This window comes from Nostoc sp. C96 (genome assembly GCF_059384975.1).
In genome coordinates this window covers 1,730,001-1,787,671 of record NZ_CM182020.1, presented here as the reverse complement: position 1 = coordinate 1,787,671, position 57,671 = coordinate 1,730,001, and the positions used below count along the sequence as shown (strand labels likewise).

The following is a 57,671-nucleotide window of genomic DNA, read 5'->3' as shown; positions in this document are numbered from 1 at the left end:
GACCGCCACTCACTAAGCAAAGTCTTTCTAATGTTTCAGGACTATCAAAAACCTCTATAATTAAATGTTGGCTTTGTTCCCAACTCACCCCCGGAAACGCCCTCGCCATTACCATTTGTTTTAGTAGTGTAATTCCTTCAGTAAATTTACTTCCATCTTGAAGTTGTACCGGAACCATCGGTAAAACTTTGGGATCAACGCCAAAGCGATTTGTTAACCGTCCCAAAGCGTTAGAAAAAATCAAAACCAAAGGAATAGTATAGACGACGTGACAACTTAACTGGTTTAACTGTTCACCACGTTCGACAAATAAATATTCTGGTTGGTAATAACCGGAAGGTTTTAGGGAATTATCGATGCGGTCAAGGTTATCAACTATGACTACTAGTCCATTTTTACCTTGCTGCTTGAGTTTTTCTCTTGCGGGTTTGAGCAGTTCTTGATTAATTGACTCTAAAATACTGTTGGTGCGCGGTTCTAAATATTGCCGCAATTGACTTCGCAATTTTGGGCTATCTTTAGTTTTGGCAGTTACTTTGGCAATACCTACAGACAACTCAGCCTGGGCTGACAAATCTAAAGGTGTTTGTAAAAAATCAACAACTTCTGTAAATAGATTTTGAAAATAGCTGGGCTTGATCTTAATTTGGGCTTTTTCTAAGCTTTGACTTACTTCGCGTGCGATCGCCAGTAAAATATCTGTAATATCAACATCGGCCACATCTAAACTTTGGCTAGACTCAAAATATACTACATGAAAACCCTGCTGTTCTAACTCTACTTTCAGCCGTTGTAATTCTGTCGATTTCCCACAGCCAATATGTCCGGTAAATAATTGACAAGTTGGTTCGTCGGCTGACAGTCGCGCAATTGTCCGTTTCAATTCTTCGATAATCTTGCCACCTCGCACTTTGGCAAAATCAATATAATATTGTCTATCTTCTGCTTTACTAACCGTCAAAGTCTTGCTGGGGTTGCAAGCCTGAGAAAATCTGACTAAATCCAGTTTCATTGCTAAATCACCCAAAATCAGCCTGAGACTACTGCTGATGCTTGTGATTATATGGTTTTTAATGTGGATATATGCAGACTAATTCAGGTGAAGGCTGTTACGCTATGTTTCCAGAGAAATTAACCAACGACAAAAAAATCACAAATTTTGAGTGAATTACGACCAACCCCGTAGTTTTTTATGTACTTGCGCCAAATACCACATATAATCATCAATCTGGTATTTATCGGCAGCTTTGACTATATACTCTTGAGCTAAATTCAAGTTGTTTGCAGATTCATAATACAACCCTAGATAAAGATGACTATAAAATTTACCCTTAATTCCTTCTGATTCTCCAACAGTTAAAACTTCTTCGGGTGTACAGTTTCCCGCAAACAAATCATATATGAAGCGCAGCACTCGTCTGGGGTCATTTTTGACTTTTAAGAGAGAATTACGTGCTACTTCCACACCTTGCAAACGTGCTAGACAAAGATAGCGCCACACCGTTTCTTCGACATCATTAGCATTTACAGTTAAATCAATTTCAAACTGTTGAGCGCCTTCAGCAAATCTTTCCGCATAATAGTAAGATAAGCCCCGTTGCCAGAGATATGGTTTGAGACGAGGTTCTATTTTTTCTGCTGTGTCAAAGTCTTGAATAGATTCATCAATTTTGGCTAATTGGAATTTAACCATACCCCGCCGAATGTAAGCCTTGGCATTATCTGGTTGGTTGTGAATTATATCATCCCAATGTTGCAGTTGATTGTCTAAAGAATTGGGTAAAAACATAAATTATCTCAACTTGTTATATCAAGTTCGGGTAATTAGTTATAATTCCAGAAATCTGTGCATAAATGAAAAACCCGCTCCTCGGCTCCCTCTGCGGTCTTAATGATAATTATTTTACCGAACATGATATTAGTTGTTGCACCATAGCAGTATCTCCAAGCTTGGGGAATCTAGCTCATACTCTTAGTTTAAAAGGCAGAGACTAAATATCTAGCCAAGAGGTAGAAGAAATTACAGGCAATATTCGGTAATTTGAGGCTAGTTTCTCAAAAATCAGGAAAAAAGCTCGTGGTTCCTATTAGAGATAATAATCCTACGCAAATTACCCCTTATGTAACTTACGGTTTAATTGCCGCTAATGTTTTGGCATTTATCTATGAAAGTAGTCTTCCACCGCAAGCATTAGATGGCTTTTTACACCTAGCGGCTGTGGTTCCCCGCGAACTTAGCTTAAGCTTTGCTGGTGTTTCTGTGCATCAACCAGTACCAGAATGGGCAACTTTAATTAGCTCGCAATTTTTGCATGGTGGCTTCTTGCACTTAGCTGGCAATATGTTGTTTCTGTGGATATTTGGTAATAACGTTGAAGATAAATTAGGTCATGCCAAATATTTGCTGTTTTATTTAGCTTGCGGTATTTTAGCGTCTTTGACCCAATGGTATTTCTCCCAAGATTCTAACATTCCATCTTTGGGTGCCAGTGGTGCGATCGCGGGAGTTATGGGAGCATATATCCTCCGCTTCCCTAAAGCTGAGATTCTTGGTGTTGTCCCTTTAGGCATTTTCTTCCCAACTTTCCGGGTTCCCGCTTATTTCTTTTTAGGATTTTGGTTTCTCCAACAATCTTTCTACGGACTTGCCAGTTTAGAAACTCCTACTAATATTGGTATGGAAAGCGGTGGTATCGCTTACTGGGCGCACGCAGGCGGTTTCATCTTTGGAGCGATTCTCGGCCCGGTTTTAGGTTTGTTTAGTGACAAATCTCCCGAAGAATCATGGTACAGCTAAGGCAATTTTGGATTTTAGATTGGGGCAGGGTTTATTAGTGAGCTTTTTCGCACTTCATCTGTCGTAATCATTTTATTATTTGCTGAAAGCTTTGCGGCAAATTGGTTTATACTCAGCACATTATCACAGGTGCAATTATCAAAATTTTTCAACTGCCAGTCACACAAGCTATATTGCAGTTAATTGATAATTAGGAAAAACACCTGTGTTTCCACTCTATGACGAAAATCCAACGCGAATCACGCCTTATTTCACTTACGGCTTGATTGGCATGAATGTTTTAGTTTTTCTTCATGAAGTGAGTTTGTCTAATGCCCGACTAAATCTCTTTTTCAGTGAGTATGCTGTAGTACCCAGAGAATTAACCTACAACTTTGATGGAGAATGGATAACTTTAATTACATCACAGTTTCTCCACGGTGGTTGGTGGCACTTAATCTCGAACATGGTTTTTCTTTGGGTTTTTGGCAACAATATCGAAGACCGTTTGGGTCATTTCAAATATCTAATTTTTTATTTGACATGCGGTGCTTTAGCAGCTTTATGCCAATGGGCAATAGGAATGAATTCTCCAATTCCTTCATTAGGCGCTAGTGGTGCAATTTCTGGGGTTTTAGGCGCGTACCTCATCCGCTTTCCTCATGCCAGAATTACAACCTTAGTATTCTTAGGTTTTTTTGCAACTACAATTAGTGTTCCAGCACTGGTAGTCATTGGCATTTTCTTTGTACAGAATGTGATATCTGGTCTTGCTAGTCTCCAAACTGCTGCTAATATGAGCGTCCAAACTGGGGGAGTTGCTTATTGGGCGCATATCGGTGGCTTTGTTTTTGGAGTTATGCTTGCGCCCTTGTTTGGTTTATTTAAACGCGACTATGAATAAGCTTTAACAAAGTGCTGAGTGCTTAATCCCAAGGGATTTGGGGCATCAAGGTTTCATTTTCCCCACCCTTGTATCCCCAAACTTTTATTCCTCACTAGTTGTAAGTGTTATTCACACCTGCGGAAACTTGATCAGATTCTTCCACAATTACTGGTTCTGATGAAGAATTTGGTAGCGGTTCTGCTGTTTCTGGTACAGTAACTTCAATATCAGCGCCATTGATAATTACACCCAATAATCCTAGTTCAGCTTCTTGTAATTGATCGATCGCTTCACCTAACATACTTTCTTGTGTATAGTTTGGTCGTGCTACCAATACTATGCCATCGCTGTAGGGTTGTATAAGTAACGGATCATTAGAGTAACTTAAGGGACTAGTATCTAAAATTACTAAGTCATAACGCTCACGGGCATCTTCCATCAGTCGCCGCATTTCGCTAGATTCAATAATAGCTGGTGATTGAAGTACAGGGCCGGGACTGGGAATAATGTATAAATTTTCTACGTCAGGTACTAAGCGAATACAATCACTCAAGCTGGCATAATAGCGCAAAGGTTCGATAGTCGCGTCAGGGTCAAGCGTAACTTTTAGGGATGTAGCCCGTGAAGGCGATCGCAAATCAGTTTCAATAATTAAGGTACGTTTGCCAGCACGAGCGCAAGCTACACCTAAGTTGTAAGCACTGACTGTTTTTCCTTCTTGAGCGCCAGTACTAGCAATTAAGAGAATTTTTACGTCTTTACCTGCTAGACGGCGTAAATTACTACGAAACTTTTCATAAAACTCCAAATATGGTGAATCAACAGAAAATACCACTGGTACTGCTTCAGATGCTAAATCATCCACAGGCATTAAAGGTATTTCGCCCAATAACACCACTTCCCGTTGTTTCAAGCTGTCGCGGATATCTTCTTGGGTTTTGAACGTTCCTTCTAGGGAACCCAGCAAAAATATTACGCCACCACCAACTAAAAAGCCTAAGAAACCACCAATTCCTAAAGTTGTTGGGACGCTCTTGACTTTGGTGGGTTCGGGAATGATAGTCGGTGTTCGGGCAACAGTCAAGCTACTAACAGTTTCTGCCTCTGCGGTTTTAGAGTCTGTGAGTTTAGCCTGCATTTGGTCGTAAACTGCTTTTTTTAGAGCTACTTCCTGTTCTAAACGCGATCGCTCTAACTGTTTGTTTGGTATTAAAGAATACTCTTGCCGTAGGCGGACTTCTTCACGGATTTGCTGTGCTAACTGTTGTTGCAGCGTATCCCGTTGGGTTTGCAAAGTTACCATCTGATTCGCTAACCCCTGTCTGGCTGGGTCTAAGTTACTTTGAGCGCGAATCCCCGAAATATCTCCAGCAAAAGGTGCGGCTGCACCACCACCACCGATAACTTCGTTAGCACGCTGTTGGATTAATAGTTCTGTGGCTTCTTTTTGGCGTTGTAACTGAATCATCGTGGGATGTTCAGGTCGTAAATCTTTCCGTAACAAAGCGATTTGCGATTCTGTTTGATATAGCTGTGTTCGCAAATTACCCAAAATTGGGTCAGCACTTAAAGCCGAGGAAACATAAGCCTTATTAACATCTAAACCTAACTTTGCTTGCAAACTGCGAATTTGGGCATCAATCCCCGCAATATTTAATTGAATTTGTCGTTGTTGATTTTGGCTATTAGTGATTCCTGCTAATAAACTACCATTCTCTGCGGATAAGATTGCTGGTCGTTCGCGGCGATCGTACTGCTCTAATCTTTTTTCTGCGGTTTGCAATTCTGTTCTTGCTTGAGGTACTCGTTCTTCAATTTTTTGAATAATTGCTCTTAACCTTCCTGTGTTAATCTCACCACTCAGCTTGATCATTGCCTGCATTAATTCCTGAAGCACCTCTTGGGCGCGTTTAGGATCAGTATCTTTATATTTCAGATCAATAACTGTAGATGCAACTTCTCCAGCCTTAGCTTTTTCGGGTAATTTCAGGGCAACATTTGTACCAATTGTTTTTGGCTTAACATTAACTTTTGTGGCGACAGTTTCAATAATCTGATCCGACAGCAAAGCAGCCTCGCTTAATTCTTGCCCTTGCTGCTGAATTTCATTCCCCGTCAGCGAAAATGAAACTGGTGGACGATTATAAGTTAATGCAGCATCTGCTATGTAGTTAATCGGTGGATCTGGCTGTACAGCTACCACTGTTGACCCGGCGACAACTAGCGCAAAACTACCTAGTCCAATCCACTTATACTTCTCGAATGCAATTAGATAGCGTTTAACAATTGGTGGGGTCATAGCAGAGGCATATAGAAATAAGCGAGCGAATGCTGTTAATAGTCAATGGTCAAATAGTTAATAGTTATTTGTCTTTTTTTGGTTTCAGCCAAACAAATAAAATGTACTAATTTGAGCCACCAAAAAATTGGAAAAAGCGGATAAAACTTTGAACATCAAAGAACGGCCGAGTAATTGTACTAAAGATATTAGTAATTCTAGTAATTAGGTTGCGACCAACAACAATAACATCATTATCTTGTAAGGGGACATTTTGAGAAATATCTCCAGACAGTGCTTTTTTGGCATCCAGTTTTTGCGTAATTGCCCGACCTCGTTCTGGGTCAAATCGAATTAAGGCAATATCTCGCAGGTTAGCTGTATCTAAATTAATCCCTCCCAAAGCATCAATAAAAGTACTGCCATTCGGCAAGGTTTGTGTTACAAGTCCACCAGCCGCATAGTTTAACAACCGGACGCGAATCTGCGGTACAGCTAAGGATGAACGCGCAATTAAATTGCGGTCATAACCATCATCGTTGCCGACTTCTCGACGGGGGATGATTACTGCGTCACCATCTTGCAAACGCAAATTTGGTACTGAACCACCATTTTGCAACGCTGCATAGAGGTCAATATTTTGCGAAATTACAGAACCATCCATTAATGTTCGACGTACCTGCACTTGTCTGAGGTCGGCGTTCATAGTTGAACCGCCAGCTATAAGTAAAGCGTCAGCAACTCTAGGTGTGGAAGAAGTAACAGGATAAATTCCTGGACGAAAAACCTCACCGCTAATCGTAATTTGTACAGGTCGTGGTGAGAATAGAGAAACTGCGATCGCCGGATCAACCATCACCCGGCTTAAACTCAAGCGAATTTTTTCTTGAGCTTCTGCCAAACTCAAACCTTGTATGGATAAAATGCCCACCTGTGGCACAACAATATTGCCTTCGGGGCTAATTTGGGCTTGAAAACTTAAATCTTGCCGCAAGCCAGTCAATGACAAAACTACTACGGGATTAACTACATAACGATTAAATAACAAGCGAATCTTTTCTTGAGCTTCTAGCAAAGTTAAACTTTGTAGTGGCACTGTACCTAGTAGTGGCACTGCAATATTACCTTCTGGATTAATGGAAGCGGCAAAACTTAAATCTGGGAAGCGTTGAACCACAACATTAATCGAATCTCCCGGCCCCAAGCGATAAGCACCAGGAGGACGTTGAAACGCCACACTAATTACATCTCCTGGCCCTAATAGATAACGGTTGAGTTGAGAAGAAACTGCACCACTTTCATTTGGCAATACACCATCAGCATTGGGTGGTGGCGCAGGAGGTTGTAGCGGTGATTCTTCAGTCGCCGGATTTGCAGGTGGTAGCGACGGAAATTTTTGTCTTGGGGAAGTTTCGGAAGATGGTAAAGATTGAGCGACAACAGGTTGCACAGAGTTTGTCAGCCAAACACCTGCCTGAAAACTGACAAAACATAAAGTGCTAAATGCACGTACATAAGGATGGGAAGCTATAAACATCGGTGCTGTAAAGCTGTATTGAGAATTGGTTCTGCCGAGTTGTTATTTGACGTTGGAAATAACTTTTATATTGGTTTTGAGTTGCAGAATTGATTATAGAAAAGCATGAAAATTTTTATTTTGCCATTCCCTGAAATTATTGGATCAAAGATAGCAGTTTATCCACACTACTAGTTGATTTCTCATATTTTCAAACATACTTAACTATAAAGCGTTTGCCATCAATGTGGTTTGCACCGCTTCACCCAGAGACTGAGCTAAAGATTTAGTATTTTCTACTTCTCCCAAAGGCTCCATTGGTATCAAAATACTTACAGCCACCCAAGGAGTCCGATGTTTCTGCCACTGCGTCAACTGATCTGTAAAAAACCAGCGTAAAGGTGATGGGTCTCCACCATTGCGGAAAGCATACCATTGCAAGGTAGCAAAGGTATCTTGTTGTGTCGAAATCCGCAAAAATCTAGCTTTGACTCGCGCTTCTGGATGGGAAGCTGAATTTTGAGCCTGTTTCACTGGAAATTCCAGAGAGCGTTCTTGAGCTATATCCCATTTTCCCCAACGCAATCTCCCCCAGCCGTTAATCTCCGTCCATTCCACTTCAGGTTGATCCTTTGGCCCATTCTGTGGCAGTAATAGCAATATCACCTGAGTTTGCGAACTGGCTTGTTTAAGAATTTGCAACGACCATTTATGCTCACCAATTTGTTGTTCACTTTGTTGAACCGTTTGCCAACCAGGAATGGTTAATCCGGTTTTGCGTATTTTTCTTAATTCCTTGAGGGTGGTAACAGGTGGTGGCTGTTTCCATTCCCAGCGTCCACTGAAGTAACCGGAAACTCCGCCCATTGCCAATAGTAGTAGCAATAATACTAGAGCTACTATATATGTCACCTGTTTTTCTTTGAGAACCTTAGAAAAGGAAATCATCAGTAAAATTTGCAATATTTACGCAAGATTTTACTGAAAAAATGGCACTCTGAGTTCAGTAAAAGTAGCAGTCTCTAATGGGGGCTTTATAGATTACTAGGCTGAAATTGCTGGCAAAGCTATGTGGAGCAATGAAATTTCTCCAAACTTTTTCTGAAAAACAATTAATCTGTAACCTCTGATTTTCTGTTAGTTCTGCTCGTCTATTGGTTCTACAGTTTCTGGTTCTGCTAAAAAATTGCTGTTCATCCAGTTGAGTAATGGGACTAATAATAAAAGCATACAAGCAGAGTAAACATCACCGCCCCAGCTGTCGTGTAACCATTTAAATGCAGCTTCATTACCTGTGCCATGAAAGTAACTGAGAAAAGTGTTACGGATGATGTTGGCAGTAACGCTAATAACAACAGCCATACATATAAACCAAGCACTAATGCGGCGCGAAGCCAAAACACCAGTCCAATACAGCAACATCAAGCTGACGTAGAGAGTGGTAAACAACATTTTTAACCCCGCACAATAAGGAGCCACTTCTACAATGCGTCCGCTGACATAAATATTGATTTCATCAACGGTGACTTGCATCCCAATTTGGTTGAGGATGAACCCTGCTGTACCTGCAATAAAACTTTGCAAGGGTAAAGTGTAGGGAACTAATAGATATGGAACAAAGGTGGGAGTTGCCAAAAATAATAATACCAAGGGAAAGGCTTGTAATTGTAAGCCAGCTATGCCTTTAAACCACAGGCACAATCCGGTTAAGATGATGGGCAAAGAAAGGTTAACCCAATCTGCGATACCGCTAAGATAAAATACTCCACCGATTAAAAGCAAAAAAGCACCCACAGGATGAGTGCTATCTGGTAAACGTTGCCACTGTTTGCGATTCAACCAACTCAGGTAAGCTGCAAATGGTAGACCGATAATTCCGTGGCTAAAATATTCGTGTTCTATACTGATACTTTTATTTAACCAACCATCAAGCCAGTGGAGCAATAGAGGAGCATACAATAATCCCAAAACTCCTAAAATGGCTATACTGAGTAATTGTTGTGTGCTTCTAATTTGAATTTGTTGTGGAAGTGCCATGATTTTAAAGTATTGAAGAATTCAGAATTCAGGATTCAGAAGACTACCAAATCAAAAGATAACAGGCGAGTATTTTACTGATTCAACCATCAGGAACCACAAATTCAATGCTGAATTCTAGCTCCTGAATCCGATTCCTGAATTCTTTGTTGTTAAACGGATAACAACTGTTGTTGTTCACCACTCATGATTGATGTAATCTCTGCCACGACTTCTTTAATTTGACTACTACTTAAACCAGGATACATGGGTAAAGATAATATCTGCTTTGCTAGTTTTTCAGATTGAGGAAAATCGCCTGGTTGATAGCCTAAGTAGGTAAATGCTGGTTGTAAATGGCAAGGAATAGGGTAGTGAATTCCGGTTTGAATTCCGGCTGCTGTGAGTTTGTCCTGAATTTGCTGGCGGCGTTCAGGTGAAGAAATATCATCAATTTTAATCACGTAGAGATGATAAACATGTCCTGTACCGCTTTGATTTTCTATGGGGATAATCCCAGCAGATGCTAAGGGGGCTAATTCAGTATCGTACTGTTGGGCGATGGAATGGCGATCGCCATTCCACTGTTGTAAATGAGGTAATTTTGCCAGTAAAATTGCTGCCTGCAAGGTATCTAAGCGGCTATTTGTTCCTGATTCTATATGCACATACTTTTGCGCTGCACCGTAGTTGCGTAAGCGCACCATTTTTTGAGCAATCTCTGGATCTTTTGTAATTAGCATTCCGCCATCGCCAAAAGCCCCTAAATTTTTGCTGGGGTAGAAGCTAAAAGCAGCAGCAATACCCACAGAACCTGCCCGATACCCTTCTCGTTCAGCTAGATGGGCTTGGGCTGCATCTTCAAAAATTAAGAGTTTGTGGGTAGCCGCAAAATCCAACAACTGTTTTGGTGATACCATCTGCCCATAAAGATGGACGGGAATAATTGCTTTGGTACGAGATGTAACTACTTTAGCTGCGGCTGCTAAATCAATTAAGGCTGTCTGAGGATCACAATCAACAAGAATTGGTTTAGCCCCTACACGTAATACGCCTATTAATGTGGCAACAAAAGTGTTAGCTGGCAGAATTACTTCATCACCAACACCAATATTACAAGCTTGTAAACCAAGAGCGATCGCATCGGTTCCTGATGCTACACCTACACCATAATCTGCACCTGATGCTGTGGCAAAGGCTGTCTCAAAATCTGCAACTGCTTTACCTAAAACAAAATCTCCTCGATGTAATACACTATTGATTGCTTGTTCTAATTGATTTTGAATTGGTTGATGTTGTAAATTCAGGTCTACGAAAGGGACTCGAACAACCATTTTATTCATTGATGATTATGCCTCAAAATCTCAATATTAAACTTGACAACAATTAAAATTAATCTTGTTGTTTAACCATAATATTTAAACAGCAATAATTGGTAAAACCTCAGTAAATATTTGGTAAATTCTGCTTTTAATTTTGATTATTTTTAATCGAAACCTCACGTATTTTGAAAAATCAATATACATGTAAATTGGATTTATTTTTCTTGAATGCACATTGTTAACTTTTTCAAGAATGGCATTTTTTATTAGTGGCTAAATACTGAACAAATCTAGACTATGTTTTGATTTTTATCAAAACATAGCTTTCGATGCCATTAACTGAGTAACAGTATTTTTACGTAAAAAGCAAATTTTAAGTCCACAATCATTGCGTAGATATATCAGAAACTCCTAGTTTTTACTCTATGTATAAAATCAACTAAGGAAAAATACTTTTATACCAATTCCAAGATTATTTTACCCAGATAAAATTGGAAACTAACGTTCTTTGATATTAAAACTTCGCTTAATCACAACATCCTACCAGATCACGGTATTTTCCACAGTTGTATAAAATTTCTATGCGATTATTGTTTGTCGAGGGCAAAATTGGGGAATGCTTAACTATAGGAAATCATAACCAGGCAACATTGGTTATATATATTACAATATCGACGAATTATCAAGGTAGCGGTGGCAATGGTAGAGCCTGAAAACAAATTATTTGCTCTTAAGGATGGTTGGGCCTCTCAGGAAACGAGAGAACAACAACGACTCACAGTATTATTTGAACTGGGTTTGCGGCAACCTGAAACAATTCCGGTCTTTGAGGAAGCGACTCAAACGGCTGCCCATTTTTTGGAAGCGCCAATTTCCATATTGGGATTTGTAGATCAGGAGCGCCACTGGTTCAAGTCATCTGTAGGTTTATCCAGACTAGGATTGATGAATCATTTGGCGCAAAACCGTCAGTTGTTGCGTCGAGAATCTTTCTGCACCCAAGTAGTAGAATCTTGTAGAGAATTAGTTATTAACGATACTCAAAAATACAGTAATAATACTATTATTACTAGTAAATTAGTTCAAGAATATGGCATTCGCGCTTATTTGGGAGTGCCATTAATTGATTCGTCAGGGCATTGTTTAGGTGCTTTGGCAGTTATGGATTTGGTACCGCGCGAATTTAAAAATCGAGATATTGAATTTTTACAAATCATAGCTCGTTGGAGCATGAGTGAATTTGAGCGGAATCGACTCCTGCAAAGTAGATCAGAAAAGAGCAATCATAAAAGCGCGTCTACTTTGTTTATTAATGAAGAAGCTACCAATAGCTTAAAATTAACATCAGCGACTTTAGAAAAAGAATCACGTTCTACTAGACAACTAAAATTAGAACTTTTAGGGCAACTTACGCAAGAATTACGCACTCCTTTAACATCAGTATTAGGTATGGCTAGTGTCTTAGGTCGAGAAATTTATGGGCCTTTGACAACTAAGCAAAGAGAATATCTAGAAATTATTCAACACAGCGGGCGTTACTTACTTTCTTTAGTTAACGAGATTACTGAATTAGGCACAGTAGATGAAAATTCACTGGTACTAAACATAGCTCCAGTAGACATTGAAATGTTATGTCAACAAGCTATTAATAGTCTAGAAGAACCCGCTAACCGTCGGGAGCAAGATATTCGCCTCTCAATAGAACCTGGGCGTGGTCGCATTTGGCCTTTAGACAAAGACAAGGTGCGACAAATACTTTACCACATGGTTTTCAGTGTTATTCAATTATCGGCGACAGGTAGTATTGTGAGAATTCACGTCTCTTACAAGGAAAATATACTCACCATTACTGTTTGGGTTTCACATCCTTGGTTGGGAGATGGGATTACTGAAGTTGATCCCTATTTTCGTCTTCATCCCCTATCTCTACTGGAACTTGCCAACGAAGCGGCATCGTACAGTACTTATTCCACAAACCAAGATGAGTTAGGCGGTTTATCAATCACACTAGAACAATCACCAAACTTGACTGATTCCTACTCAGATTTGTTAAGTGTCAACCCTGATCTGGAGTTGGTTAAGAGTAATAATAGTTTATCCCGTGAAAGCTTAGGTTTGTTACTAAGTTGTCAGTTAGCAGAATTGCATGGTGGGCAAATTTCGATCCAAGGTTCAGCAGAATCAGGACACCGTTATGTACTTTCTTTGCCGCTACAAACTGCTACTACTACTGAAGCCGTTAACGAGATTTAATCACAAGCTACTTTTTTTGAATCTACCCAACTATTCATTTTTCTCCTTTAATCAGCATCGCCTGATAAATCATACTAGTATGAAGAGGCATAAGTAAAAATATAAAAACCTTAAATTTCAATTTTTTGCCAATTTTTAGATGTGATCTTCCTATTTTTGCCCAGAGACACTCGTGTCTTGGCACGAAAGTTTCTCTACTAAATTTGCCATCTTCGTTGTTACCTGTTTATAATCACCCGCATTATGATTAAGTGCAAGTTCTGCTTGTGCAGATCTGCTCATTAAATGCAGCGTGTTTTATGAATTTAGCCTGGCAACGATTTACTTTATCTGATTTACCACTCAAAGAATACCTCGCTACTAGCTACTTACGCCGTTTTGCGGTTGGTTTATTCAATTCGTGGCGGCAAAGCAGCATTCTGATGCAGTCGGGAGACATAATTGCAGCTGCTTTAATCAGCTTAGTTTATGCTCTTGCACCTTTTGTTTCAAGTACATTGATCGGGTTACTGCTGACAGCATGTGTAGGATTCTGGCTGTTGTTGACTTTATCTGATGAGCCAGTACCAGCAACTGTTCCGTTAGTTACACCTATTCACTTGTTGGTATTGCTTTATTGGGGAATTGCTGTAGTAGCTACAGCATTATCACCAGTAAAAAAGGCCGCTTTGAACGACTTGGTGACATTAACACTATATTTGTTGCTGTTTGCCCTTTGTGCTAGGGTACTCAGGTCGCCACGGCTCCGGTCTTTGATTATTACCTTATATCTACATATATCGCTAATTGTTAGTGTATATGGATTACGGCAATGGTTTTTTGGCGCTGCCCAATTGGCTACATGGGTAGACCCGGAATCACCTTTGTCTAAAACAACCAGAGTTTATAGTTATTTGGGTAATCCTAACTTGTTAGCTGGATATTTAATGCCATCTGTTGTTTTGAGTTTAGTAGCTATTTTCGCTTGGCAAGGTTGGATTAAAAAAGCTTTGGCATTGACTATGCTAGTTGTGAATAGTGCCTGCTTAATTTTGACTTTTAGCCGTGGCGGGTGGATAGGGCTAGTAGTGGCAATTTTAACTGCGATCGCATTATTAGTTTATTGGCGGAGTCTAGAACTCCCGCGTTTTTGGCGTACTTGGTCACTGCCGATAATTTTGGGAGGTACCCTGGGATTATTGCTCCTAGCAGTCATATTTGTGGAGCCAGTCCGACTGCGAGTTTTTAGTATTTTTGCTGATCGCCAAGATAGCAGTAATAATTATCGCCGTAATGTTTGGGATGCTGTCTTTGAAATGATTCGCGATCGCCCGATTATTGGCATTGGCCCCGGTCATAATGCTTTTAATAAAATCTACCCACTTTATCAACATCCTCGTTATAGTGCTTTAAGCGCCTACTCAATTCTGCTAGAGGTGGCTGTTGAAACTGGCTTTATTGGTTTAGCTTGTTTTCTGTGGCTAATCTTAGTCACTTTTAATACAGCATTGTTACAACTGCGAAGATTGCGAGAATCGAGAAATATTCAAGGATTTTGGTTAATCGGTGCTTGTGCTACTTTGCTGGGGATGTTAGCTCACGGTACAGTAGATACAATTTGGTTCCGGCCTGAAGTCAATACCCTGTGGTGGTTAATGGTGGCTATAATTGCCAGCTACTGGGTGCCGCTCAATCAAAACAATACTCAACCAATTAATTTCTCTAACCCAGATTCAGCTACTAATTAATTCTGAATAAATGGGCAAGTTTCTACCGTCACTTGCCCATGTTTGTTCTTGATTTTTCTGCATTCTATATTGTGGCGTTAGTCTCTGTAGCTAGTAGCACCAGGAGCGTTAGGGTCACGATAACGGCTAGGTTCATCGTTATGCTTTCTACCAGCTAAACCAGCTAAACCAAGCAGACCGAGTAATCCTAGCCAACCCCAATCAAAATCATTGCGATCGTAAGTAGTTGTGCGTGGTGCATCACCAGTGGTAGTAGTAGTATTGTCCTGAGCTTGTACAGGTAATGTTAAAGGCATAATTGCCATCCCTAATGTTAGTACTCCAGCGCTAACAGCTTTAGTAAGGTTGCTTTTCATGGTGAAGTTCCTCATTGGTTCCAAAGTTACTCACCAATGTATCGAGTCCTAACGCAACCAGAATCAATCTGTAGCTATAAACTAGGTTGTTTATCAACTCACGCTGAAGTATGAAGTATGAAATTTCCTACTTCTACGTCTTGACTAATGACTATTGACAATTTAATAATTTTTCATTGCTCTTTGAATATCGCGTTGATCTTGACGGCGTTTGATGTCTTCTCGCTTGTCATGGGTTTTTTTACCTTTACCAAGGGCAAGACTAACTTTTACCCAACCTCGCTTGAGGTACATTTTTAAAGGTACTAGTGTCAAACCTTGTTGTTCGACTTTGCCAATTAACTTACGAATTTCTTGACGATGCAGTAGTAGCTTACGCGTGCGTCTTGGTTCATGATTGAAATATTGCCCACTAGCATTGTATGGAGAAATATGAACATTGAGTAGCCATAGTTCCCCATCACGAATCAAACCATAACCATCTTGTAGATTTACCTTGCCGGCACGAATAGACTTAACCTCTGTTCCGGTCAACTGAACGCCAGCTTCATAGGTTTCCAAGATTTCATACAAATAACGGGCTTGACGATTGTCGCTAATAACTTTGTAACTGTCGCTTTTTTCACTCATTGATATTTTTATAACTTTAAATGTGTTGCCAAAATCGTTTAGACTACCTTGTGAATTTATAGAGGCGTATTAAACTACTATAAATTAATTATTTGCTGAATATCAGTGTTATCCTATTAATCTAGCTTTTTATAACCATCAATTAAAATGTTATTTGCCGACTACTTCCGGTATTATGATTGATCAGTCGGTATTATTTACATTATAGTGAGTGACTACTTTATATTAATTGCGTGTTGTTAAGAATTACAAAAGTCTCTATGCCTGACAAGCACTAGCTATTAAACCTACGTTAAACTGCTTGAGCAACTTCTAATGATTTAAGATTTTCTTTAGAAATTCCCTATCGGACAGTCATTAACTAGTAATCCTGTCATAGTATGAAACATAAGAACACTATTATTGCCTGTGTTCACTGAAACAGTTCGTAGACGCAAATTTCTAAGTAACAAAAATGCTAGGGGTGTACTGTCCATGCCCTTGACGATCCTTGTGGTGGATGACGACCTGGGCACTCGTCTGTCTATTAGTGATTATCTTGAACTGTCTGGCTACTCGGTGATCACAGCTAATGACGGTCAAGAGGCTTTGGCAATGGTAGAAGAATACCGTCCTGATTTAATTGTCACTGATATTGTTATGCCAAGAATGAATGGCTATGAATTGGTACGTCGGGTGCGCCAACAACCAGGATTCCGCTTATTGCCTGTAATTTTATTAACAGCACGTACCAAAACCCAAGAGAGAATTCTAGGTTATCAGTCGGGGTGTGATTTATATTTACCAAAACCGTTTGAGTTGGAGGAGCTAGCTGCGGCGATTCGCAATTTGTTGGAGCGATCGCAAATTATTCAATCAGAGTACCGGGTTTCCCATAAAGAAAATGTCACTACTTCAACCCCAGCAACTGCATTAGAAGCTCATAACTCTGTATTTACCCATCTGGAAAAACCTGAGTTTTTCTCCTCTCTGACTTCTAGAGAACAAGAAGTTCTCGAACTACTGACTCATGGCTTGTCTAATGTCGAAATGGGTCAACAGTTACACCTGAGTTCCAGAACAGTAGAAAAGTACGTTAGTAGTTTATTAAGAAAAACCGCTACCAGTAACCGGGCTGAACTGGTGCGGTTTGCCATCAAACATGGTTTAGTAGAATAGTTGCTGGCGCTATATCAATTAAGCTTTTAATTGCTGATTATTAATCTCCTGAAGTAGCCCTTCACAAGCATCAACCAGTAAATCAATAACTTGATTAAATCCCTCTACGCCGCCGTAGTAGGGATCGGGAACTTCTTTCAGGCTATGTCGAGTACAAAAATCACACATTAAGCGCACTTTGTCGTGATATTTGCCAGTTGGGTCAAGGGTGAGAATATCTTCATAATTATCTCGATCCATTGCCAAAATCAGATCAAACTCTTGAAAATCTGACTTGGCAAACTGTCTGGCTCGACCACGCAGTTGAATTCCCAATTTAGCCGCCGCCGCACTCATCCGACGGTCAGGCTGACTACCAATGTGATAGCTAGATGTCCCGGCAGAATCACAGCAGATGCTGCTACTTAATCCAGCCTGATCAATCAGATGATTCATGATGTTTTCCGCCGATGGCGAACGACAAATGTTCCCCAGACAGACAAACAATAGCTTGTAGGGCATAGATATTTTTTGTCCTTTGTCACTTGTCATTAGTCATTTGCCATTTGTACAAACCAATGACTAATGACTATTGACCAATGACTACTAATTAAAATCCAGGCAGTTCGAGTCCACTGGTTAATTCTTCCATACGTTCCCGCATTGTTGCTGTGGACTTGTTATACGCATCTTTCATTGCCACTGTTATGAGATCAGAAAGTAGTTCTGATCCTTGTGCTAAAGCATCGGGAGAAATTTCTACTCGCTTCGGTTCTTGGTTTCCGCTGACAATCACCTTGACCAGACCACCGCCAGCTTCTCCTTGAATTTCCATTTGCTCCAATTCTTCTTGGAGTCGCTTTGCGCCTTCTTGAACTTGCTGCGCTTTTTTAAAGGCTTCGGCTAGTTCTTTCATTTTTCCTAAGCCAAAGCCGAATCCTTGTCCTTTACCTGTCATAATTGATTGTCCGCGTGTGCTTTCAATAACAAATCAAATTCAATTATAGATGCGGGTGGTAATTTGCCACTTTTGTTACTAATAATTAATAGGCCGTGGATCTGCTTAAGAATAAAGTAAGAAGACTAAAGGATAAAACTTTATATTTTAACCTTCAGACTTCATACTTTTGTGTACTATCCACAAGCTGCCTGAAACTCACCCATCATTTTGACTTCTGGCTCTAACAAAATCGACCAGCGTTCTTGCACTTGTTCTTGAATGTGGTGAATTAAGCAGAAAATATCACTAGCTTTGGCTCCCCCACGATTCACAATAAAATTAGCATGAAGTTGTGCTACTTGTGCGCCGCCGATTTGATAGCCTTTGAGACCCGTTTGTTCAATTAACCAACCAGCAGTATAAGGTTTGGGATTGCGGAATACGCTACCACAACTGGGAAAATTATAAGGTTGGGTAGAAAGCCGATGCTGTTTGTGTTGTTTAGTTAATGCTAAAATTTTGGCTGGATCAGCACCTGGTTGCAATTGGAAAGTTGCTTGGGTGACAATGCGATCGCTTCCCTGAAGTAATGAAGTTCTGTAGGTATAACCTAATTGCTCCGGTGTCAGAGTTTCTAGTTTGCCATCAGGTGAAAAGACTTCAGCACTCACCAAGATATCTGCGATGCAGCTATTATGTGCGCCTGCATTCATAACTACGGCACCACCCACAGTTCCGGGAATCCCCACAGCCCACTCTAAACCTTGCCAGCCCAGTTGTGCTGCTTCCCATGCTAGGCTAGGGATTGATTCTCCCGCAGCGACTGTTACTAAGCCTGTTTCTGGGTCAAAGTGACTGTGACGAAGATGGCGTGTGGCAATCACTAAACCTGGTAAACCGCGATCGCTTACTAGCAGGTTAGAACCTGCACCTAAAGTTGTTACTCTTAAATTATGTTCTTTTGCGTAATTCAAGCTGGCTTGCAATGCTTCTAAGTTACGGGGGGCAACATACCATTCCGCCGCTCCCCCGACTCTATAGGATGTAAATGCAGACAACGAAGCTTGTGGCTTGATAATACAATCTGTACCTGGTAAGTAAATTATTTTGCTATCTGATGATTTATCTGTTTCTGGTTTCTGTGTAGGTGTAGCAGAAACTGTGCAGATGTTTCCAGCTGCCTGGGAGATTTTCATTTTGACATCAATTTTGTGAAATTTTTACATTTTTCTGCCGCAAAAATACAGCAATAATTATGAATTGATAGCGCCGTTACTCAACGGTCTTAGGATGTGGCTGTAGCAGCCTCGCAAAGAGTAGTAATTAATTCCGGAATTACTTGATTGAGATTTCCTGCACCCAGGAACAGTGCCAAGTCTCCAGGACGGAGCGTTTTCAGCAAGAACTCGCGCACTTGGGGTAAAGTTGATTGATACACCACTTGTGAATGGAATTTACCCACTTCTGCGGCTAACTGCTCACCACTGATTTGCCCTAAGTTAGGTTCGCCTGCACTGTAAATATCAGTTAGTACAACTAAATCAGCATGGGCAAACGACTCAGAAAATTCTTCTAAAAACGTTAGTGTGCGACTATAGCGATGTGGTTGGAAGATAGCCACCACTCTTTGTCCTGGTCTAGCCTGAAGACGTGCAGCCGCCAGAGTAGCCCGCAATTCACTAGGATGATGGGCATAGTCATCAATAAATGTAATGCCATCAACTTCTCCACGAAACTCAAAGCGTCGTCTTGCACCTTCAAAAGTGGCAATAGCTTTGGCGATTTCACCAAATTCTAAATTTAAAACTCGACCGACTGCAACTGCGGCTAGAGCATTGCTAAGGTTATGACGACCCAGTAAGCGCAACTTTAACACACCTAAAGCTTTACCGCGTTCCCAAACCAGTGCTGTGGTACCATCATGACGATAGTCAATATTAGTAACGCTATAGTCAGCATTAGTATCTTGATGTAGGCTGTAGCTGATTGTAGGTTGCAGGCGATCGCGTACTGTCTCACAATCTATACTGCCAATTAAGGTCTTACAACCCCGCGCAAATGTTTGGAAAGTATCAATTACTTCTTCTAATGTGTCGTAGTGGTCAGGGTGATCTAGTTCAATATTAGTGATAATGCCAATCTCCGGTGCATGTTTCACCAAAGAACCATCAGATTCATCTGCTTCTGCTACTAAATATTGGCTTTCTCCCAAGCGAGCATTACCTTCCCAAGCATTGACTTCACCACCTACCAAAATTGTGGGGTCTAAACCAGCTTGCAGAAGCATATAACCAATCATACTACTTGTTGTAGTTTTGCCATGAGTACCTGCTACAGCGATGCTTTTATAATCAGCAATCAAAGCAGCTAGTACATCTGAGCGATGCAATATCGGACAACCTAATTCTAAAGCAGCTTTATATTCTAAATTGTTAGTGTTAATTGCAGTTGAACAAATTACTTGAGGTAGTAAGGACACAGGAACAGCTAATAATTCTTGTGAACTTAATGCTGCTTCATTCGTCATTACCTTGGGACGAAAGAATTCAAGATTACTTGCTTCTTGCTTACCAAAAATATGTGTACCGATAGATTCCAACTTGCGCGTAATATGATTAGGCCGAACATCTGAACCTGATACTGGCAATTGACGCTTTGCCAATACATAAGCCAGAGCAGACATACCTATGCCACCAATTCCAATGAAATGGAATGGTCTACCGCCAAAATCCACAGCATTACTCATTGATTACTCCTCTACACCACACCATATTCACAAATGACACGCGTATCATAACAGGAATTTGTTTTTTACCGTAAATTTTTCTACAGCTTTTTTAGGCTAGTTGTCTGAGAGCTTTTCCGCTTTCGTTATGCGGATTGAGAATGATTTTACCTTTGTAGGAGGTTTTTGCTATTTCTGAACTGTTTTTAAGATTATTCTGCAAATTTCCACTGCATCGGGAAAGAAATTCATGTAATGACAAATACATATTTTTAGATTCCTGACTGGTAAGAGTTAAGATAATACATTCGTAACCAAATCACTTTTAAATTTCATCAAGCTAAGGCATGAATTGAGTACAATAATACATTGATAGTGAAATTGTGTTTCAAAAGTATAAGCCTAGGCATGATTGAATGCAGCAACTGGCAATTTTTGGTGGCACATTTGATCCGATTCATTGGGGACACTTGGTTATAGCCGAAACGGCTTTGCATCAACTATCCCTAGATCAAATAATTTGGGTACCATCATTTAATCCTCCGCATAAACAAGCAGCACCATTTGAGCATCGGGTAAAGATGCTACAACTAGCAACGCAAGAAAACCCAGCTTTTACTGTCTCATTAGTTGAGACCAGTCGCTCTGGAACTTCTTATGCCATCAACACTTTCATTGACTTATCTGCTATTTATTCAAATACTCGCTGGTACTGGATTGTGGGTTTGGATACTTTCCAAACCTTGCCCCGTTGGTACCGTGGACACGAACTAGCACAAATGTGTGATTGGTTGATTGCGCCCCGACAATTAGATAGTGATACAGTTCAAAGCGATATAACCTGCCAACAAGTAGAGCAACAACTAAGACAGAGGTCGCATACCATTCACTGGCAATTCTTGAATATACCCTTAGTAGGATTTTCGTCAAGTCATATTCGCAAACTTTGTTGCGAAAGTAAATCTATTAAGTCTTTAGTCCCTGAGTCGGTTAGATTTTACATCAGGACTCATAACCTCTATTCAGAAAAATCTGAATAAAATATATATTTTTTTTTGGATCTAACACTTTATAGTTATTAATACTCCCCTCCTTTGCGATATGATTGGGGTCAAAGATATCAACTTATAGGCATAAATACAGAGGGCAAGACACTGTGATTAGAGTCGCAATCAACGGTTTCGGGCGCATCGGGCGTAACTTTGCACGTTGTTGGCTAGGTCGGCAAAATAGTAATATCGACCTTGTAGCTGTCAATGACACATCAGATCCTAGAACAAATGCTCACCTCCTGAAGTATGACTCGATGCTTGGGAAGTTAAAGGATGTTGACATTACCGCCGATGATAACTCTATCATCGTTAACGGTAAAACCATTAAATGCGTATCTGATCGCAATCCAGAAAACTTGCCCTGGAGAGAATGGGAAATTGACCTAATTATCGAAGCAACTGGGGTATTTACTAGCAAAGAGGGAGCGTTAAAGCATGTAAATGCTGGAGCCAAAAAGGTTCTAATTACCGCCCCTGGGAAAAATGAAGATGGTACTTTTGTTATCGGTGTGAATCATCACGATTACGATCACAATGTACACCACGTTATTAGTAATGCCAGCTGTACTACCAACTGTTTGGCTCCCATTGCCAAGGTGCTAAATGACAAATTCGGCATCATCAAAGGCACAATGACCACAACCCACAGTTACACTGGAGACCAGCGTTTGTTAGACGCTTCTCACCGTGATGTGCGTCGGGCAAGAGCAGCAGCCATCAATATTGTCCCCACCTCGACAGGTGCAGCAAAAGCAGTGGCGCTAGTAATTCCAGAACTCAAAGGTAAGCTGAATGGCGTTGCCTTGCGTGTACCAACCCCGAACGTCTCAATGGTAGATTTCGTTGTTCAGGTTGAGAAGCGTACTATTACGGAAGAAGTGAACCAAGCTCTCAAAGATGCCTCAGAGGGTTCACTAAAGGGTATACTAGATTACAGTGAACTCCAGTTAGTATCATCTGATTACCAAGGTACTGATGCTTCTTCGATTATTGATGCCAGCCTAACTTTGGTAATGGGCAGTGACTTGGTAAAAGTTATGGCATGGTATGACAACGAGTGGGGCTACAGCCAACGTGTTCTTGATTTGGCTGAACTAGTAGCTGAGAAGTGGCAATAATTTTTCAATAGTCAATATTCTTTTGTTAATTATCAATAGTAATTACTATGGACTATTGACTCTGGACTATTGACCAAAATGTTGAAATCCCTGGCTAAGGCTGAGAACTTGGTCAGGGATTTTTTCTTGTTTGTCATGCAAGAGTACTTTTGAACCAGATGTGATGTTGCCGATAATTGCTGCGCCTTGACTGAGTTGTTTAACTAGAGTTTTTGCTTGTTCTGGTGGTAAACACAGCACTAATTCAAAATCTTCGCCACCATAGAGAGCATATTCTATTGCTTGTTCTGGTTTAAGCCAATGTTCCAAAGTTGTATGGAAGGGAATTTGATGGCGTTCTAATACAGCACCAACACCACTAACGCGGCAAATTTGTAAAACAGCATCTGCTAAACCATCGCTACTATCCATACCTGCGACAGTAGAGGCGGTGTGATTTACAATATCCCAAAGAATGGGTAAGACATCTAATCGTGGCTGAGGGCGTTGATGGGCTTTGATAAAAGTGTTTTTTTGTTCGGTAGTGAGGTTCTGCCCTAATTGGGGATGCAGGAGCAATTGTAAGCCAGCGTGGGAGGCTCCATGAACACCTGTGACCACGATCGCCATTCCTACTTTAGCAGCAGAACGGCGGATGATTCGCTGGGGAGCGACTTGGCCAAAGGCTGTAATGGAAATAGTTGTGGTCGGCGATCGCACTACATCACCGCCAACAATTGGGGTATTGTATTTTTGCAAGCATTCTGTCATTCCTTGGTAAAGTCGCTCCACCCAACTTACTTTTAAGTCACCAGGAAGACTTAATCCAACTGTGATTCCTAAAGGACAAGCCCCCATTGCAGCTAAATCGGATAAATTGGCGGCTGCGGCTCGCCAACCTGCATCTTCTGGAGAAGTAGTAGCATCACTAAAATGTACGCCGTCAACTAAGACATCTGTTGTTACTACTAAAGATTTTCCTGGCGCAGTTACTAACACTGCTGCATCATCCCCAATAATCTCTGCGGGACAAAAGCTTTGTAATTTTGCTAACAGGCCTTGTTCGCCAATATCTTTAATTGTTGTCATTAGTCAATAGTCAGGAGGAAGGAAGATGACACTTCAGACTTCACACTTCAGTTACTATGATGGTATCGTCTAGGGGGATGTTGAGATGGTCACTACACCAATAACAAAACTCACATTTGAAGAGTATTTAACTTATGATGATGGCAGTGGTTTTCACTACGAGTTAGTGGATGGCAGACTGGAATTAATGAATCCCCCAACGATTGAACATTTCTTAATTGTGGCTTTTTTAGATACCACATTCATCTCAGAAATTCAGCGTTTAAGTTTAGCTTGGTTAACTTTTCGGGAAACTGGGACGAGAACAGGAAGAAATAAGTCTAGGTTAACTGATTTGTGTGTAGTGACACAGGAGCAAGCACGAGACTTACTTAAGGCTTCAGCTGTGTTTGAGTCAGCACCATTACTGATTGTAGAGGTTGTTAGTCCTGATTCGCTCAAGCGTGACTATCGTTATAAGCGGTCTGAATATGCCGCGGTTGGAGTGCCAGAATATTGGATTGTCGACCCGTTAGAATTAAAAATTACTGTACTGTTGTTGGAAGAAGGATTTTACGAAGAAACGGTATTTACTGCCGACCAAAAGATTATATCGTGGACGTTTCCAGAATTAGCGATCGCGCCTCATCAAGTATTTGCTGCTGGAACAATTTGAAGTATGAGGTATGAAGTGTAAAATTTCATACTTCATACTTCAATTTAAGCTGCTTGAGGCTGCACTAAATTTTCTATGCCCTGAGTTACAGTTGCCGATTCAATTTTGTCACCAGCTTTGAGTGTATCTAAAACATCTTTGCCTTCTGTGACATAACCAAACACAGAGTAACGTCCATCTAGCAAGTTACGTCCGGCGGGAGTGAGTTCTGGTTCAAATAAGAAAAAGAACACTTGCGAGGAAGCGCCATTAACTTGGCTTTCAGGACGAGCCATTGCTAATGCACCAAAGGACGAAAAAGGTAAAACTGGCATATCTAGATAACGACCAGCGTCTTCTAAGGTAATGCCGTAGGTTGGTGCTTTATCCCCTTCCGCTAGAATCTCTAAAGGAATTGCCCTGTATTTGCCTGTTTTTGGGTCAATAAAGCCTTGTTCTTTGCCTGGGGGGTCGCCAGTTTGCAAGACGTAGGATTCTTCTGAACGAGTAAATTCTAGCCCGTTATAAAAACCCCTTTGTACCAAATCGACAAAATTACCAGCAGTCACTGGTGCGCTGTAACCATCAACAACAACTGTTAAGTTGCCTTTATTAGTTTTAAATTCTAAAGTGGCACGACCTTTGAGTTGTGGCAAATTACTGTAATCAGCAGGTACTTCAAAGGGAAATCCTTTGACCATTGACTCTTCTAGCAAAGAAACTAAATTTAGCAGTTTATTTCTCTCTTGCAGAATTTGTTCTTTATCTTTAGATTGTGTCAATTCTTGCAGTTTAGCTACACCAGATGTTAACTCTTCAACCCATGCTTGGGCTTGGGGTTGGCGTTCTTCGGGGACGCTTGCTAAGATTTGTGAAGGCTTATCGAGAACGCGGGATGCTTTGCTGAGGTCTTTGGAGATAGCACCCCAACGTCGATTAGCCCGCAACTGGGTTGATATGTCTTCTAGACTGGCTTGTAGTTGCCGTACTGGTTCATTTTTAATCGGGAGTGCATAACGCAACAAAGCTTTGCCGTCGGTAATTGCATTGCCAGAGGGTAAGGCGGCATTACTGGAGGGAGTCCAGCCAGCTGTATTGATGCCTAAAAATATAATTACCAACAGTATTGTTACTAGGCTGGACTTTAGCCAGGATTTTATTAACTTAAACATGAGTATGGCTCAAATGCAGCATGAATATTGTTGACTGGGCGGAACCCAACAATAATCTTCCCATAGTTAGGAGTGCTGAGTGCTGAGTCACCGAAGTTTGCTCAACGCGGGGAACCCGCGCACGCAACTTCTCGCTGAGTGCTGAGTATTTTAGGAAGGAGTTAGGAGTTGGAGGAGCGATGGAGAACAACAAATGACAAATGATTGTGTCAACTTGTCAAACGTTGGTACAAGCTGCTTTTTCCCTTCTGCCTTCTGCCTCCTGCCTTCTGCCTCCTGCCTCCTGCCTTCTACTTAATTAACCAATTAATCCGCTTGAAGGGTACAATAAATGCCGATTGTCTTCCAACATTTGAAAGCTTCATGATTTCTAGTAACGACTTTCGACCCGGTGTATCAATTGTATTAGACGGGTCTGTATGGCGGGTGGTAGATTTTCTCCACGTTAAACCCGGTAAAGGTTCGGCGTTTGTCAGAACAACCCTGAAAAACGTCCAAAGCGGTAAGGTTCTAGAAAGGACTTTCCGGGCTGGGGAAACTGTGCCGCAAGCGACTCTGGAAAAAAGCACAATGCAGCATACCTATAAAGAAGGCGAAGAGTTTGTCTTTATGGATATGGAATCCTATGAAGAAGGACGACTTAGCGCTACGCAAATTGGCGATCGCGTTAAATACCTCAAAGAAGGTATGGAAGTCAATGTGATTCGTTGGGGTGAGCAAGTGCTAGAAGTAGAATTACCTAATTCAGTAGTACTAGAAATTACTCAAACTGATCCTGGTGTTAAGGGTGATACGGCTACAGGTGGCACTAAACCAGCCATAGTAGAAACTGGTGCAACTATTATGGTTCCCTTGTTTATTTCTCAAGGAGAACGGATTCGGATTGATACTCGTGAAGATAAATATTTAGGCAGGGAATAAATTTTCTCTTGAATTTAGAGTTAATTGTGATTTAAATCCCTGTATAGGGTTTAAATCCCTGCCTTCATACCATTTTAGATTTTGCGAAAAGTTGCGTGGGCGGGTTTCCCGACTTGAGCAAACTTTTCAAGACGGATTTTGGATTGGGAATGACTGTCTGTGTCTGAGTTGTGTCAATCCATCAATCTCAATCATTTTTAAATTGGTATTACTGAAAAATTCTTAATTTATGGACAGGTTGAGGTAATAAAAGCTGTGCCTTTGGACTTTAATGAAATCCGCCAACTACTGGTAACTATTGCACAAACAGATATTGCAGAAGTAACTCTTAAAAGTGATGACTTTGAGCTAACAGTGCGTAAAGCTGTGAGCTTTAACAATCACGCTGTACCGCCAGCTGCTATTGGTGGTGTAGCGGCAGTGACGACAGTTGCAACCGGAGGCGTAGCACCCACGCTGTCTGCCGAGCGTATTTTAGATAATGCTGTGGCTGGTGCTGGTGTACAAATGTCGGCAAATGCGCCTTCAGCGATAGATCAAAGATTAGTTGAAGTTGCTTCGCCAATGGTAGGAACTTTTTATCGCGCACCCGCACCAGGCGAAGCGCCTTTTGTGGAAGTTGGCGATCGCGTCCGTCAAGGACAAACGGTGTGTATCATTGAAGCGATGAAGCTAATGAATGAAATTGAAGCCGAAATTTCCGGGCAAGTTATGGAAATTCTTCTCCAAAATGGGGAACCTGTAGAATATGGTCAACCTTTGATGCGAATTAACCCTGATTAAGTATTAATCTATATATGAAATGAGTGATTGTTAACCTTGTCTGTTTTTACGGATCATTCCTGATGAAACAAGCGTTGCCTGTACCGCCGGAAGTGGTGCAACAAGTAGCCGAATATTTCAGCCTGTTAAGTGAGCCGATGCGTCTGCGGCTACTACACTTATTACGGGATGAAGAAAAATGTGTACAAGAATTGGTAGAGGCAACACAAACTTCGCAGGCAAATGTCTCCAAACACCTGAAAGTAATGTGGCAAGCCGGAATCCTCAGCCGTCGCAGTGAAGGCACTTGCGCTTACTATCGGGTGGAAGACGAAATGATTTTTGAATTGTGTAATCAGGTATGCGATCGCATCGCTACAAGGTTAGAACAGCAAGCTCGTAACTTTCGCGTTCTGAATACAAAACTTTAAGTTATTTGTCAATGGTCATTTGTCAATAGTCAATGGTAATTTTGACTCTTGACTTTTGACTCTTGACTTTTGACTAAAGTGGATAATTTTTATCAAAGCTTTCACGCGTCAGAGGTTGTTGCAACTCTACGCCTTCACCGCCTAAGACATCTAAAGGTTTGCCGTTTACGTCAATGTAAACCTTAGCTTTGGTGTTCAAGCTGGAGGCTGTGTAAACAACTTGTCCAACACGCGCCACCATTGATGTGCTACCGCCACCACTGGTAAAACTATCTGATAAATTGACGTGGACTTCATCACCTTTGACATTCAAGCCCAATAGCTTAGTACCTTTGGGAATGGTAGTTGAATCTGTACTGTCGCTTGGCCCTTCTAATAAAGCTTGAAAAGCTCTTTCTAAAGCTTGGTTAGGCTGATTTGCGGCTACTTCAACTGATTTAGGAACTAAAGCAATATTTTTTTCTTGAGGTTTTAACCAGTAAACTTGAGCAGTTTTTTCATTTGGTTGGGTAGTTGTTGGCTGTGTTGGCTGTTGAATGCTTTGATTAGGGTTGGCGGGATTGGTTGTTACAGGAGCTTTGTTTGGCGACTGGGTAGTTGTCAACCAAGCTACACCACCGCTAACTGCAATCACAGCAGCTGAGACGGCTGCAACTACACCCGAAGATACGCGATTAGATCTTGGTTCATTATTCATATTAAAAACCTTCCTGACTGATTTAGGGCTGAAATAATGTTTATGTGAAGAGCAGCCTGGTTATGGACGATACTTATAAGTTGAGAGTTTCCAGAGATTTCATGAATAGCTCGATACGCTTAAATAATGCGATCGCTAAATCTAAATAGTCCTTCCTTAATTCTAGAATTTGTAATTTAAATCCGTCATCTGCCAAATTCTATAAATCTCATTGTTTCGTGAGATTTAGGAAATTATTAAGAATTAGGCAATAGGAAATAGAGGTTCAGATCCCCGACTTCTCTAAGAAGTCGGGGATCTTTTTGTTGTACTCTGTCGCTAATTATTTATTATTTATTGCTGCTGTAATCCATTGTTTCAATGTAGTGATAACTTCATCAATGGCAATTTCTTGAGATTGGCGAGTTGCTCTTTCTACTACTTCAACTTTGCCGTTAGCAATTGCACGTCCGGTAACAATTCTATAAGGTATACCGATTAAATCAGCGTCTTTAAATTTGACTCCGGCGCGTTCATCACGGTCATCTAATAATGTTTCAATTCCGGCTTGATTAAGTTCAGTGTAGAGTTTTTCAGCTATTTGCACTTGTTGGGCATCATTAATGTTAGGAATTGTGACAATCGCGTGATAAGGTGCGATCGCTACAGGCCAAATAATCCCATCTTTATCGTAGGATTGCTCAACTGCGGCTTGTGCCAACCGCGACACACCCACACCATAGCAACCCATCACCAAGGGTTTTTCTTCGCCTTGCTCGTTGGTATAAGTTGCACCCATCGCCACGGAATATTTTGTGCCTAATTGGAAAATGTGACCAACTTCGATACCTCTAGCACTGTTGAGAGTTTGTTCAGGGTTGTGCAGGGCGCGATCGCCTGGTCTTGCTTTACGCAAATCTACTACACTTTCTGGTAGCTTAAATTGCTCGTTCCAATTTGCACCAACTACGTGATAGCCAGTTTCATTCGCACCAGTCACGAAATTTTTCAAATCAACGGCTGTTTTATCCACTAACCGCACAAATTTGGCGTGAACTTGTTTGTTCCCAGCAATATATTCATCGCTAATATCTGGCGCGATGTAACCTAAAGGGAGGGATTTCGCCGCCCAGGTTTGTTGTGTTTCTGCACTGGGTACATTTAAGGCGATAATTGCTTTCGCACCGTAGTTACCAGCTAACCGCGTCAATTCATTCTGTAATTTGACTTCGTTAACTTCCTGATCTCCACGAATACTTACCAGTACCAACACAGTCAAGCCATTATCGTAGACTGTTTGATACAAAACGCTTTTAACTATTTGGGTGGGAGAACACTTGAGGAATGAAGAGAGTTTTTCAATCGTATCTGTTCCTGGTGTTTCCCGCTTTTCATAACTAGTAAACGGTGAAGCTGACCCGTCCGCAGGTAGAGAAACAGCTTTTTCTACGTTCGCTGCGTATTTACCATCTTCGGTGTAGAGAACTTCGTCTTCACCAGCCTCCGCTAAAACCATAAATTCGGTAGAACCGGAACCACCAATTGCACCAGAGTCAGCCTCTACGGGACGAAAAGCTAAACCAGCACGCCGCAGCATATTGCTGTAGGCTTGATACATATCTTGATAGGTTTTTTTCAAACTTTCTTCATCGACGTGGAAGGAGTAGCCATCTTTCATGATGAATTCTCGTCCACGCATCAAACCAAAGCGGGGGCGAATTTCGTCACGGAATTTAGTTTGCAGTTGGTAGAGATGTAGCGGTAATTGACGATAAGAGCGAATCATATCACGAGCGATCGCAGTGATGACTTCTTCATGAGTCGGCCCTAATCCTAATTGTTGCTCACGGCGATCGATCAGGGAAAACATAATTCCCTCGGCTTTGGTGTAAGTATCCCAACGTCCTGATTCCTTCCACAACTCAGAGGGTTGTAGTTGGGGTAACAAACATTCTTGTGCGCCTGTGGCGTTCATTTCTTCGCGCACAATTTGAGAAACCTTTTGCAACACCCGCCACATGAATGGGAGATAAGCATAGATACCGCTACCGATGCGACGAATATACCCTGCACGGAGTAATAACTTATGGCTAGGAATTTCCGCATCAGCAGGATCATCCCTGAGTGTAACGAATAACATTTGTGACAGTCGCATCGTTTAATCCCTTCTTAGAATCGTTAATCTCTGTGTCAAATAAAGTATGAAGTATGAAGTATGAAGTATAAAGTGCTTGGTTAATAGTCGTTTGTCATTTGTTATTTCCAACCTGCATCCCAAACCTTTTTAAAATACTCAGTACTCAGCGAGAAGTTGCGTGCGCGGGTTCCCCGCGTTGAGCAAACTTCGGTGACTCAGCACTCAGCACTCTCTACTACTTCAGGAGAAACTTACCTTGTCAGACGTAATTTATCAAGCGCAGCCGCCTCTAGAATTTATCCAGCCAGCGTTTAATCCCTTATTTTTGCGAGTTGTTCAAACGGTTTTACCTAGTTGGATACAATGGCAAACTGCTATTTCCCACATTGAAGCAGACAACGTTGAGATTTTGGCGGATCTTTATCGTGAGTTTCAAGAAGGAAAGGTGCGCTTTTTGTTGGCGTTTCGTCATCCCAAAACAGATGATCCTTTTTGTTTAGGTTACTTGCTGTCTCAACTGGTGCCGAAGGTTGCGCGAGAACAGGGCATAAAATTACAATCTCCCATTCATGCTCATTTTATCTACGATCGCGGCATTCCTCTTTGGGCAGGTGAATATGCGGGTTGGGTGGCTTCGCGGTTGGGTGGAACACCGATTCAACGTGGTAAGGCTGACTGGACAGGGTTGCGTTCAGCGCGTGATTTATTCGCTAATGGTAGATTTCCAATGGCTGCTGCGCCAGAAGGTGCAACAAATGGACTATCAGAAATTATGAGTCCATTGGAACCTGGTATTGCTCAGTTAGGCTTTTGGTGTGCAGAAGATTTACAAAAAGCTGGACGCTCGGAACGAGTTTTAATTGTACCAGTTGGGCTGAAATATAGTTATACAAATGCGCCTTGGAGTGCGATCGCGCAATTATTAAGTGATTTAGAAACGGTTAGTGGTTTGCCTGTGAATGCGGGAAGAAAAGATAATATTGCTTCAATGGAATTACTTTATCCGCGATTATTGGCTTTAGCAGAGCATTTATTATCTTTAATGGAGCAATTTTACACACGATTTTATCATCAAAAGTTGGCAGATGCTCAAACTGTAAGTGAAATTAAAGATAGAAATGAAGCCTTAGCATTAAGATTACAAGCTTTATTAAATGCTGCATTGCAAATATCCGAACAATATTTTAACTTACAAGCAAAAGGTACTTTAACAGACCGTTGTCGGCGGGTAGAACAAGCTGGTTGGAATTATATATTTAGGGAAGATTTTAAGGATATCAAAAAATTATCTTCTGTGGAAATAGCATTAGGCGATCGCATTGCTGAAGAAGCGACTGCGAGAATGTGGCACATGCGTTTAGTAGAAAGTTTTGTGGCAGTTTCTGGTAACTATATTAAAGCGAAACCTTCAGTCGAAAGATTTGCTGAAACGACTTTAATTTTATCGCAGATGATTGCCAAAATTAAAGGTGATAAATCTTTCCAACGTCCGCAATTAGGTAAGCAGAAAGTTAAGATTACTATCGGACAGCCGTTATCTATATCTGAGCATTATTCGGCATATAAAGAAAGTCGCGCAGGTGCAAAGCAAGCGGTGGCTGATTTTACTAATGATTTACAACAGGCGATAGCTCTACAGCTTGATTAAAAGCTTGAGAGATATTGAGTACATCTGAAGGCTCTATTCTAAAAAAGCACCAAACTGGATCAGCACTCATAATTTATTTATATTTTAAATAAATTACACACCTGGGAAGACTTTAGATAAATCTAAAACTAAATCATTGAAGTATGGTAGATTGACTGATTCATTTGGGAGAAATATGAGTTTGCGACGATAACCAAATTGTCCTTGTGAGCTTTGATAAGGTTCGCTGTAACACTCCAAAAAATTATCTACTAAATTAAATATCCAATAATCGAGAATACCTGCTTCAGCATAGATAGATAATTTTGTTTCTTGGTCGTATTTTAAAGAGGAATCAGACACCTCAATCAGCAGTAAAACATCAGATGGACTAGGATGAGCAGAAAGATAGTCATCATCTACATTACGAACAATTGCTAAATCTGGTTCGGGTTCACTGTAATCACTTAAGATGATAGGCTGCTGACTTCTTGCCAAAGCACGGTCATCTAAAAGTTTAATCACTTCTCTAAATAAAAGAGTTTCACAAACAGAATGTGGTGTACCTTTTGCAGCCATTTCAATGATTTCTCCTTTGATTAGCTCAACTCGATCATTTTCTGCAAAAAAGCCGAGTTCAGTTAAACGGTGATATTCAAATATGGTGAAGCGTTTAGCTGTGAAGATACTCATAAAAGCTAATAGGAATTGAGGATTAATTTAATTTTAATCAAGACTGGATGGGATAAATTCTGGTGCGAGTTTTTTGAGTGCAGCGATCGCATGTAATTTTACCTGTTCATTCGAGTCTTTGACTAAAGTAGTTAATGAGGAGATAGCTTGCTGATTGCCTAACTGTCCTAAAGATAAGGCGATCGCACTTTTGATATTAGTAATTTCTGTTGCTGGATGATGGGAATTCAAGAACTCTAATAAAATTTCTGTAGCTTTTGTAGCTAAATGCGGTTTTTCTACTCGCCCCAAAACGGTGACAATTTCCTGCCACACTTTTTCTGATTGAATTTGGTTGAATGCTTGCTGTAAATATTCCAAACCAGAGAGTGTCCCCACCCAAACTAAAGCAGGAATAATTTCTAGTTGTAAGGTTGTGGGTGTTTGGGGTGACATCAATACTGTAAATAAATGATGGGTAGCAGCATCACCACCAAGGCGAGAAAGGGCTGTAGCAGCAGCACAACAAACTTCAATGTTGAAGTCGTAAAGCTTGGTTTGTAGTCGTGTTACTAAATCTAGTTCGGAATTTAAATCAGGGCGAAACCCTAAACCCAACACAGCTATACGTCTGACTGCTGCAACTACATCATCTAAAGCTTGCAATAGTACAGGTGTTACACGTTGATCATGAAAGCTGCTTAGAGCTTCTAATGCAGTGACGCGAACTGCAACTTCGGCATCTTGTACCACACTCAACAATGGTGTGATAGTTTCTGGAGTGCGAATATAAGCAAGCGATCGCACTGCCAAAAATCTGGTATCATCTTGTTTTAACAATTCCGAGAGTTCAGTAATTGCTAAACTCCCCATTTGCCCTAGTGCTGTAGCGGCGATCGCTTTTAATTCTTCATCATTGCTAGTTTTGAGCAATTCTACCAAAGGTGCGATCGCCTCTGGATGCTGAAACTCGCCCAAAGTCCGCGCCGCATACCAGCGCAATTCTTCCTCTGTATCCTCATCTTCTAAGATGCTAATCAATGGTGAAATAGCAATATTTCCCAAGCGCAGTAATACCTTGCTAATATCCCAGCGTTGCTGAAAATCCCCCATTTCTAAAATAGAGAGTGCTAATTCCAGCAAATATTCTGAATGTTGCTCATCATCTACCAAAATCAACTGTTGTAGATATTGAATCAGTGATGACCAGTCAGCACTATCATACGCTGTCTGCGCCTGCATCAAAAGCTGGTTGATATTGCCTTGCATAAAAAGTATGAAGTGTGAAATCTGAATACTTCAGTTAACCCTTAACTAAAATGGCATCGCCTTCAATTTTAGCGGTGTAAGTTTTGAGGGGTTTTTCTGCTGGGCCTTTCTGCACTTGACCATCAGTGCCATATTCTGCACGATGACAGGGACAGGCAAATTTTTTCGCGTCAGCTTTCCAATCTACGGTACAGCCTTTATGAGTACAGGTAGGGTCAACAGCAATTAAATTTCCTGCTTGAGATATACCAACCACCAAAACATTTCCGACAGGAGAATTTTTGACTAAAAGTTGCCCATTTTGGTCTAATTCTTTGGTTGTACCTATTTTTTGCCAATCTCCCGATGCTGCTGATGTTGATGTACTGCTTGGTGAAGAACAGGCAGCAATCGCAACTGGTAGGTTACTAGCTATTAAACCTAAACCAACCCAATTAATGAAATCACGACGTTTCATAGTTGTGGAAATTATTTGTAATTAGAGTAACAGCGATCGCCTGCTCTACGGTTAGTGATTTGTAAAAAGTTCACCATCAGCATAATGTTTCTAATTTTTTACCCATGCTGAATGTATAAACCGATGATTTTGCATCACTCACTTTCTCTGTGTGATGCAGAAAACGCATATATCTCATCCACAATTAGCAATTTTACTAATATTTTGTAGCTATTTATACGATTTTACCAGAGATCTAACTTTAATCTAAAAAGTATCGAAATTGTTACATAAACAATTGCTGTGTTTACTTGGTGAATTTCCCCAATGTAAAAGATTACAAATCTTCTCCCAAGCCTTACGAAGTTGCATTTAGTTAAAGACATACTATCCCCTGTCCATTAACCACCTAAGAACGCACTTGAACATTAGAAATCAGCAATAAATAAATATTTAGTTTAAAGTTCCTAAAACTCGTAGAACCACAATCCAGACTACGGGTTGATTGATATTAGGTAAATACTGCCTGAAGTTCTCACTGGATTAACAATAATGAGAGTTAACTCATGACAGATACAGGAACCACTACCAAAGCCAGCCTGAATAAGTTTGAAAAATTCAAAGCTGAAAAAGACGGACTCGCCGTCAAAGCGGAGATTGAAAAATTTGCCGCCCTCGGATGGGAAGCAATGGACGAAACCGACCGAGATCATCGACTCAAATGGGTAGGAGTATTTTTCCGCCCAGTTACCCCAGGCAAGTTCATGATGCGGTTGCGGATGCCCAACGGTATTCTCACCAGCGACCAAATGCGTGTGTTAGCAGAAGTATTGCAGCGTTATGGCGATGACAGTAGTGCTGACATTACCACTCGGCAGAATATCCAATTGCGAGGAATCAGAATTGAAGATTTACCCGATATCTTCAATAAATTTCACGCCGTTGGTTTAACAAGTGTGCAGTCAGGTATGGATAACGTGCGTAACATCACAGGCGATCCTGTTGCTGGACTGGATGCTGATGAATTGTTCGACACACGAGATTTGGTGCAGCAAATTCAAGATATGCTCACCAACAAAGGCGAAGGCAACCCAGAGTTTACCAACTTACCCCGCAAGTTTAATATTGCCATTACAGGTGGACGGGACAATTCAGTTCACGCTGAAATCAACGATTTAGCGTTTGTCCCCGCGTTTAAAGAAACCACATTCGGCTTTAACGTCCTAGTGGGTGGTTTCTTCTCTGCCAAACGTTGCGATGCAGCTATTCCACTCAATGCTTGGGTAGCACCTGAAGATGTCGTGGCTGTATGTAGAGCCGTTTTAGAAGTATTTCGAGATAATGGTTCACGCGCTAACCGCCTGAAATCTCGTTTGATGTGGCTGCTTGATGAATGGGGTATAGATAAGTTTCGTGCAGAAGTTGAACAGCGTTTAGGTAAATCGTTTTTACCTGCTGCACCCAAAGACGAAATTGATTGGGAAAAACGCGACCATATCGGCGTATATAAACAAAAACAACCAGGATTTAACTATGTAGGCTTTAACGTCCCAGTTGGGCGGTTGTATGCCGAAGATATGTTTGAAATAGCCAGACTAGCAGAAGTTTACGGCAGTGGTGAAATTAGACTGACAGTTGAACAAAACATCATCATTCCCAATATTTCTGATGGTAGCCTCCCAACATTTTTGGCAGAACCCTTACTAGAAAGATTTTCCATCAATCCGGGGGTGTTAGAGCGATCGCTAGTTTCCTGCACAGGCGCACAGTTCTGCAACTTCGCCCTCATCGAAACCAAAAACCGCGCCCTTGCAACTATTCAAGCTTTAGAAGCAGACTTAACCTTCACTCAACCAGTCCGCATTCACTGGACAGGTTGCCCAAATTCCTGCGGACAACCACAAGTTGCAGACATCGGCTTAATGGGTACTAAAGCTCGTAAAGATGGCAAAGCAGTAGAAGGCGTAGACATCTATATGGGCGGTAAAGTCGGCAAAGACGCACACTTAGGAACCTGTGCAATTAAAGGTATCCCCTGCGAAGACTTGCAGCCAGTATTACAAGAACTACTCATCAAACACTTCGGCGCAAAGCTCAAACAAGAAGCCTTGGTTGAAGTCTGAAGTCATTTGTCCTTGGTCATTTTTTATTAGTCATTAGTTCTTTGTCAGAAGACAGAAGGGTTTCATACTTCACACTTTTGTCTTCTCTCCTACTTCCCACTCCCTACTCCCTAAAATTTCGGAAATTAGAATGTTAAAAAATTTATTTTCATTCAAGGATCGTTACCGCATCTTACATCAGACTTGGTTTGCCTTTTTTCTCACCTTTGTCTGTTGGTTTAACTTTGCTCCGTTTGCTACTACCATTGGCAAACAGTTACATTTAGCACCTGAGCAAATTAAAACTTTAGGAATCTGCAATTTAGCCCTAACAATTCCAGCGCGGCTAATTATTGGGATGCTGTTAGACCGTTTCGGCCCTAGAATTACCTATTCGATATTGTTGATGTTTGCGGCTGTTCCGTGTCTAGCTACCGCGCTATCTCAGGATTTTAATCAACTAGTCATCAGCCGCTTGTTGATGGGAATTGTCGGTTCTGGGTTCGTCGTCGGTATCCGTATGGTAGCTGAATGGTTCCCACCGAAGGAGATGGGAAGCGCACAAGGTATTTATGGTGGTTGGGGAAATTTTGGGGCTTTTGGTGCAGAATTTGCCTTACCTATAGTTGCTGTTGCTACTAGCTTTTTGGCTGGTGGTGCTTCTAACTGGCGGTTGGCGATCGCACTTACTGGTATCATCACTGCTATCTATGGCGTAATCTACTTCAACAGCGTTCAAGATACGCCTGCGGACAAAATCTACAAGCGTCCTAAGAAAAATGGTGCGTTAGAAGTCACCAGCGTCAAAAGTTTTTGGGCGATGATTGTCTCCAATTTTGGTTTGATATTTGCCCTCGGTTTATTAGCTTGGCGGTTAGAACAAAAGAATATTCACTTTTTAACTCTCAGCCAAATGTATTTAGTTTGGTTCGTATTAGCAGGATTATTTGCTTACCAAACTTACAAAGCTTACGAAGTCAATAAAGAATTATTAATTGGCAAGAAAACTTACGCTCCTGCACAGCGATATAACTTCAGCCAAGTTGCAATCCTCGAATTTACTTATGTAACTAACTTTGGTTCCGAATTGGCTGCTGTTTCTATGCTGCCAGCTTTCTTTGAAAAAACCTTTGGTTTAGAACACGTAGTCGCAGCGATGATTGCGGCAACTTATCCATTTTTAAACTTAGTTTCTCGTCCTAGTGGTGGCGTAATTTCTGATAAGTTTGGTTCCCGCAAATGGACAATGACAATTATTTCTGCTGGTATTGGTGTTGGCTATTTGATGGCACATTTTATTAATAGTAGCTGGCCGATTGGGCTGGCGATCGCAGTTACTATGTTTTGTGCCTACTTTGCCCAAGCTGGCTGCGGTGCAACCTACGGTATTGTTCCCCTCATCAAAAAAGAAACTACCGGACAAATCGCAGGTAACGTAGGAGCTTACGGTAATTTTGGTGGCGTAGTTTACCTGACAATTTTTAGCTTAACTGATGCACCAACCCTATTCTCCTCAATGGGTATAGCAGCATTAATTTGTGCTTTTATGTGTGCTTTCTTCCTCAAAGAACCTCAAGGTTCCTTCGCAGGTGCGGCTGAAGAATTATCAGAATCTTCAACTCAAGAACCCGCTATTTTAGCTGAAGAATAACCCCAAAAATAAAGGATGAAATTAGCTAAATAATTTCATCCTCTTGCTTCTTATTTTATCTGTGTGCATCAACGGTTAATAATTTAACTCTATTACTAATAACCTAAATTACTTTTATAAAAACCACAGATGAACACAGATCAATTATCTGTGTATACTCTCCAAAAATAATAAAGTGGTGTAGCTACATGAGCGAATTTACTAAAACTCTTTGTCCTTATTGTGGTGTTGGCTGTGGTTTAGAAGTTTCGCCGCCTGCACAACCTAATAAAGCAACTAATCGTGACAGTCAAGGAAATCCGACTTGGCGAGTACGCGGCGACAAATCTCACCCATCAAGCCAGGGTATGGTATGTGTAAAAGGTGCAACGATCGCTGAATCTTTAGATAAAAATAGATTACATTACCCAATGGTGCGGGACTCTTTAGATCAAGAGTTCCGCCAAGTTAGTTGGGATGAAGCTTTTGAACTCATCACCAACCGTATTCAAACTGTGCGCTTCACTCAAGGGCCAGAAGCTATTTGTATGTATGGTTCCGGTCAGTTTCAAACCGAGGACTACTACACCGCCCAAAAACTTTTGAAAGGCTGTCTAGGAACTAACAATTTTGATGCGAATTCACGCTTATGTATGTCCAGTGCTGTATCTGGATATATTCAAAGTTTTGGTGCTGATGGCCCGCCATGCTGCTATGAAGATTTAGAGTTAACTGACTGTGCATTTTTAATTGGGACTAACACCGCAGAATGTCATCCCATTATTTTTAATCGACTAGAAAAATACCACAAAAAAAACCGCAAAGTAAAAATGGTTGTGGTTGATCCTCGTCGCACACCTACCGCCGAAGCCGCAGATTTACATTTAGCAATTCGTCCCGGTACAGACATCGACTTGTTAAATGGTATCGCCCATTTATTAATGCGTTGGGGATACATCGACACGATGTTTATTGACGACTGTACCAGCAATTTTTCGGCTTATGCTGAGGTAATTCGTCACTATCCCCCAGAAGTAGCAGCGCGTCAATGTGGAATCAGCATTGAAGATTTAGAAACCGCTGCGCGTTATTGGGGTCAGTCACAACGGGTGCTGTCTTTGTGGTCGATGGGTGTGAACCAATCAAGTGAAGGGACAGCCAAGGTTAGAACTATCATTAACCTGCATCTGATGACAGGACAAATCGGTAAGCCAGGGGCGGGGCCGTTTTCGCTAACAGGTCAACCGAATGCGATGGGAGGTCGAGAAGCCGGAGGTTTAGCGCATTTATTACCTGGTTATCGCTTGGTGAAAAATGACCAGCATCGCGCCGAAGTGGAAGATTTTTGGGGACTGAAGCGGGGTCAAATTTCCCCTGTTCCTGGTTTGACTGCTTGGGATATGATTACAGGTTTGGAGACTGGTGATGTAGGTGTACTGTGGATTGCCGCTACTAACCCAGCTGTGAGTATGCCAGATTTAGAACGCACAAAGAAAGCCTTATTGCGATCGCCTTTTACAATTTACCAAGACGCATATTACCCCACAGAAACCGCCGCCTATGCTCATGTACTGTTACCTGCTGCCCAGTGGGGTGAAAAAACTGGCATAATGACCAATTCTGAACGTCGAGTAACCCTGTGTCAAGCATTCCGCCAACCACCACGAGAAGCCAAAGCCGACTGGGAAATTTTTGCGGAAGTTGGACGAAGGTTAGGTTTTGCAGATAAGTTTAACTTTGCTAGCTCTGCCCAAGTTTACGCCGAGTTTGCCCAAATAACTAAAAATCGCCCTTGTGATATGTCGGGTCTGAGTCATGAAAAATTAAAAGCCCAAGGCCCGACGCACTGGCCACATCCAGGAGTCAGTAATAATGAATTTCCCCATTCCCAACTTCCTAGTGCCTCAAAACGTCTATACACAGATTTACGCTTTCACACCCCTGACGGTCGCGCGCGGTTCGGGGCGTATTACTCTAAAGGTTTAGCTGAACCACCAGACCCCGATTATCCTTTTGTGTTAACGACAGGAAGACTTTACGGACATTGGCACACACAAACCCGCACAGGCCGCATCGAAAAAATTCGCTCGATGCACCCCGAACCGTTTATTGAAATTCATCCCCGCGATGCGGCTAGGTTAGGAATTAGTGAAAACCAAGTAATTGAAGTGCGATCGCGTCGTGGTCAAGCTCATTTTCCCGCAAAAGTGACTAAGGCGATCGCACCTGGTACTGTATTTGTCCCTATGCACTGGGGCGCACTGTGGGCAAATGATGCTGAAGCTAACGCCCTCACCCATCCCGAATCTTGTCCAGATTCTCTGCAACCAGAATTAAAAGCTTGTGCAGTCCAACTAGTGCCAATTTCTATAGAAGTTACAAGCAAAAATTATCAACTCCAGTCGTCGCAATGGTGATCTGCTTGGTATATCCTTAAACAAGAAATTGGTAATTAAGAATTATACTTAGTAATTCAATCAATAGACATTAGTCAATGGTGATAATTTGAAACACTCATCATTACCAATTTATTGTTGAACTAAAACCAGGATGCACCAGATGAAAAAATTATTCAAAAACATCTTCGGAGTATTTACCGATGAAGGCTTCATGCACGTTATCGAAAACGTCGAGGTTATAGTTTCTAAGGTTTTATCTGTGTTAATGGTGCTAGTAATATTAGTAGCGATCGGAGATTTAGGTGCTTTTTTGATTAAAGAGTTATTTGATACTCCTTATGGAAAATTCAATACAACATTATTTAAAATATTTGGCTTGTTCTTAAATATTCTAATTGCCTTAGAAATCCTCGAAAATATCACAGCTTACCTACGCAAACACGTATTCCAAGTAGAATTAGTTATTGTAACTTCTTTAATTGCTGTCGCTCGTAAAATCATTATTCTTGACTTAGAAAAAGTCACAGGAATTGATATAATCGGCTTAGGCATAGCAATTTTAGCTTTATCTATCAGCTATTTAATAATTCGTTCTAGTAATTCCCATAAATCCCACTAACTTCTATCTCATAAATGAGCTGTTTGTATTTTTATAAATGTTTTTATAATATTGTAAAGATTAATTGTGTTTACTATAGGACTCATATTTGATTTCTGAAAAAACCTCATTACACTTTTCTTCCTTCTTATCTGTTCCCTTTTCTCTGTTAAGAGTTCCCTTCCTACGCAAATTATTGCAGGAATCAAAGCGGATTCCTATAGTATGTTTTAAAATTACCTAAAGTATGACAACCTTTTTTGACTTTGAAGCAGATTTTGTCACTTCTCTGCGTTGTATACCTATGCAGGTGAGATACAAATTAGATACTTGTGGTATCAAACTCAAGCTATCAGATTGGTTGCAGATAACTCAAGATGAGCGTAAAGCTTTATATGAACTGCCTTGCACCACACAAACAGAAATTGAAACTTATAAAGAATATCTCCAGCAACTAATTTTAGAAAGGACAGGTACACCTGTGGCACAACTACCTGTAGATCCTTATCCTGTGTGGATGGACTCTAGTAATTTGCCCGTTACTTTGCAAGAAAAAGCCCAAGAACTAGGCGTAAACTTAACCCTAGAACAGTGGGCGGCGTTAACTCCCCTACAGCGATTTGCATTGATTAAACTCAGCCGTCCCAGCCACGAAAATAAAAATTTTCCTAATGCCATAGCAGAATTTCATTTGCTTTAATTTTAGTCAATGGTCAATATTCAAGCTTCAATAGACTATTGTTCCAAAACTAAAAACTGAGGATAACAAAATGGCAGCTAAGAAAATATTAATGCTGGTGGGCGATTTTGTGGAAGATTATGAAGTGATGGTTCCTTTCCAAGCTTTGCAAATGGTAGGACACACTGTTCATGCTGTTTGTCCTGACAAAAAAGCAGGTGATAAGGTAAGAACCGCTATTCACGATTTTGAAGGAGACCAAACCTATAGTGAAAAACCTGGTCACAACTTTACTTTGAATGCGACTTTTACCGAGGTAGATGTTAACACATACGATGCGCTTGTAATAACCGGAGGCCGCGCACCAGAATACATACGCTTAAATCAGCAGGTGCTAGAAATTACTCGTCACTTTGCTCAAACAAATAAACCTATTGCGGCCATTTGTCATGGCTTGCAGTTATTAGCTGCTGCTGATGTACTGCAAGGTAAAAGTTGTACAGCCTATCGAACCCATTTGGGATCTATTTGTTAACTAACCGTTTGAGCATCAGTCTGATAAAACAAAGGTTGAGCTTTGCTGTAGCGTGGCTGAGGGTTCTCTCAAAGTTTTTTACCAAACTCTTACATCGTTCCATCCAAGCATTTGACCTTTCAATCACCCATCGAGTTGCCACCGGGACAAATCCAGTTTTCCCCAGTGCTGCCTTTTCGGCTTTGGTTGGCTTGGGTGCTAGTTTAAACCGAATCTTGGTCATGATCTGGGGATAGAGATTTTGTAAGGCAATGGTAATGGTATCTGGGTGATAGCCATGATCAAGCAGAATGGTGATTTTGGGGATGTTGACAGGCTTGGCTCGAAAGTAATCCAGGTGGTTACTCAACAGTTCAATCAAGCCTTGGTCGTCGGACAAATTGGCTTTGGTGCAGTGAGTAAAAAACGGCAAACCCAAAGTATCGACAGCGAGATGGCGTTTAATGCCATTGGTACATTTGTAATGACAAAACCCTTTGGACTCGACACTGGCATTGCACGTATTTTTTACCGCTTGTGAATCGATGATCAGCAACCGCGTCCACTTTGGTTTTTTTTAACTTGTTGACGTACCTCGGAATGTAAAGTTGTCATTATCTGTTCGATAACTCCTTCAGCCCGCCACTGCTTGTAATGCCAGAAGACTGTTGAGTAGGGCGGCAGGTCTTTAGGCAGATCACACCAATTACAGCCATTTTTCAATTGATAGAAGATGCCATCAAGAATTTCTCTTTTTGTCCACCGCGGCGGTTTGGTTTTCTTCTTTTGGGGCAGTAATGGCTCTATGAATTCCCACTCTTTGTCGCTTAAGCTACTGGAATATGGCATTTATTTTTGATCTTAGCTCGTCGTCAAAGATCCCAAATGGGTTCTATCCAGCTTGTAGTCCAGATGTGCGTGCTGCTGGTGGTATTTATGTACAAATCCCAGTTGATTAAGCCGTAGTAGATGGAAATCTCGTAACAGCACCAGCTTGGCCTGCACATTCTCGTTGGTTAGCAGAATTTCTGAAAGTACTAGGTACTAAGGTCGAACATCCAGAAGTGGCAAAAGTTTAAGAATGAAAGCAAAAATTAGTTAAGCCTTATACTTTAAAAAGTATAAGGTTTCTTATTCTTTTTTTGGATAGCTAATTTTATATTTTCTCCATTACTCAAGATGTGGCAAATACTACTAAAAATTCCTGAAACTACCGTACATTTTTTGCCTGTAGGCTTTTCAAAACATCATATTTATGTATTACGAAAAATATTTCTTAGCAAATAGGCACATAAGACACTCCAATTAGCCATAATGCTTGTCAATATTGAGTTAGATAATTTTAAATTTTGTATGAGAAAATTTTGAATTTGTTAGCAGAGACTAAAGCTATAGTGGATTTAGCAATTCTGCTGTTGGTATGGCTAAGGTTCAGTCATCCTGCCAGAATATTTGATGAATTAGTTTGGGAAGACACTCTAACTCGATGACAGGCAAAAACGCAAGACATAACGCTTTTCTGCGGCTGGTGTCTGGTAATACAGCAGCTTTTGGTTCAGAATCTCGTTACGCACTACATGCAAGTAAAGAGATGGTAATTGGACGTGACCCCAGCTGTCAGATTGTCTTGGATGCCATGACATATCGAATGGTATCTCGTCGTCATGCTGCGGTTCGTCCTCTATCTTCGTCTCCAGATAATAAATTTACTTGGGTAATTTGTGATTTAAATAGTGCGAATGGTACTTATCTCAATGGTGAACGTTTTTATGGGTGCCAAGAATTACAATCAGGCGATCGCATTGCTTTAGGTAGTGATGGCCCACAATTTATTTTTGAGTATGACTTAATACCTCAACCGACAATGATGACGAAACAAAACGCATCATTGCCTTCAGCCGCTAACTACCAGAACCACACCCAAATCAAGCAGCCTGATTCAGTTAGCTTTACACAACTTTTTCCGATTATTTCTACTGGTAAGGATTTAACAAGTAAAGCTTACCTTGTCCCAGGAATACTCACAGTAGTTTTTGTTGTGCTAATGTTTGCGACTGTTGGTAGACCCCAGGCTAACCAAGTCATTGTAGCCAGTTATATCGCCTTTATTGTTTACTACTTTGTTTATCAATTGTGTGGTAAGCAAAAGCCTTGGTGGGTACTGGTTGGGACAGCGCTGACAACAGCATTAATTTTACTGAGTCCTGTCTTAGAATTATTTATCTTTGTGTTTCGCGGTATTCTGCCAGGTAATTTACCTTCACCTCAAGATTCTACTACATTGACTGAGTTGCTAGTACGAATGTTTTTTGGTGCAGGGTTGATGGAAGAATTGCTTAAGGCCTTACCTGTACTGGGAGCTTTTGTGATTGGCAGACAATTGCCTTCACCTTGGCGAGAACGCATAGGTGTGTGGGAACCTCTAGATGGCATTCTCCTAGGAACAGCTTCAGCTTTAGGGTTTACTCTGTTAGAAACTCTCGGACAGTATGTACCAGATATCACACAAAATGTTAGTCAACAGGTAGGTATTGGTGCGGCTGGCCAATTAGCCGGCTTACAATTGCTGATTCCTCGCGTTTTAGGCTCTGTTGCTGGTCACATGGCTTATAGTGGCTACCTGGGATATTTTATCGGTTTGGCTGTTCTCAAACCGAGTCAGAGTTGGCAAATTCTCTCGATTGGTTATCTAAGTGCATCCGCACTCCACGCTTTATGGAACGCTACCGGCTCTATTAATGCTTTGTTGTTAGTAATTGTTGGGGTTTTATCTTACGCTGTTTTGATGGCGGCAATTTTAAAGGCAAGGGCATTGTCTCCAACGCGATCGCAAAATTTCGCTACTCGCTTTCTCGGCCCCAAATAAATCTCAGATAAAATTATCAACTCAAGGGTAGAAGTAGCAAATTTACTTTCTGCCCACCTTTTCCTGTGGTTATGAAACTAGGTTTTTTGAACTCAAAGATTGTTTCTGTCTCAAGATAGATTGCATCGCTATAAAAATTGCTTTAACTTAAAAGTACTCTAAGTATCTTCTATCTAAAGAAAGATATACCCATCTAAGGATAGATTAAGATAAAGACTAATTATCTATTGACATCAGCAATATAAATACTACCTGAGAGAAAATCCAGTGGCTCTGGCGATTTCATCTCAGCCCATAATTTAGACAGTCAAAGCAAATTTATATTTAAGCTTCAGTTTCCAATTTGTCTAGCTGTCTGAGAGCATAATAGGCGATCGCCACACTAACTTTAGCTTGCTCCATTTCTGATAAAGTTGCCCAATCCCGATTTTGAATTTTATTCATAACTGATGCCAGGTTTTGCTGTTCACTGCTACGCATCGCATAGGCATAAGGACGAGCGAAAACTGCTAGATCATCTGTTTCCCATGTAGGCAATACGGTTTGAACACACTGCACTAACTGTTCGTTGATTGATTGCTGTACGGCTGCTACTTCTGTAGCTTTCTGAGCGATCGCCTTTAGCCAGCCTGTTGGTACTCCAGTTGCAAAAGTATGTAAAGTCTCACAAATACTGTCTAAAATGCTGACATTTGTAGTACAGTTGTAATTAGTACAATTTGCCGCTTGAGACCATAAAGTATCTAAATTGCCGTAAAAAGATTGCGCTCTAGTATTGAGTTCTTCCTCCAAAACATCCTGCATAGCAAACTGCTTTTCTAATTCATCAAAATATGTCTCTGCTTGATCATCAGCAGGATTCCAAGGATAAGCTGCATCTTCGGGTTGGAGCAGTAGTTCGAGGAACTCTAATTCCACTTGAGTTACCGAAGATGGGAGATTGTTGGAATTGTTGATTTTTTTAATCATTTTTCGACTCCTGATGAATTATTTCGCAGTACTGACTGCTACAAGTTGTAAATTACAATTTCCGCAAAAATTAAACTGATTTTATTTAGCAATTGAATCAGAAAAATTATGTCAGAGCCAGCATAAGGCAGGAAGTATACAATTCACTGCAATTTTTATCCTGAAATAATGCTTAATTTTCAATAACAAACTCCCAAGTTTCATTGCCAGAATTCCCAAACTTTAACTTGCTACCAGATTGTAAAGGTACTTCCTCCCGAAGGATTTGTTGCCAACCATTAGAGCTTAAACACCAAGTTGTGCCGTAAGTTGAGAGATCTTGTAAATAATAAGTTTGTACTGGAGTAGTGCCAGCAAAAGTATTTCGGCATAAAATTTCGGCATGACGCTTAGAAACTGATGGTTCGGGAATTACAATATCATTGTCTTGGGTACGACCAATACGCGTTACACCTGCTCGCAAAAACCAAGTTCTACCTCCTGGGGCGAGCGAGCGCAAACAAGCTTTAGAAGTAGCAATATTTATATTGACAATTGAAATATCTGGTAACTCTGTAATTCCCTCATCAATGCTTTTAACAAGTTCGCCATTGAAATCTGGATGTAAATACAGAACTGGTAAAGTCCAAGCAGGTTGGTTGAACTTATACAGTGTTAACATTTCTTGTCGTGCTTCCGCCACAGCTTCATCAATTGGCTTGCGCGATCGCAAAGCTGCCGCAAAAGCTTTAATAAAACTGTGACTTTCATGGTCAGCAATTACATCTCGCATTCCCAAAACTGCTGGTACGCCATGACGAATGAGTACTTCCGCTAAACTACTGGCGGGAATCGCTTGGTGATTAACTGCTGCTGGTTGCGCTCCCCAACAAGCATTAAAAACAGCTAATTTTAGTCCACTCCGAGTTAATACTTGCGCTAATTCTATGCCATTGAGTGTCTTGCTAGGACGTAAAAACAACAGTCCTCCATCTGGGCCAGGCAATCCATGACCAGCGTAAAAAAAGACATTGTAAGCCTTAGTTTCTAATTCTTGAATCAACTCTTGTGGCGTTGGTTGAATCAGCGTTTTCACCATACAAGGAGCAAATACTGAGTAATTATGGTTTATTTGCGGTTTATTCTCCAGAATTTGTTGCAAAATAATTGCTTCTTGTTCGAGTTGCAAGTTTTCATCATGACCTAAAACCAGCAAGATATTAATAGCCTGATCAGTGCGTAAGAATGGCAACGGTTCAACTTCACTTGTAGTGCGGCTAAATAACAAATCTTGGGCGAGAGAAATCGCTGATTGTCCGGGTTGGCGCTGCATAATTTCCCAAGGCAAGGCGATCAAATCTGGGTCACGAATTTCTAGTTGAAAGCGCAAACGTGTATTCTGTCCCATCGCAATTCCACAACTGCGTTCGAGACTATTGAGAATTGGCCCATCGAACACCCAACGCCACAAATATAGCCCTAAGTATTGCATTAGACGACCACCGTAACCAGGCATGTGGCCCGAATTTGTCGAACCTAAGTTAAACAAGAGAGGGTTTGCAGGTTGCGGTGCTGTGTTGGCTGTAACATTTAAACCGCTGTGTCCAGCAAACATTTGCTGCCACTCTTGCCAAATTTGATTTAGTTCTGAAGGCCATACACAGTCACGCAGAACATAGCCACTAGGATAGGGGGCTTTGACCACCCAAATGGCAAAGCTATCTGTGCCAGTATTGATGAGACGGGCGATCGCTAAGTTCAGGGATGGCATGGGTTCTTTAAATTAAAAGGTAGAAACCAAGGACTTGCGATAACAATTTTCCATGAGGAAAACTTTTCGCCTGGAAGTTTTAAATCTGGTTATTAAATGTATTATTCCAGGCTTCTACAAGTTTATCGAGTATTGGTCGCATTTTCACTGATATTATTTTCCTGGGCTTTAGCGAGACGCAGGAGTTTCACTATCTGGGGGTTGGGATAAATTATCACAACTACTGGTGTCGGTTGATTTTAATACAGTGATGCCTGGACGTTGGAGTTGAGCTAAGGTGACACGCAGTGGTTTGTCAGCTTGAAGAAATGTACTATTTTCTGAGGGGCAAAGCTGCAATTTAATCACCGATTCCGGAGAATTGGGTGTATCCTTAGTTTCGATGTCAACCACTTGCAAAAAACTACCAGGTTGTAACTTCTGATCATCTAAGGTAATTTCTAGGCTATTGGTAATTACCCAGCCAAGAGCAAGGTTATTTAGTGATCGCTCGCTCGTTGAAGTTGGAGTTGGCTGTCCAGGAGGGCTAGAAACAATAGGAACTAACGGTGATGACATAAACAGTCCACGCACCAGCAGCCCTAAAGAACCTGCGGCGATCGCGATAATTATTGGCACAATTAAATGGAGTGGTAGTTGCTGAAAAGAACTGGGCTTATTTTTAGGAATTAAAGTTTTTTGCTCTGAAATGTCTTCTAGTAAGGTAGGTTGCAGCGGCTTAGGTGTAACTTTGGCGGTTGTGATGGTAGGAGGCTGAACAATAACTGCTTTGAGAGTTCGCTCTGGCTCAACATACTGAACTTGATAATGAACTAAAGCGATCGTCACATTATCATGGCCATTTTTGGTGTTAGCAATTTCCAGTAATTTGTCAGCCACTGTGACTAAATCTGTTTCTTCGGTCAAAATTGGTAAAATTTCTGTTTCCCAATATTCTTCCACACGGTCAAAATCACTTAAACCATCAGATGTCAACAGAAAAACAGCATCCTCATCTAGAATAAACCGCTGTGCTGTTGGATGTAACGCTGCACTGGAACTCATTCCTAATGCTTGAACCAAAGAACCAGATCCACTCTGTTGCACAGCCTCACGATAAATGGCATATCCCAAACGTACTTCCCTAGAAGCAACATCATCATCAAGGGTGACTTGGTAGCAAGCATCCCTTGTAATCCAATAAGCACGACTATCCCCAACATGGGTAATGTACATTTCATGGGCCACTGGCAATGCCATTACCAAGGTTGTACCCATACGTTTTCTACCCTGACGATTTTCACTGTCATTGCGTTGGCTGATTTTATCATTGGCAACTGCCACAGCTTGCTCTAGGTCTGCCAGCAACAGTGAAGGTTCTATATGGTTAGAAGGAACTTTGGTGAGTTGTTGTACTTGCTGTTGAATTGTTTCAATTGCTAAATTAGATGCGACATTACCGCCTTCGTGTCCACCAATTCCGTCACAGACAATAGCCAAGGCTGTAGCTTGTGGAGGTTTACTCAACAGTGTTCCACTGGGTGGGTAACAGGCATCTTCGTTGCGTTGTCTTTTAGGGCCTGTATCAGTTTTAGTGATAATCTTAATTTTTGGCGATTGCAATTCCCCTAATTCTGCTAATCCGCGGTCTAAAACTGAGATTAGTACTTCAGGTGAATTGATTTCTCCTTGAATAAGATAACTGCTCACTTGGTTAACAAATTCTGCGATCGCTGGTTTGGTATCTGGCAATAACTGCTGCCAAAAATCGCCTAAATGTGATAACTTTGGTGCTGTTGAGGTATCAGAACGTAATTCTAATAAGCGGACTAAAGACCCTTCTACTCTTAATATGTGCGTATCAATTAAGCTAGAAGCAACACCTTCACTGACCAAGGGTTGCCACAGATGAGCTAATTGCCATAGCCAGTTCAGTTGACGCATGGATGTAGCTGTGCGCCAAGCCGTAGTTAACTGGGGACATAACCTTAATTGTGAGTCTGTCGTTGGTTCTGTTAATAACGGCGGTTTTTCTAAAAGTAAAATTTCTTTGTGAGAGCGTCCATCCTTTAGAGACAGCACACCATACACCTGCGGTACATGCAAGCTGTAGGGGATTAGTCTTAAATAAGCTCTGATAGTTTGTACGTTTTCTGTTTCTAATCCTTGAGGGAGTAATCCAGGCTTAGTATCTAAAACCACAGATTTATTTAGGACTAAATAGCGATCGGCTAATATTTCTCCAGGACTACCCACATTTAGAACATCACCCACAACCCAGAGATATCGTTTGGGTAAGGGTGTAGAACATCGTTGGCAAAACTTATGAGTCAGGGGATTAGCCGCCTGACAAAGTTCATTTGGGCAGTAGAGGGTTGCCGCATCATTTTCCATAGTGTTCGCACTGATTAGCGATTGGCAATTTCTTCAAAAGCATAGGCAGTGAGCAGTAACTAGGCTGCTCTTAATTTCTGCAAACAGACGCATCCAACTGGGGATCATGATTCTAGCTGGGAAATACCAGTCAATGCTAATACTTGGTTTAGGGAATTTATGCAAATATCACACTCCTTGGCCAATTCTACAGCCTCATCATAACTTTTATTGTTCTACGACTTTCCGTTGCCATAACAACTAACTTTAAACCCTGTCAACAAAGCTTAACCTTAACTTATGTGTAATTGGTTGCTGTCAGTCAATTAGAGCATTAGAAATCGACACATAATACAGATGTTTCTTTAGTTTATAGATCAATATAGTTTAGTTAGAGTGAAAAATATCCAACTTTACGCATTGAACTGAGTTATAAACCTCAATTTAAACCAAGCTGACCTGCTTTACTGAACTATATTGAGTGAGCAGTTACAAAGTTTAAATTAAATTTATTTAAGAATTAAAAAGTTAGTTATCAAAATAGCTAACTTGCAGTTATCACTCTGCTAGAGCAAGGATCAAATCTCTAGTGGTTGTAAATTTTTGTTCACTGAGATCAATCAGCAAGTTTTTGTAGCTGGCTTGTAAAGGCCAAAAATTGTGCTTCCTTCTAAAAATATGCAAGAGAAGCTGAGATCAAGCATTAGAGCCAAATTATTAGATAGAAAGTATTTATTTTATATCAGGCAATATATTTCAATATTACTAAAATGTGAAAATATTAATTTTTTACTTGGTTATCGCCAAATAATTGACTGAATAATATGTGTGGTAATCAAAACTGCGTCATATCTTAGACAGAAGAAAAAGTAATATCACTTACCATACTTCAAAATAGCAGGGACAACCTCATTTCTCTAAATAGTTAGGAGTGATGTATATTATCACTCCTAACTCATCACTATTGAATAAACAGACTAATGCACAGACAAAAGTTGAGTTTACAACTTCTGTTTAGACTGCTGAGTTATGGGGAGTACCCGCAATTTCTGATTTGTACTTCTGTGCTTCCTGTACATTTTGCTACTACTTCTCATCTAAGGCAACTTGGGGAACTCCCATACTGTAGTTGGTAACACGAGCAGACAGATTGTAGCTGATTTCGCCTTTTTGCAGGAGCGATCGCAAATAATGCTCCAAATCTGAACCAATGCGACGTAAGTTGTAGTCTGTCAGGTCTGCACCACTAGAAGATTCGACCAATTCGTCAAACTTACGATAAATCTTCTGTAGAGCATCTTCATTCCAATTAAATTCGTTGTCTGGGTCAACATCCAACGTTAAAACTTGATTACTGGGAACTAATTCGCCATCCCGGTCAATTTCTGCCGCAAAAATGCGGATATGCCGGGTTGTGGACTTGAGCAGCATTGGATTGTCCATAGAATGGTGTAAGGTTTAAGTTGATTACACTGAAATCATTGTAGACGGTTGCCCAGTCCTTAAATCTGCTCTATCCATAAGCTTTCATTAATTAGTCAGTCGTTAATTATTATTCTCCTTCTGCACCTGCCTCTTTCTAAATTAAATTTGGCTGAAACTCTTTGGTGTAAACGCAGGGAATACTCCAAAACTTGTTTTTGTGCAGATTAATAATTTACCCGATCTACCGATCTACATATATTGCTTCAAATGTTTATTTTTTATTTTTATACCTAAATGTTTACTTGATTTTTGACTGCTGGAGGTTAACCCCAGCAGTTTCCGTTTGTTCAATACACAAAATTGAGACTTCTTAATGCAGATAAATTCTCTGTTTTGTACTTAATCTTAAGTTGTAAAGTGCTGTATATTTTTTTACTGAAAAGCAATTTTTTACTCTTAATATATTTATTCATCAAAGTCTCCTGAAATTGTTGATGAAAAAAACTAACATCAAGTGTTTTTACGTAATTATGGTGAAGCTTCCTCTACGTTTAATTAAATTGAAAAAAGACAGCAGATTTACTTACGTATAATTACTAAAAACTCAGTAGCAACTCGAACTGTTATTGACGTTAAGATAAAGTTGATGTAAAAACCTTTAAAAAGGTAGAACAACTTCTTACAGAAACTTTATTGTATGGAATCTTAAAAAATGAATAATAGTGATGGCTTACCTAAACTACTTATGTCAGAAGAAGATCACAACTTAAGCCGTGAAAGACTAGCTAAAAAAACACAGGAGATAGAAATGAAATCCATAACGGGATGAATTGAAAAAATGCTTAATTGCAGCACTATGGATTCAAAAAAATATAAAGGATGTTCGTTAAAGATTATTGTCCCTACCCAGATGACCACCAAGTAAAGAAATCTACAAAACTATGAACTCGAAAGCATTACCACGCCAAATAAATAATATTGAAGTAGGTGTTTATGAGTGCGAAATACATCTCAAATTTAGATTGATTGAGGAAAAGAGCCTCTTGGGCGATCGTGAACAATTGTTGCAGGTACTACTAGACGCTTTGACTGAAGGGTCTGATGACTTCTTAGAGACGTTACAAGCTTCTGTTAAAGCTCAGGAGGTCTCGGAATTTAAAGCCTCACCGCAAATGCGTCGCCAACTAATGCGGTTACGCAATGCTGTTGATAATACTCAATAGTAGGCATAGCAACGGTAATTTTTGAAGTTTGCTCATTACTTATGCTATGCCATAGCATTATTAAGCTGTTTTCTTAACCTCACTACGAAGCTGCAAGCTTAAATTTATGTTGCTCTGGTAAAAACTTCATCAATCATCTCTGTTAGCTTTGCTCCTTATGCACTAAGGGTATATTTTGGTAGCTAACCAAATACATTGATGTTTTTGTTTTCAGAGCAGGTTACAGTTTATAAAGTTTTATCTACCAGTATGATTTTTCTAACCAGGGTGTTGCTTTGTGAGGAAAAAGCATTGAGCATTCACCATGTTTGTTAATTACCTGAATAATTCAAATATCTGGCAAAGATTTATTGATGGCTAATGTATTTGAGCAATTTTAGTTTGAAGCATAACCAAAATTCTGAGTTTTAATGCTCTAGCAAAAGAATTTTTGATACAGCATCGGAAGTATTTAGGTCAGTGTCTGCCAACAATCAATAAAAAAGCTAGGCGTTAAAAGCTTAGAGCTTAGTATTTTTACTCAGCATCTGTAATTTAGTATTCTATGCTTTCAAGTCAATGGTGGCATCGCGCTTAAGCTTGGTTTTATTGAGCTTTCTAGCTTCCTAATAAAAATCCTCTTATACCAATGTGCTATGTGCAAGTAGTTTTACTGGAGATTCTTGAAACAGTAGTTGAGTTGTGATGCTGAACCAAAAATCTAAAAATTATGATGAAGTGTTTACTTAGCAAGACCGTGTTCTAGTGCAAAACGAACTAACTCTGTACGGCTATTTGTACCAGTTTTACTAAACAAGCGACTCACATATTTTTCTACATTACGAACACTTGTTTCTAAGCGACGAGCAATTTCTTTATTCATCAGCCCTTCAGCAACTAAGTTTAAAACGCTTTGTTCTCTGGGGGTCAAATCAATTTTAAAGGGAGCCGGAGATTGAGCGATCGCGCTTCTTTGCGTTAATAATGCTTTTATTTGGGCAATCTGATTGGCTAATTCAGCAATATCTGGCGTTTCATTGTCTTCGCCTGTAAAGGTAGGTTTAGCAGAACGACGAGAAAGCAAGTTTTCTACTATTGCTACTAACTCATCTGGATCAAAGGGCTTAGGTAAATATGCGTCAACACCAGCTTGATAGCCTTGAATGCGATCGCCTGTCATCCCTTTAGCAGTTAAAAAGACAACTGGTAGTGCTTGAAAGCGAGGGTCTTCCCTCAATTGCTTCAGAAACTGATAGCCATCCACTTGAGGCATCATGATATCAGAAATCACCAAATCAGGCGTGTTCTGCTCCATCAACTCCCAGCCGTCACGAGCGTTACTGGCAACTTGAACACTAAAGCCGCTTTCTTGTAAATAATCTTTCACAGCTTCTCTCAATCCTGGTTCATCATCTACCAGTAACAGTTGTGTTGACATTTAACATTTCCTTAAGTCTATCTTTTTCCAATTTAGCGAAAGTTGGCAGCCAATGGTTATTTGTGATGATCAATAGTAATTGTAAAATTTCTTTACAAACACTTATGAGATTCTGTCATAACTGAGAGAATTCCCTGTTTTGATCTGTGAGTTTGCTCTACAACACTTTCCGTCAATACATTATCAACTTAGTTAATTGCAAAATTTTCCAATCTACACACTCCTTTAGAAGTAAATACTTGGGGTAATGCTACAACCTTCGCTGCGTAAGTTCTGCTTTTCTATGTGGTGTGTCTTTCATATCGTGTAGCAGTGAATCAACTAGAGATGAATCAACCGAAATCGCGCCAGAAGTGGTGAAGAGAGGCAATGACGGATTGAAAATTCAAGGTGTACCTTCCTGAGAGAGTATGCAAAGTGCATAGACTATTGTGAACGAGAAAGGACGTAGAGAGGGAGATGATCAGGAAGGGAAAAAGAAATTTGGGAAAGTAGTTGACAGTGAGGGGGAGGAGAGATATATTAGATAAGTGCCTGAGAGAAGCGCTGCGAAGCGAAGCTCGGAGGGAACCGAACCATGAAAAGATTATAGTTTGAAAGCAATAATAACACAAGTAGCCTGCGTCAAGTAAATAAAGTAACCAGGCTGAGGTTATAAAAGAACAGCCAAAGAGCTAAACAAACAATTCAAAACGGAGAGTTTGATCCTGGCTCAGGATGAACGCTGGCGGTATGCTTAACACATGCAAGTCGAACGGTCTCTTCGGAGATAGTGGCGGACGGGTGAGTAACGCGTGAGAATCTAGCTTCAGGTCGGGGATAACTACTGGAAACGGTGGCTAATACCGGATGTGCCGAAAGGTGAAAGGCTTGCTGCCTGAAGATGAGCTCGCGTCTGATTAGCTAGTTGGTGTGGTAAGAGCGCACCAAGGCGTCGATCAGTAGCTGGTCTGAGAGGATGATCAGCCACACTGGGACTGAGACACGGCCCAGACTCCTACGGGAGGCAGCAGTGGGGAATTTTCCGCAATGGGCGAAAGCCTGACGGAGCAATACCGCGTGAGGGAGGAAGGCTCTTGGGTTGTAAACCTCTTTTCTCAGGGAATAAGAAAGTGAAGGTACCTGAGGAATAAGCATCGGCTAACTCCGTGCCAGCAGCCGCGGTAATACGGAGGATGCAAGCGTTATCCGGAATGATTGGGCGTAAAGCGTCCGCAGGTGGCGATGTAAGTCTGCTGTTAAAGAGCAAAGCTTAACTTTGTAAAAGCAGTGGAAACTACATAGCTAGAGTACGTTCGGGGCAGAGGGAATTCCTGGTGTAGCGGTGAAATGCGTAGAGATCAGGAAGAACACCGGTGGCGAAGGCGCTCTGCTAGGCCGTAACTGACACTGAGGGACGAAAGCTAGGGGAGCGAATGGGATTAGATACCCCAGTAGTCCTAGCCGTAAACGATGGATACTAGGCGTTGCGAGTATCGACCCTCGCAGTGCCGGAGCCAACGCGTTAAGTATCCCGCCTGGGGAGTACGCACGCAAGTGTGAAACTCAAAGGAATTGACGGGGGCCCGCACAAGCGGTGGAGTATGTGGTTTAATTCGATGCAACGCGAAGAACCTTACCAAGACTTGACATGTCGCGAATCCTCTTGAAAGGGAGGAGTGCCTTAGGGAGCGCGAACACAGGTGGTGCATGGCTGTCGTCAGCTCGTGTCGTGAGATGTTGGGTTAAGTCCCGCAACGAGCGCAACCCTCGTTTTTAGTTGCCAGCATTAAGTTGGGCACTCTAGAGAGACTGCCGGTGACAAACCGGAGGAAGGTGGGGATGACGTCAAGTCAGCATGCCCCTTACGTCTTGGGCTACACACGTACTACAATGCTACGAACAGAGGGCAGCAAGCTAGCGATAGCAAGCAAATCCCGGAAATCGTAGCTCAGTTCAGATCGAAGCTTGCAACTCAGCTTCGTGAAGGAGGAATCGCTAGTAATTGCAGGTCAGCATACTGCAGTGAATTCGTTCCCGGGCCTTGTACACACCGCCCGTCACACCATGGAAGCTGGCAACGCCCGAAGTCATTACCCCAACTTTTAGGAGAGGGGGATGCCTAAGGCAGTGCTGGTGACTGGGGTGAAGTCGTAACAAGGTAGCCGTACCGGAAGGTGTGGCTGGATCACCTCCTTTTAGGGAGACCTACCCAACTGTAAAATCGGTTGCCAAAAGCAAGATAGAGAATACAGATGGTCATACCTAGGTCGGTCGCAGGAAATTGTGTAAGCTTTCAAACTATGATTTGGTTCGTATTGGGGCTATTAGCTCAGGTGGTTAGAGCGCACCCCTGATAAGGGTGAGGTCCCTGGTTCGAGTCCAGGATGGCCCACCTGAACAAGTAAAAAGGAAAAAGGAAAAAGGAAAAAAAGAATAACATAATTATTTTTTTGCCTTTTGCCTTTTAAATTTTGCTTTGTTGATGGGGGTTTAGCTCAGTTGGTAGAGCGCCTGCTTTGCAAGCAGGATGTCAGCGGTTCGAGTCCGCTAACCTCCACCTAGAAAGAAAAAAGAGAAGGAAAAAACAGCAACTAACGTGGTTAGACTGCTGGGTAAAAAATCCTAGCCAGAACCTTGAAAACTGCATAGAAACGCGATTTAATTGCAGGCAGACACAGACATTGAAAGATGAAAGTGAATGCAGGTGAGACACCAAATGTATTGTGGTCAAGCGAATAAGAGCTAATGGTGGATACCTAGGCACACAGAGGCGAAGAAGGACGTGGTTACCGACGAAAAGCTCCGGGGAGTTGGAAGCAAACTATGAGCCGGAGATATCCGAATGGGGAAACCCTATGTACTACCTGTTGAATATATAGACAGGAAAGAGCCAACCCAGCGAACTGAAACATCTTAGTAGCTGGAGGAAGAGAAATCAAAAGAGATTCCCTCAGTAGTGGTGAGCGAAAGGGGAAGAGCCTAAACCAGTTGGTTTACTGACTGGGGTTGTGGGACAGCGATATCGAATCTAGAGGCTAGACGAAGCAGCTAAGTACTGCACCAGAGAAAGTGAAAGTCTTGTAGTCGAAAGTCAAAGGATAGTAGCTGAATCCCGAGTAGCATGGGGCACGAGGAATCCCATGTGAATCAGCGAGGACCATCTCGTAAGGCTAAATACTACTGTGTGACCGATAGTGAACCAGTACCGCGAGGGAAAGGTGAAAAGAA

Annotated in this window: 48 protein-coding genes, 2 tRNA genes, 2 rRNA genes and 2 pseudogenes (2 of these 54 cut by a window edge); 25 read left to right on the top strand and 29 right to left on the bottom strand. The window is 41.1% G+C overall.

What is annotated here, in order from left to right; translation table 11 throughout:
* Together AC504W_RS07725 and AC504W_RS07720 are read right to left on the bottom strand one after the other, a co-directional pair.
* Positions 1–1,012: the 5' portion of a P-loop NTPase fold protein gene (locus tag AC504W_RS07725; protein ID WP_494877158.1), read on the bottom strand. Its footprint begins 293 nt before the window's first position; 1,012 of the gene's 1,305 nt are visible here — the first part of the coding sequence; it begins with the start codon at positions 1,010–1,012; its stop codon lies beyond the left edge, outside the window.
* 156 nt (positions 1,013–1,168) lie between these two features.
* Positions 1,169–1,789 carry a tetratricopeptide repeat protein gene (locus tag AC504W_RS07720; protein WP_494877157.1) on the bottom strand — a complete coding sequence of 207 codons (621 nt, stop codon included), beginning with the start codon at positions 1,787–1,789 and terminating at the stop codon, positions 1,169–1,171.
* Between the two features lie 288 nt (positions 1,790–2,077).
* On the opposite strand from AC504W_RS07720, the gene AC504W_RS07715 reads away from it, so the two are divergent.
* Entirely contained in the window at positions 2,078–2,797 is a 720-nt protein-coding gene (locus AC504W_RS07715) for a rhomboid family intramembrane serine protease (protein WP_494877156.1), read from the top strand.
* A 205-nt stretch (positions 2,798–3,002) separates the two neighbouring features.
* On the top strand, positions 3,003–3,680 hold the full coding sequence (locus AC504W_RS07710; RefSeq protein WP_494877154.1) for a rhomboid family intramembrane serine protease: 678 nt from the start codon (positions 3,003–3,005) through the stop codon (positions 3,678–3,680).
* Between the two features lie 94 nt (positions 3,681–3,774).
* Here the strand turns inward: AC504W_RS07710 and AC504W_RS07705 are convergent, their stop codons facing one another.
* The 5 genes from AC504W_RS07705 to AC504W_RS07685 all read right to left on the bottom strand — a co-directional run bounded on the left by AC504W_RS07705 (position 3,775) and on the right by AC504W_RS07685 (position 10,815).
* On the bottom strand, positions 3,775–5,961 hold the full coding sequence (locus tag AC504W_RS07705; protein ID WP_494877152.1) for a GumC family protein: 2,187 nt from the start codon (positions 5,959–5,961) through the stop codon (positions 3,775–3,777).
* A gap of 106 nt (positions 5,962–6,067) precedes the next feature.
* A complete protein-coding gene (locus AC504W_RS07700) occupies positions 6,068–7,477 on the bottom strand; it encodes a polysaccharide biosynthesis/export family protein (protein WP_494877151.1) in 1,410 nt (469 codons plus the stop codon).
* A gap of 204 nt (positions 7,478–7,681) precedes the next feature.
* Positions 7,682–8,404: a cyanoexosortase B system-associated protein gene (locus tag AC504W_RS07695; RefSeq protein WP_494877149.1), complete on the bottom strand. Its 723-nt coding sequence runs from the start codon at positions 8,402–8,404 to the stop codon at positions 7,682–7,684.
* Positions 8,405–8,593: 189 nt separating this feature from the next.
* The gene (crtB, locus tag AC504W_RS07690; protein WP_494877148.1) at positions 8,594–9,493 is read right to left on the bottom strand and encodes a cyanoexosortase B; all 900 of its coding nucleotides are present in this window, start codon (positions 9,491–9,493) and stop codon (positions 8,594–8,596) included.
* 152 nt (positions 9,494–9,645) lie between these two features.
* Entirely contained in the window at positions 9,646–10,815 is a 1,170-nt protein-coding gene (locus tag AC504W_RS07685) for a DegT/DnrJ/EryC1/StrS family aminotransferase (protein WP_494877146.1), read from the bottom strand.
* Between the two features lie 678 nt (positions 10,816–11,493).
* Between AC504W_RS07685 and AC504W_RS07680 the strand changes: the two genes are divergently transcribed.
* Entirely contained in the window at positions 11,494–13,047 is a 1,554-nt protein-coding gene (locus AC504W_RS07680) for a GAF domain-containing sensor histidine kinase (RefSeq protein WP_494877145.1), read from the top strand.
* A 150-nt stretch (positions 13,048–13,197) separates the two neighbouring features.
* Here AC504W_RS07680 and AC504W_RS07675 read toward each other — a convergent pair whose 3' ends face one another.
* Positions 13,198–13,329, bottom strand: coding sequence for a hypothetical protein (locus AC504W_RS07675; protein WP_494877144.1), 132 nt, complete (start codon positions 13,327–13,329; stop codon positions 13,198–13,200).
* Between the two features lie 17 nt (positions 13,330–13,346).
* Between AC504W_RS07675 and AC504W_RS07670 the strand changes: the two genes are divergently transcribed.
* A complete protein-coding gene (locus tag AC504W_RS07670) occupies positions 13,347–14,774 on the top strand; it encodes an IctB family putative bicarbonate transporter (RefSeq protein WP_494879590.1) in 1,428 nt (475 codons plus the stop codon).
* 77 nt (positions 14,775–14,851) lie between these two features.
* Here AC504W_RS07670 and AC504W_RS07665 read toward each other — a convergent pair whose 3' ends face one another.
* Positions 14,852–15,130 carry a WGxxGxxG family protein gene (locus AC504W_RS07665; protein WP_494877140.1) on the bottom strand — a complete coding sequence of 93 codons (279 nt, stop codon included), beginning with the start codon at positions 15,128–15,130 and terminating at the stop codon, positions 14,852–14,854.
* A 162-nt stretch (positions 15,131–15,292) separates the two neighbouring features.
* Positions 15,293–15,760, bottom strand: coding sequence for an SsrA-binding protein SmpB (gene smpB, locus AC504W_RS07660; protein ID WP_096574889.1), 468 nt, complete (start codon positions 15,758–15,760; stop codon positions 15,293–15,295).
* A 474-nt stretch (positions 15,761–16,234) separates the two neighbouring features.
* Between smpB and AC504W_RS07655 the strand changes: the two genes are divergently transcribed.
* Positions 16,235–16,918 (top strand): response regulator transcription factor, encoded by a 684-nt coding sequence (locus AC504W_RS07655; RefSeq protein WP_494877138.1) that lies wholly within the window; start codon positions 16,235–16,237, stop codon positions 16,916–16,918.
* Positions 16,919–16,936: 18 nt separating this feature from the next.
* On the opposite strand, the gene AC504W_RS07650 is transcribed toward AC504W_RS07655, so the two are convergent.
* The 4 genes from AC504W_RS07650 to murC form a co-directional block, all read right to left on the bottom strand.
* Positions 16,937–17,419 carry a low molecular weight protein-tyrosine-phosphatase gene (locus AC504W_RS07650; RefSeq protein WP_494878601.1) on the bottom strand — a complete coding sequence of 161 codons (483 nt, stop codon included), beginning with the start codon at positions 17,417–17,419 and terminating at the stop codon, positions 16,937–16,939.
* Positions 17,420–17,507: 88 nt separating this feature from the next.
* Complete coding sequence (locus tag AC504W_RS07645; RefSeq protein WP_015113098.1) at positions 17,508–17,855, bottom strand: YbaB/EbfC family nucleoid-associated protein; 348 nt, start codon at positions 17,853–17,855, stop codon at positions 17,508–17,510.
* A 176-nt stretch (positions 17,856–18,031) separates the two neighbouring features.
* The gene (murB, locus tag AC504W_RS07640; protein WP_494877136.1) at positions 18,032–19,033 is read right to left on the bottom strand and encodes a UDP-N-acetylmuramate dehydrogenase; all 1,002 of its coding nucleotides are present in this window, start codon (positions 19,031–19,033) and stop codon (positions 18,032–18,034) included.
* A gap of 89 nt (positions 19,034–19,122) precedes the next feature.
* A complete protein-coding gene (gene murC, locus AC504W_RS07635) occupies positions 19,123–20,583 on the bottom strand; it encodes a UDP-N-acetylmuramate--L-alanine ligase (protein ID WP_494877135.1) in 1,461 nt (486 codons plus the stop codon).
* Positions 20,584–20,978: 395 nt separating this feature from the next.
* On the opposite strand from murC, the gene nadD reads away from it, so the two are divergent.
* Together nadD and AC504W_RS07625 are read left to right on the top strand one after the other, a co-directional pair.
* Positions 20,979–21,602 carry a nicotinate (nicotinamide) nucleotide adenylyltransferase gene (gene nadD, locus AC504W_RS07630; protein ID WP_494877133.1) on the top strand — a complete coding sequence of 208 codons (624 nt, stop codon included), beginning with the start codon at positions 20,979–20,981 and terminating at the stop codon, positions 21,600–21,602.
* Between the two features lie 116 nt (positions 21,603–21,718).
* A complete protein-coding gene (locus AC504W_RS07625) occupies positions 21,719–22,732 on the top strand; it encodes a type I glyceraldehyde-3-phosphate dehydrogenase (RefSeq protein WP_096574879.1) in 1,014 nt (337 codons plus the stop codon).
* 66 nt (positions 22,733–22,798) lie between these two features.
* Here AC504W_RS07625 and thiL read toward each other — a convergent pair whose 3' ends face one another.
* The gene (gene thiL / locus AC504W_RS07620) at positions 22,799–23,800 is read right to left on the bottom strand and encodes a thiamine-phosphate kinase (RefSeq protein WP_494877131.1); all 1,002 of its coding nucleotides are present in this window, start codon (positions 23,798–23,800) and stop codon (positions 22,799–22,801) included.
* 85 nt (positions 23,801–23,885) lie between these two features.
* On the opposite strand from thiL, the gene AC504W_RS07615 reads away from it, so the two are divergent.
* Entirely contained in the window at positions 23,886–24,455 is a 570-nt protein-coding gene (locus AC504W_RS07615; RefSeq protein WP_494877130.1) for a Uma2 family endonuclease, read from the top strand.
* Between the two features lie 44 nt (positions 24,456–24,499).
* Here AC504W_RS07615 and AC504W_RS07610 read toward each other — a convergent pair whose 3' ends face one another.
* A complete protein-coding gene (locus tag AC504W_RS07610) occupies positions 24,500–25,606 on the bottom strand; it encodes a peptidylprolyl isomerase (RefSeq protein WP_494879588.1) in 1,107 nt (368 codons plus the stop codon).
* Positions 25,607–25,969: 363 nt separating this feature from the next.
* Here AC504W_RS07610 and efp point away from each other — a divergent pair, with 363 nt between their 5' ends.
* The 3 genes from efp to AC504W_RS07595 all read left to right on the top strand — a co-directional run bounded on the left by efp (position 25,970) and on the right by AC504W_RS07595 (position 27,720).
* Positions 25,970–26,527, top strand: coding sequence for an elongation factor P (gene efp / locus AC504W_RS07605; protein ID WP_494877128.1), 558 nt, complete (start codon positions 25,970–25,972; stop codon positions 26,525–26,527).
* A gap of 255 nt (positions 26,528–26,782) precedes the next feature.
* Entirely contained in the window at positions 26,783–27,310 is a 528-nt protein-coding gene (accB, locus tag AC504W_RS07600; RefSeq protein WP_494877127.1) for an acetyl-CoA carboxylase biotin carboxyl carrier protein, read from the top strand.
* A gap of 62 nt (positions 27,311–27,372) precedes the next feature.
* Positions 27,373–27,720, top strand: coding sequence for an ArsR/SmtB family transcription factor (locus AC504W_RS07595; RefSeq protein WP_062289993.1), 348 nt, complete (start codon positions 27,373–27,375; stop codon positions 27,718–27,720).
* Positions 27,721–27,793: 73 nt separating this feature from the next.
* On the opposite strand, the gene AC504W_RS07590 is transcribed toward AC504W_RS07595, so the two are convergent.
* The 3 genes from AC504W_RS07590 to AC504W_RS07580 all read right to left on the bottom strand — a co-directional run bounded on the left by AC504W_RS07590 (position 27,794) and on the right by AC504W_RS07580 (position 30,551).
* Positions 27,794–28,417, bottom strand: a complete 624-nt coding sequence (locus AC504W_RS07590) for a GerMN domain-containing protein (protein ID WP_096574867.1) — start codon at positions 28,415–28,417, stop codon at positions 27,794–27,796.
* Between the two features lie 73 nt (positions 28,418–28,490).
* A complete protein-coding gene (locus AC504W_RS07585) occupies positions 28,491–28,613 on the bottom strand; it encodes a hypothetical protein (protein ID WP_494879586.1) in 123 nt (40 codons plus the stop codon).
* Between the two features lie 126 nt (positions 28,614–28,739).
* Complete coding sequence (locus tag AC504W_RS07580; protein ID WP_494877124.1) at positions 28,740–30,551, bottom strand: proline--tRNA ligase; 1,812 nt, start codon at positions 30,549–30,551, stop codon at positions 28,740–28,742.
* 238 nt (positions 30,552–30,789) lie between these two features.
* Between AC504W_RS07580 and AC504W_RS07575 the strand changes: the two genes are divergently transcribed.
* On the top strand, positions 30,790–32,181 hold the full coding sequence (locus AC504W_RS07575; protein WP_494877122.1) for a 1-acyl-sn-glycerol-3-phosphate acyltransferase: 1,392 nt from the start codon (positions 30,790–30,792) through the stop codon (positions 32,179–32,181).
* Between the two features lie 93 nt (positions 32,182–32,274).
* Here the strand turns inward: AC504W_RS07575 and AC504W_RS07570 are convergent, their stop codons facing one another.
* Genes AC504W_RS07570 through AC504W_RS07560 form a run of 3 tightly spaced genes read right to left on the bottom strand, consistent with a single transcriptional unit; the run spans position 32,275 to position 34,558 of the window.
* A complete protein-coding gene (locus AC504W_RS07570) occupies positions 32,275–32,853 on the bottom strand; it encodes a Uma2 family endonuclease (protein WP_494877121.1) in 579 nt (192 codons plus the stop codon).
* Between the two features lie 33 nt (positions 32,854–32,886).
* Positions 32,887–34,101: a HEAT repeat domain-containing protein gene (locus AC504W_RS07565; protein WP_494877120.1), complete on the bottom strand. Its 1,215-nt coding sequence runs from the start codon at positions 34,099–34,101 to the stop codon at positions 32,887–32,889.
* A gap of 34 nt (positions 34,102–34,135) precedes the next feature.
* Positions 34,136–34,558, bottom strand: coding sequence for a QcrA and Rieske domain-containing protein (locus AC504W_RS07560; protein ID WP_494877118.1), 423 nt, complete (start codon positions 34,556–34,558; stop codon positions 34,136–34,138).
* Positions 34,559–35,103: 545 nt separating this feature from the next.
* Here AC504W_RS07560 and AC504W_RS07555 point away from each other — a divergent pair.
* From AC504W_RS07555 to AC504W_RS07530, 6 genes and pseudogenes are all read left to right on the top strand, one after another.
* The gene (locus AC504W_RS07555; RefSeq protein WP_494877116.1) at positions 35,104–36,660 is read left to right on the top strand and encodes a ferredoxin--nitrite reductase; all 1,557 of its coding nucleotides are present in this window, start codon (positions 35,104–35,106) and stop codon (positions 36,658–36,660) included.
* A gap of 130 nt (positions 36,661–36,790) precedes the next feature.
* Positions 36,791–38,290, top strand: coding sequence for a NarK family nitrate/nitrite MFS transporter (locus AC504W_RS07550; protein WP_494877115.1), 1,500 nt, complete (start codon positions 36,791–36,793; stop codon positions 38,288–38,290).
* 188 nt (positions 38,291–38,478) lie between these two features.
* Complete coding sequence (locus tag AC504W_RS07545; protein ID WP_494877114.1) at positions 38,479–40,686, top strand: molybdopterin oxidoreductase family protein; 2,208 nt, start codon at positions 38,479–38,481, stop codon at positions 40,684–40,686.
* 142 nt (positions 40,687–40,828) lie between these two features.
* Positions 40,829–41,287, top strand: a complete 459-nt coding sequence (locus AC504W_RS07540) for a phosphate-starvation-inducible PsiE family protein (RefSeq protein ID WP_096574841.1) — start codon at positions 40,829–40,831, stop codon at positions 41,285–41,287.
* A 226-nt stretch (positions 41,288–41,513) separates the two neighbouring features.
* On the top strand, positions 41,514–41,966 hold the full coding sequence (locus AC504W_RS07535) for a nitrate reductase associated protein (RefSeq protein ID WP_494877113.1): 453 nt from the start codon (positions 41,514–41,516) through the stop codon (positions 41,964–41,966).
* A 70-nt stretch (positions 41,967–42,036) separates the two neighbouring features.
* Positions 42,037–42,453, top strand: a pseudogene (locus AC504W_RS07530) (DJ-1/PfpI family protein); the annotation flags it as partial.
* A 16-nt stretch (positions 42,454–42,469) separates the two neighbouring features.
* Here AC504W_RS07530 and AC504W_RS07525 read toward each other — a convergent pair.
* Both AC504W_RS07525 and AC504W_RS07520 read right to left on the bottom strand, forming a co-directional pair.
* Positions 42,470–43,015 (bottom strand): transposase, encoded by a 546-nt coding sequence (locus AC504W_RS07525; RefSeq protein ID WP_494877112.1) that lies wholly within the window; start codon positions 43,013–43,015, stop codon positions 42,470–42,472.
* Positions 43,009–43,308: a transposase gene (locus AC504W_RS07520; protein ID WP_414572317.1), complete on the bottom strand. Its 300-nt coding sequence runs from the start codon at positions 43,306–43,308 to the stop codon at positions 43,009–43,011. Before AC504W_RS07520 ends, AC504W_RS07525 begins: the two co-directional genes overlap by 7 nt.
* Before the next feature lie 44 nt (positions 43,309–43,352).
* Between AC504W_RS07520 and AC504W_RS07515 the strand changes: the two are divergent.
* Positions 43,353–43,538, top strand: a pseudogene (locus AC504W_RS07515) (protease); the annotation flags it as partial.
* A gap of 407 nt (positions 43,539–43,945) precedes the next feature.
* The gene (locus AC504W_RS07510) at positions 43,946–45,325 is read left to right on the top strand and encodes a PrsW family glutamic-type intramembrane protease (protein ID WP_494877110.1); all 1,380 of its coding nucleotides are present in this window, start codon (positions 43,946–43,948) and stop codon (positions 45,323–45,325) included.
* Between the two features lie 324 nt (positions 45,326–45,649).
* Here AC504W_RS07510 and AC504W_RS07505 read toward each other — a convergent pair whose 3' ends face one another.
* The 4 genes from AC504W_RS07505 to AC504W_RS07490 all read right to left on the bottom strand — a co-directional run bounded on the left by AC504W_RS07505 (position 45,650) and on the right by AC504W_RS07490 (position 51,839).
* Entirely contained in the window at positions 45,650–46,294 is a 645-nt protein-coding gene (locus tag AC504W_RS07505; RefSeq protein ID WP_494877109.1) for a hypothetical protein, read from the bottom strand.
* Between the two features lie 172 nt (positions 46,295–46,466).
* A complete protein-coding gene (locus tag AC504W_RS07500; RefSeq protein ID WP_494877108.1) occupies positions 46,467–48,044 on the bottom strand; it encodes a CHAT domain-containing protein in 1,578 nt (525 codons plus the stop codon).
* A gap of 168 nt (positions 48,045–48,212) precedes the next feature.
* Positions 48,213–50,417, bottom strand: coding sequence for a protein phosphatase 2C domain-containing protein (locus tag AC504W_RS07495; protein ID WP_494877106.1), 2,205 nt, complete (start codon positions 50,415–50,417; stop codon positions 48,213–48,215).
* 1,065 nt (positions 50,418–51,482) lie between these two features.
* A complete protein-coding gene (locus AC504W_RS07490; protein WP_096574827.1) occupies positions 51,483–51,839 on the bottom strand; it encodes an NAD(P)H-quinone oxidoreductase subunit M in 357 nt (118 codons plus the stop codon).
* A 923-nt stretch (positions 51,840–52,762) separates the two neighbouring features.
* Between AC504W_RS07490 and AC504W_RS07485 the strand changes: the two genes are divergently transcribed.
* A complete protein-coding gene (locus tag AC504W_RS07485) occupies positions 52,763–53,044 on the top strand; it encodes an Npun_R1517 family heterocyst differentiation transcriptional regulator (RefSeq protein ID WP_015113073.1) in 282 nt (93 codons plus the stop codon).
* A gap of 721 nt (positions 53,045–53,765) precedes the next feature.
* On the opposite strand, the gene AC504W_RS07480 is transcribed toward AC504W_RS07485, so the two are convergent.
* Complete coding sequence (locus AC504W_RS07480; RefSeq protein WP_096584658.1) at positions 53,766–54,461, bottom strand: response regulator transcription factor; 696 nt, start codon at positions 54,459–54,461, stop codon at positions 53,766–53,768.
* Between the two features lie 689 nt (positions 54,462–55,150).
* On the opposite strand from AC504W_RS07480, the gene AC504W_RS07475 reads away from it, so the two are divergent.
* The 4 genes from AC504W_RS07475 to AC504W_RS07460 form a co-directional block, all read left to right on the top strand.
* Positions 55,151–56,639 (top strand): 16S ribosomal RNA (locus AC504W_RS07475).
* Between the two features lie 122 nt (positions 56,640–56,761).
* Positions 56,762–56,835, top strand: a tRNA-Ile gene (locus AC504W_RS07470).
* Between the two features lie 92 nt (positions 56,836–56,927).
* Positions 56,928–57,000 (top strand) — tRNA-Ala (locus AC504W_RS07465).
* Between the two features lie 168 nt (positions 57,001–57,168).
* A 23S ribosomal RNA gene (locus AC504W_RS07460) occupies positions 57,169–57,671 on the top strand; it runs 2,321 nt beyond the window's last position.
* Together the 16S and 23S rRNA genes with 2 tRNA genes alongside form the textbook arrangement of a ribosomal RNA operon.

Coding starts and splice junctions, on each gene's coding strand:
- AC504W_RS07550 (WP_494877115.1), top strand. CDS start 36,791: ATGTTAAAAAATTTATTTTCATTCAAGGATCGTTACCGCATCTTACAT.
- AC504W_RS07580 (WP_494877124.1), bottom strand. CDS start 30,551: ATGCGACTGTCACAAATGTTATTCGTTACACTCAGGGATGATCCTGCT.
- AC504W_RS07675 (WP_494877144.1), bottom strand. CDS start 13,329: ATGAGCAGATCTGCACAAGCAGAACTTGCACTTAATCATAATGCGGGT.
- AC504W_RS07540 (WP_096574841.1), top strand. CDS start 40,829: ATGAAAAAATTATTCAAAAACATCTTCGGAGTATTTACCGATGAAGGC.
- AC504W_RS07595 (WP_062289993.1), top strand. CDS start 27,373: ATGAAACAAGCGTTGCCTGTACCGCCGGAAGTGGTGCAACAAGTAGCC.
- nadD (WP_494877133.1), top strand. CDS start 20,979: ATGCAGCAACTGGCAATTTTTGGTGGCACATTTGATCCGATTCATTGG.
- AC504W_RS07520 (WP_414572317.1), bottom strand. CDS start 43,308: ATGCCATATTCCAGTAGCTTAAGCGACAAAGAGTGGGAATTCATAGAG.
- AC504W_RS07500 (WP_494877108.1), bottom strand. CDS start 48,044: ATGCCATCCCTGAACTTAGCGATCGCCCGTCTCATCAATACTGGCACA.
- AC504W_RS07555 (WP_494877116.1), top strand. CDS start 35,104: ATGACAGATACAGGAACCACTACCAAAGCCAGCCTGAATAAGTTTGAA.
- AC504W_RS07645 (WP_015113098.1), bottom strand. CDS start 17,855: ATGACAGGTAAAGGACAAGGATTCGGCTTTGGCTTAGGAAAAATGAAA.
- AC504W_RS07615 (WP_494877130.1), top strand. CDS start 23,886: ATGGTCACTACACCAATAACAAAACTCACATTTGAAGAGTATTTAACT.
- AC504W_RS07705 (WP_494877152.1), bottom strand. CDS start 5,961: ATGACCCCACCAATTGTTAAACGCTATCTAATTGCATTCGAGAAGTAT.
- AC504W_RS07495 (WP_494877106.1), bottom strand. CDS start 50,417: ATGGAAAATGATGCGGCAACCCTCTACTGCCCAAATGAACTTTGTCAG.
- AC504W_RS07570 (WP_494877121.1), bottom strand. CDS start 32,853: ATGAGTATCTTCACAGCTAAACGCTTCACCATATTTGAATATCACCGT.
- AC504W_RS07560 (WP_494877118.1), bottom strand. CDS start 34,558: ATGAAACGTCGTGATTTCATTAATTGGGTTGGTTTAGGTTTAATAGCT.
- AC504W_RS07480 (WP_096584658.1), bottom strand. CDS start 54,461: ATGTCAACACAACTGTTACTGGTAGATGATGAACCAGGATTGAGAGAA.
- AC504W_RS07505 (WP_494877109.1), bottom strand. CDS start 46,294: ATGATTAAAAAAATCAACAATTCCAACAATCTCCCATCTTCGGTAACT.
- AC504W_RS07650 (WP_494878601.1), bottom strand. CDS start 17,419: ATGCCCTACAAGCTATTGTTTGTCTGTCTGGGGAACATTTGTCGTTCG.
- AC504W_RS07680 (WP_494877145.1), top strand. CDS start 11,494: ATGGTAGAGCCTGAAAACAAATTATTTGCTCTTAAGGATGGTTGGGCC.
- smpB (WP_096574889.1), bottom strand. CDS start 15,760: ATGAGTGAAAAAAGCGACAGTTACAAAGTTATTAGCGACAATCGTCAA.
- AC504W_RS07695 (WP_494877149.1), bottom strand. CDS start 8,404: ATGATTTCCTTTTCTAAGGTTCTCAAAGAAAAACAGGTGACATATATA.
- AC504W_RS07670 (WP_494879590.1), top strand. CDS start 13,347: ATGAATTTAGCCTGGCAACGATTTACTTTATCTGATTTACCACTCAAA.
- AC504W_RS07655 (WP_494877138.1), top strand. CDS start 16,235: ATGCCCTTGACGATCCTTGTGGTGGATGACGACCTGGGCACTCGTCTG.
- AC504W_RS07685 (WP_494877146.1), bottom strand. CDS start 10,815: ATGAATAAAATGGTTGTTCGAGTCCCTTTCGTAGACCTGAATTTACAA.
- AC504W_RS07610 (WP_494879588.1), bottom strand. CDS start 25,606: ATGTTTAAGTTAATAAAATCCTGGCTAAAGTCCAGCCTAGTAACAATA.
- AC504W_RS07720 (WP_494877157.1), bottom strand. CDS start 1,789: ATGTTTTTACCCAATTCTTTAGACAATCAACTGCAACATTGGGATGAT.
- efp (WP_494877128.1), top strand. CDS start 25,970: ATGATTTCTAGTAACGACTTTCGACCCGGTGTATCAATTGTATTAGAC.
- AC504W_RS07700 (WP_494877151.1), bottom strand. CDS start 7,477: ATGTTTATAGCTTCCCATCCTTATGTACGTGCATTTAGCACTTTATGT.
- AC504W_RS07590 (WP_096574867.1), bottom strand. CDS start 28,417: ATGAATAATGAACCAAGATCTAATCGCGTATCTTCGGGTGTAGTTGCA.
- thiL (WP_494877131.1), bottom strand. CDS start 23,800: ATGACAACAATTAAAGATATTGGCGAACAAGGCCTGTTAGCAAAATTA.
- crtB (WP_494877148.1), bottom strand. CDS start 9,493: ATGGCACTTCCACAACAAATTCAAATTAGAAGCACACAACAATTACTC.
- murC (WP_494877135.1), bottom strand. CDS start 20,583: ATGAGTAATGCTGTGGATTTTGGCGGTAGACCATTCCATTTCATTGGA.
- AC504W_RS07485 (WP_015113073.1), top strand. CDS start 52,763: ATGAACTCGAAAGCATTACCACGCCAAATAAATAATATTGAAGTAGGT.
- AC504W_RS07665 (WP_494877140.1), bottom strand. CDS start 15,130: ATGAAAAGCAACCTTACTAAAGCTGTTAGCGCTGGAGTACTAACATTA.
- AC504W_RS07510 (WP_494877110.1), top strand. CDS start 43,946: ATGACAGGCAAAAACGCAAGACATAACGCTTTTCTGCGGCTGGTGTCT.
- AC504W_RS07490 (WP_096574827.1), bottom strand. CDS start 51,839: ATGGACAATCCAATGCTGCTCAAGTCCACAACCCGGCATATCCGCATT.
- AC504W_RS07545 (WP_494877114.1), top strand. CDS start 38,479: ATGAGCGAATTTACTAAAACTCTTTGTCCTTATTGTGGTGTTGGCTGT.
- AC504W_RS07535 (WP_494877113.1), top strand. CDS start 41,514: ATGACAACCTTTTTTGACTTTGAAGCAGATTTTGTCACTTCTCTGCGT.
- murB (WP_494877136.1), bottom strand. CDS start 19,033: ATGAAAATCTCCCAGGCAGCTGGAAACATCTGCACAGTTTCTGCTACA.
- AC504W_RS07565 (WP_494877120.1), bottom strand. CDS start 34,101: ATGCAAGGCAATATCAACCAGCTTTTGATGCAGGCGCAGACAGCGTAT.